The following is a 57,671-nucleotide window of genomic DNA, read 5'->3' as shown; positions in this document are numbered from 1 at the left end:
TAAAATCCCAGTCATGCATTGCGAATGTGTCTACCCCAACTTTAATCAGTTCAACGGGTGCGTCCAGATTCTGAATAGCCATCAGTTTATCATTTTCCATATAGACTTTGATGATTCCATATTTATCAGCACGATAACGACCGATATATGAACTCAGCTCTTTTGCGCTTGACGGTAAAATTTTATTAGCTGGAGCAATGTAATTTGGCCATTGATAGGTTAAAGCAACAGCGCGAACGAGTTCGTTGACAAATAAGGGTTTGTTGGTATTTGTTAGTACAACCACCCCGTCACCACTTGTCTTGCTTCCTATAAAATAAGAACTAAAACCTTCATTCCAGCCGCCATGACAAAAGTAAACCGCTCCGGCATAGTTTTCAATGAACAGCCCTAGACCGATAAAGGATTCAATGAAAGGACTGGTAAACTCTTCTGCCGTTTTTTTGGAAATAACTGTACTGCTTTTGCCTGCCAATGTATGTTGAATATCAATCACAAACTTGGCGTAGTCTTCAGCTGTAGACCACAATCCTGCTGCAGCCTGCTCCGGATAAACATGATATCGTCCTTCAACAGGCTTTCCATCTGCAGAATAGGCTGTGGCGGCAAGCGCTGCCTGTGCGGCTGGAAGTGGTTGTGCGAATGTGCTATTCTTCATTCCCAATGGCAGCAGTACTTTCTCATTCATAATGCTTGTGTAATCTTTCCTCTCAATATCGATAAGCATCTGTTGCATCACAGTATATCCACCTCCTGAATAGCGAAAATTTGCTCCCGGAAGCTTATCGACAAAGACTGCAGGGGTATTGGCGGGCTTTTCCCCTTTCAACACCTCCACTGCCGTGGGAATAGGATCTGTTACCTTATATCCTGGAAATCCACTTACCGTGAAACCAGCAGTATGGCTGACGATATTCTTGAGGGTGACTTTCCTCGTTTTGGTCCATTCGTTTTCTGGAACTTTCCATGACGTTAAAAATGAATTCACATCCGTATCTACAGCTAACTTACCAAGCTCTACTTCTTTTAACGCAGCATAAGCACTGACCGGCTTACTCATCGAAGCAACCTGAAACAATGTTTTAGTAGTGACTGGAGCCTTGGATTCAAGATCTACAACACCATAGCTCTTACTCCAGATTACCTTGGAATCTTTGATAACAGCTATACTCACACCAGGAATATTATAAAACTTCATGCGTGAGGCAATATCCCAAGATGGCTCCCCCACAAAGCGGACAGGTGGTATCAGCCCCGATTCAACAGCAGAAATTTCTTTTTGGAGCTGACTTTCGGTTTGCGCACAAGCTGTTGCGACCATTAGGCCGAAAATAAGGGCAATAGGTAAAGATTTTATGACCTTCATAAGATGTTAAGTTTTAGATTCCGAATAATATAATTCACGTCGCTTTTTTCGGTTTTTGTTGCAAAAAAGCGGTTGATTTTCGCTTGATCTTTTACGCAATCTTCTCGATTAACTTCCTAATCAACTCGTTTGCCAAAACAGTATACTACTGTTAACCAACGTACTAAAATATATTTATAATCAGAGATTGATCATAATCGGACACCAAATGTTCAGAATCGAACGATACGACAAACATTCCAAAATTAAATATGCAAGCTTAAATCCAAAACAGGAAAAATCACTAGCACTAGCGATTTTTCACTATTCGGGACTTCTGTAAATTTGGAAAAAATCTACTATTATGAAAATGATATTAATCCTATCCAATTTTCTTTGGCAAGGTCCTTTTCGTTTAATTGTGTCCTGAAACCCATATACATAGTAAAATTTATAAATATAACGCAGAAAGCTGATGGGACATCAGGTTACAGCGAATTAAAAAGAAAACCATTAAAAAACCGAGAAATGAGAACCGTAAATAAAAACATACTTGTCAATTTGACAAAGGTGAAGTACGAGCCACCCCAAATAAAAATCGTACATGTTAGAATGGAGGCTGAAATTGCCGCAGGTTCGGCAACAACCAAACCTAATGGCAATGTAAATACGGAGTGGCAAAACATGCCGGAAACATCAACAGACCTCGACTGGTAGCCCACCTGAGCCTGAATATAGGGACGCTACTTGATAAGAATAATTGACTAACAAACTTACTATTAACCGAAATAGAAAAAATGAAGAATAAGATTTTCAACAACAGATTCAATTCTATCTGCGGAATGGCGGCTTTACTTTTTATTGTTTTGTTTGCCCTCGCAGGCTGCCATATAAAAGATGACCATTCTACTGTCTCAGCAGAAAAAGCTGTGGTTAAAGTCAATATACTGGGCAACCATTATGACAATGAAGAAAGTATAGAAAAAAAATCAGCAACAGGACTTCATACCACCGATAATAACAAAGTCCAGTATCAGGAGACCGCTTTCAATGATGAATACACGCTGGTTGCAGAGCTGGCTCCGGCCTACTCGCATGAGTCTATTACGACGAAAGCAGGCATCAAGGCCAGTACAGAAACAAAACCGCTTGATCCGGGAATACGTTATAAAATGGCCGTGTATAATTCCTCTGGGGAATATGTCACTGAACGGGATTATATTCGTGGAAGCGAAAACAGTACCTCCCAATTGAGTTTGGATGCCGGACAAAGTTATACCTTTGTTGCTTACTCCGTAAACAGTGCAACAGATCTTCCTTCGATTACTTTTGCGAATCCAGCAAACAAAACATTAACGACATCAAGTTTAGAGGGACTTTCCGGCAGTACGGACTTTATGTATTTTCGAAAAGACAATATGGTTGTCAGTGGCAACACAGTCAATTATATAGATATTACATTGGCACATAAGATGAGCATGATCACCACAATCATTGATGCTTCGGCGACTGGATATGAGGTTACTGCCATCAGTGCTTCGATTAGTCCTCACTTTCTGACAACGACTATTCAATTATCTAATGGCGTGCCATCGCAAGCAGACCAAGTTGGAAATGTTCCACTTATATTTCAAACGCTCAATACGGCAACTATTGTTTCAAATCCAGTAATCTTGAATGCCACGACCTCTATTGGTAAGTTGAACCTAGCATCTATTACAATTGGACCTCTGACCCCGCAAAATATTATCTCTCTTAATAATTTGGTTATCAGTCCGGGCGTGAAATATGATCTCCGGATCCGTATCAATCCAAAAGATGTTTTCCTGGATCATCAGGGACAAAAAGCAGCGCGTATCAATGGGGTCATCTGGATGCGCTATGACTTGGGTGCCCCAGGTGCCAGCATCAACATCGACCCTGATCAGGATCCTTCAACCATGGATCTCTACGGTAATTTTTATCAATGGGGAAGAATACCAGCAATAGGAACCGCGAACTGGCCCGGTGTAACGAATTGGAGTTCAAATATTGTACAACCAGACAATGCCTGGAATAGTGGTACTGAAAATGCACCCGTAAAAACTGCTGCTGATCCTTGTCCGAGTGGTTATCGTATACCCACCAAAAGGGAAGCCGAATTCCTAATCAGTGGCACAACAGCAAGCAATATCGGGTTATGGGCTGCTAGCCAGTCTAATTACAGTGCTGCAAAAGTTCTGACCAGTATACGGAACAAAAATGTGAAATTGACTCTTCCTGTAGGTGGCCGTGTTAAAACACATGATTATGGAGGTATTTATGGTCCACTGGGCTATGAACATCGCGGACAATTTGCTTATTTCCATACAAGTTATACCGAGGGAAACAATATCTATTATCTACAGGGATCTTCTACGGATACGATGGTAACTACACCCGGAGATAATAATGTTATGAATAAATTTCAGGCTTTTCCGATCCGTTGTGTAGCTGAATAAAGGATTTACCACATTTTTTTGGTCGCCTGAGTCAATTAACCTATAAGAGAGGAGCTGTAGCTCCTCTCTTATAGGTTATGTCCCAAAGTCAGCTTTCCTAATTCAGGTTTTCTCTTGTCTGTTATCTGATAGCTTTTAGTAAAGAGCCACCCTTTCCCAGATATTGCTATGATATTTGTCCGTTTGTCGTTTTCCCCCCTTGAAATTGTCGGATATACGGTCTAAACCCAACATCAAAAATGGATAGATTTGCTTATAAAATTTTAACAATCAGACAAATATGGAAACCAAAAAAACATTAGGACGAATGATGGTAATATTTTTTACATTATTACTATCCTGTCAACAGCAGAAAAACGATCGTACGGACTCTCCGGAAAACAGGTCGACTGCTAAAACAGCCAAACCATCCGAAACGGGTTATGCTGATGTGAATGGATTAAAAATGTATTATGAAGTTTACGGCGAGGGTAAACCTCTTGTATTACTCCACGGATCTTATATGACAATCCCATTGAACTGGTCTCAGGCTATCCCCATGTTTAAAGGTCGGAAAGTAATAGTTGCGGAAATGCAAGGACATGGGCGGACCAGAGACATTGCACGAAAAATCAGTTATGAAGGAATGGCCGATGATGTATCCGGACTATTGAAACATCTTCAAATAGATAGCGCCGACATATTGGGTTATAGCATGGGAGGTGGCGTAGCATTTCAACTGGCTATACGACATCCCGAGCAGGTACGAAGACTTATTGTATTGTCAGGTAGTTATGCACATGACGGATGGTGGCCTGATGTAGAAGCATCCTATTCGTCGATAACGGCGGATATATTTAAAGGTTCGCCAATCGAGAAGCAATACGACAGCCTCGGTAATGATCCAAAACATTTTCCCGAATTTGTAAAGAAAGTGATCAGCATCGATCTGGAGCCCTATGACTGGTCCAAAGACGCTAAGCAAATAAAAGCCCCCTTATTTATGGCCATCGGCGATGCCGATGGAATACAGTATGAACATGCATTGGCATTATTTCGTGCCTTAGGAGGTGGGAAAATGGGCGATATACACGGATTACCCAAATCTCGTCTGGCTATCCTCCCCGGAACAACACATATCGGTATGATGTACCGTATGGATTGGTTAGTTCCGATGATTGATGACTTTCTGAATTCTGATCTGAACACCGCAGCACCGACATTTTAGTGCTTTTTGACAGATCCGTATAGCATTTATATCATCAACGTAAAAGAGTCGCCCCCAAGGGGTTGACTCTTTTCCCATCGTTGACTTATACTTTTTTTGTGACGTCTACTGTAAGGTTTCCAGATAACATTCATGCTATTATTGTTATTAATGCGTATTAAAACAATCAGCTTTTCAAAGGGACATTTCACCATGCTTTCTTGGTATAAATTTTAAATGGCCCTTAAATCTTTTTAAAAATTTAATATATATTTATGTATCTAAAACGAATACATGTTAGAAAATTTCGCATTCTATCTATTTTTGGTTCTGTTGATTACCATGCTCATTATGCTGGCAAAAAAAATCCAGGTAGCTTATCCTGTTTTGCTTGTATTGGCGGGACTTTTAATAAGTTTTATTCCGGGAGTACCAGCTATAAAAGTAGAACCTGAATTAATATTTATTATTTTCTTACCACCATTATTGTATGAAGCGGCTTGGTCAACCTCTTGGAAGGAACTTTGGCGATGGCGCCGGATTATTTTTAGCTTTGCTTTTGTGGTGGTATTTTTCACCGCATTATCAGTAGCGGTTTTCGCGAACTACTTTATTCCTGGATTTTCTTTAGCCCTTGGATTTTTATTGGGAGGAATCGTTTCTCCTCCTGACGCTGTGAGCGCCGGTGCAATATTAAAATTTGTGAAAGTACCGAAGAGGCTGGCTTCAATTCTTGAAGGCGAAAGCTTGCTGAATGATGCTTCCTCGCTGATTATTTTCCGTTTTGCGATGATAGCTGCTGCCACAGGTCAATTTGTATGGTATGAGGCCGCAGGAAGCTTTGTCTGGATGTGTGTCGGTGGTGTAGGTATCGGACTTGGACTTGCCTATATTTTCTTGAAAATGCACAAGATTCTACCAACAGATTCCAATACAGACATATTGCTCACTTTTATCGCGCCATTTTCAATGTATCTGGTCGCCGAGGAGCTGCATGCTTCCGGCGTTTTGGCGGTGGTAAGTGGTGGTCTATTTCTCTCCTACCGCAGCCACGATTTTTTGAGTAGCGCTTCTAGAATACGTACTGTAACGGTTTGGGAAAGTTTTTGCTTTTTGCTGAACGGAATTGTCTTTATGCTCATTGGTTTGGATCTGCCTGAAATTGTAAACGGTTTGGGCGATACTGATATCACTACCGCAATCGGTTATGGAGTTGCGGTTACTGCTGTTCTGATTATTGTAAGAATCTTCGCTGGCTATGGCGCGGTGATTACCACTTTAGTGATGAGAAATTTCATCACCGTGGCCGATGCACAGTCTCCGGGCTGGAAAACACCACTGATCATTGGCTGGACAGGAATGCGCGGTGTCGTTTCCTTAGCCGCAGCACTTTCAATTCCCCTTACCTTAGAGAACGGTACACCTTTTCCGCAGAGAAACCTGATCCTTTTCATCACATTCGTTGCTATCCTGTTAACATTGTTGGTACAGGGGCTCACTCTTCCTTTTTTATTAAAGAAATTTCCACCGATAGACCGGGATTTCGTACGGACAGAAAAGGAGATTGATTACGAAATTCAAAACAAACTTGCTCAGGTAGCGGTAGAGAAAATCCGTAAAGATTATGCCGACAAAATAGATAGCTTTCCGACTTTGAAAGACCAGCTGCAGAAATATGAAAATCAATTGACCAGTTCAGAAATCATCATTAACTATGCCGAGTATCGAAAAATCTATATCGATATCCTGGAAGCTCAGCGGATCTGGTTAATCAATAAAAATCGAGAAGAGCTTCTGTTGGACGAAGAAATCATTCGAAAACATCTTCGTTTACTTGATCTTCAGGAAGAACGAATGAATATGAAAAGTTAATCGTAATTTGGATCTCAGTTCTACTCATTCTACGCTTAAAAATACGATTGGATCAATGTTTTTAAGCGTAGAATGAGCTTAACCTATTTCCGTAACGATTAATTATGCGGACGGATATTCACCACATCGATATGACACCAAAAATGGGTAAGACAAAACTAACCTATAGAGAAACCCAGGAGGTCATAAAAAATGCAAAAAAGAATTACATAGATGCTGCGATAGCGTTCATTGAAAACACAAAAAATCTTTAGTAATTATTTTCTTAGTCTATATGAGGGTACCACTTAGTCTTTCCGGCAAGGGGTTTTATTTATCAAGAATAATCCAACAAGTTCTTTTGAGCGGCTTTTTATCTAATAATCTCCAGGGAGTTCGATCCTTTGGGCATATACAACAGCATATCGACAAAAGTTTTTCTATTTAGGCCGTTTTTATCGATGTCTTCATAGCCTAACAAAGATTCACCCCTATTAGCGCCCTCCCGCGATTCTAGCCGAACCAGTCGGCCATCTCCGTAAAATTTCAGATCGTAATTCTGGAGCGAATAAAATGTACGTGAATTTCGCGTTGAAGTTGATAAAGTTGTTGCAACGGACTTCCCCTTCCTACCCTTTGTCGTTTGGAACTTAGTAATAATATCTTTGGGGAAGTACAAGGATTGATACCATTCCGCATCCGCCTTTAGGAATTTTGTATTTAGATCATCGTCTTCCTTGTTTTCAAAAGCAGATAACATCTGTCTATAGAAGCTGAGAACCTGCTGTTCTAACTGTACGCGATCCAATTGGGTCAAATCCTGCCCATTTGTCCATCCCTTGAGCTGATAAGGAACATCGGCTTTAAAGTGAATATCTTTTTTGTACGTTTTCAATTTCGCTAAATCTGTTGTTTCATTAGCAGTTTTATACAAAACAATTTCTTCCGGAGTCTTCAAATTACCACCTTTATCCCAACCTGTTTTCTCAATTTTAAGGGAAAATTTGCTACCGTTTTCGAGATACTGTTTGACCGTGCCTTGGCCATCGTAACCAGGATAAAGCGCTATAGTAACCTGTTGTTGACCACTTTTAAGGATATATGGATTGATATCCACTCTCGCCATTCCAGGCCTTTGATCAAAATTCGAATAAACAGGACAGCCATTCATCAGAATACTGAAACTCAAAACACTTTCGACCTCCAGCTGGTACAGTGGCTCTTGCTTGAACCGATGAACCTTTTCAGAAAGATAGCTTATCCGATCGCCGCTTGACATTACCTTATCTTTTACCTCCTGCGCACATCCACTGACATACAATATTGTAAACAGTAAAGTCGTTGTTATTTTATTCATATCTATCGTATTACGAGGGTACAAATTAACACGCTATTTATCATTTTATAGAGAACCTTTTAATATCCGTCACGGTCTATTTACTATCTGCAAAAACTCCACAAAGTATTTTCCTGAAGCTTTCAATGCTCCCCTCTAATTAATTTGGGTATGCATAGATGACCTATTTTGTAGCGGACACTTTTGATCAAATAAAAAAGAAGGGAATGTCAATTACACTGTTCTATTTAGAAAGTCATGCTATAGGCTCTCGACCAAGTGCCAACCTAATAACAGGCCAATAATGAGAAAGCAAGCCGACATCAAAGCAATTCCGTACGAACCGTAAGTAAAGTTCTCCGCTTCAATCTGTTTGGCCACTTTCCTATATTTGATATAAGCCAATACAACAGTAACAGAACCTATAAGAACGATGGAAACACCAACAATCCCAGAATATTCGGGTTCAATATCCATGGTCTTTTTTGAGTTGAGCATTAAGGTTACCTGCTGTATAAACAACGAAAACTTAACGACGACAAAACCAAATCCCATGATACCCAAGCTGGTGGTTATCCAGGCTAAAAAAGTGCGCTCATTGGCCAAATGATCATTGATTTTTTTTGAATTATTCTTTTCTATCATATCCTAATAAGTACTGTTTAAGACTTCACATATTCTCGCTATTGTGATTTCGTACATAAACCATTATCTGGCGCTTATTGTTTAGAATGAGGATAGAAAATAAATAGCTACGACAATACCTTTTTCAATCAAGGAATAAATTTCCTCACTAAGAGAAAAATACTTAGTTGCAGTGTTTTTTTGCGGTTAATGCCGCAAACTTTACGGATTCGGCATTTGAAAACTACGGGTATGATACAAATACGGTCTTTTGGGTACAGCTTTTGATTTACAAAAGGAAAACAATATACCACCTTAATCATAATACTTAATATGGAAAATAATATAGAACAACAAGCAAAAAAAATGGGACTAGAAAAGGGATATTATCTATTATTGATGGCTATTTTGGATATCCCGGTAAATAACGAGAAAGAAGAAACAAAAAAGGCCTAGGTATTATGCAAAGAATCGTTATTATAAGCACTTATCCACCCCAGGAATGTGGATTGGCAACGTTCTCAAAAGATCTTAAACAAGGCATGAGCGCGGACAAAGATATTATCGTGGATGTAATCGCCGTTTCAAAATCTGGCATTGAACAGTTCGATCCATCAGTACGCTTTGTTATAGATAAGGAAAGGCTAGACAGTTATATCCAAGCCAGCCATATTATCAATGCGGAGTACGACTATTGTATTGTACAGCACGAATATGGAATATTCGGTGGTGCTGACGGGGTATTTATCAATCAGCTGGTCAATCATTTAACTATACCTTTGTTAACTATATTTCATACCATATTACAATCGCCCTCATTGCGTCAAAAGGAAATTATGGAAGCGCTTCTTATAAAATCGCAAGCCGTGGTAGCCTTATCGCCAAAGGGAAGTGAATTGTTAAACGAGCTATTTCCGATGGTTGACCCTAAAAAAATCAACGTTATACCACATGGTGTACCACAATTTGACTACAGACAGGGTCTATCAAAGTATCGATTGGGTCTTCAGGATTATTTTGTGATGATGACTTTTGGATTGATCGGCCGAAGTAAAGGACTTGAGTACGCCATCCGCTCATTGGAAGGCCTAGATTTACCAAATTTCAAATATCTCATTGTCGGCAAAACACATCCGAATGTATTAGCCCACGAAGGTGAATCCTATCGGTTTGAATTAAAAAGTCTGGTAGAACAGTTGCAATTGCAAGATAAAGTGGTTTTTGTGGACGAATTTTTAACGGATGAGCAGTTAAAAGAATATTTAACTGCTTGTGATATTTACTTGTCTCCTTATCAACATGAACAACAGATCAGTAGTGGTACCCTATCTTTTGCTGTTGGCGCGGGAGCCGCTGTTATATCAACACCTTATTGGCATGCAGCAGATCTTCTGAAAGATGATCGGGGAATTCTGACACCATTCAATGATATCAAAAAAATGGGTCAGCATATCAAATTACTCTATAAGTCTCGGCGATTACTTGCCTGGCATCGCTTCAAAGCCCGTAGTTACGGGGAACAGACAACCTGGAAGATGGTCGCTAAATCATATATAGCACTTTTATCGACATTGACCACACCAATAAGGTCTTTAGTCCACTATAAGGATTATCACTCGTTTGATTTAAAGCAAGAAGCATAGGGAATAGGAGCAGTCCACAAAAAGGACTGCTCCTTATATTTTGTCTAATCTTTTAAAATGATTTTTCTAAGGTCAAACAAAATGCCTGTAGGGCTTTCGTAGTATACGTAAACTGAGCCTCTTCAGCTACGGTTTGCGGATCCAGCTCAACTTTTTCGGTAATTAAAACCTGACCTTGGTAAGCGATTGAAAAAAAGGCATATAGTTTTCCTTCTGATTCGGGCACAATCGTTGCATAACCCGTGGTCGCAATGCCCCATCCCGTCTGAAATAACGTAGTTATCCTAGCCGCCATTTGTTCTGTAATCCCCGGAGAGACACAATCACATTGCTCGGCTTCCTTGACATCGACTTGTAATAAACGAGTCTTTTCTTCGATAGTATATGCTGTAATGCCTCCAGCAAATACATCTGTCGCATTTTCCATCTGCGCGCAGGCAAATTGCAAAATACCCGCTGTGACACTCTCAGCCACGGCTAAACGCTCCTGACGAGCAAATAGCGAATCCTTAATTCGCTTGAGCAATACCTCGGAAAACTGTATTTTGTCCATACTTGTTTGAATTGAACTTCAGAAATTATCTCTTTCTTACTGGAATAACTGTTCCACAAATATCGGCACTATAAAACGGTATAAATTCTGATCTCAGGTGTATCTACAGCAAGGGATTTTAATGCGACAAGGATATCGTTATTGAACAACTCGGTCGATAGGAAAACGTGAGCGTCTTCTGCTGTATCAAAAACATGCAATAGCTGAACATGCTCATCTCCAACGAGTAGTTCCATTGCGATCGCGCCTTTTATCTGATCAAGAAACGCGTCCTGAAATTTGTCATATATGCCTGTTACTGCACCTTTTTCACTAGGATTGATTTTTAAGGTTATTTGTAAATACGCTTTTGCCATTGTGTTCTTTTTTTGAGTTTATCCTTCTTGAATAAAAGGGAAACAATATATCGTAGATTATTCAACTTTAGTAAATAGAAACTTTAACAGATAACCGTAGTCAGCAGCAGATCGTTTGTTTTTTTTATTATAAAACAATCATCAAACGGCTGTTGTTCTTAGTGAAAAATATATCAATATTATGGGAAATTTATTATACATCATTGCCGTCATTTTGGTAATCATTTGGGCAATCAGTTTTTTTGGAGGTTATGCGACAGGAAATATAATCCACATCTTGTTGGTCATCGCAATTATAGTTGTGTTATTACGGGTAATCCGGGGTGCGGCTTGATTGAATTATCTAAAAGCTGGGAAACTTTGAAACTGGCTTTTAGATAACTTTATGTTTAAAATTAAGGCTCCAACAAAAGAGCTTCTTAAAAAATGTCTTTGCAATATTAAAAGATAGCACTATGATACAAATGACACAAGTGATTATTCACGCAGCACGATTAGGAAACATTGCGGTACTACAAGAACTTATCCGACAGGATATTGATTTGAATTGTCGTGACGATAAAGGCTATACGCCATTAATTATTGCCTGCTATAATAATCAAATTCAAGCTGCACGAGTTTTGTTGGAAGCAGGTGCGGACGTTAACGCTCAAGATCTGGGAGGGAATACTGCGCTTATGGGTGTTGCTTTTAAAGGATATAAAGACATTGCGGAACTTTTAATCCACTATGGCGCTAATTTAGACCTACAGCATGGAAATGGTGGAACAGCGCTTATGTTTGCTGCCATGTTTGGCAGAAACGAGGTATTACAACTTCTGTTGGAAAAAGGGGCGAACAAAACCTTATTGGATGTGCGTGGACTTTCGGTTATGGATCTAGCGGTACAACAAGGTAATGAAGCCGCCATTACAATATTGCAAAACTAAATAAGTATTTCAAAGTAAAGCCCGCTTAAAACGGGCTTTACTTTTGTATGGCAAATTTGCATTAAGCTGGCACCTGCCGCAGTTTTTCACGTTCCCAAAATCGGTGTTTTGCAATTGCTTTTATAAACTGATCCGCCAAGATAGCGGGATCCTCTCCAATAAAAACTCCATCAGCCAATGTCGGAACTTCAGAACTTTCAGCCGGCAATTTTTCGAAAAAATAAGTTTGCCGCAAGATCTCCTTTGCTTCGGCGTCAATCGCGATTGCCTTACAGTGCTTGAAAGCTTCATTCAAGAAATGGATCGCATCGGGTTCTCCTGCCAGTGTTGCTACACTACGTTTTCCTCCAGGCACATATACCGCATCGTATAAGACGGATGCTCCGGTCAATAAGCTCTCTTCCACCAATATCTTTGACTTGTTAGATGCAATTATTTCACCGTGTTTAGGAGCAATAACATGTACAACGGCACCCTCTCCCATTAGCAGTTCTGTAACCTTCATTAAGGATTCCCCATTTACGCCATCCGCAGCAAGTACAGCAACTTTTCGACTCCGAATGGTATTTTTAACTGTGTTTTCCATACTCAAAGCATTGGATTTCTCCAGGGTTGCTTTCACCTGAATAGGCTCATAATCGGCTGGATTACCATCAGCGGGGATACTGTGATTAATAGGTTGTTCTGGTTTTTGGGGCAGCTTGAGTCCCAGTCCAGCTGCCACTTTAGTAGCCAATTCTACATCTACCAGTGACAGGATACCAATCATACGCTGGCGTAAAGAGACAGCTTTAACCTTTCCTAATTCAAAACGAAAGGCATCGATCAGATGATTTTTTTCGGGTTCGGACTGGCTATGGAAAAATAACCGTGCCTGGCTAAAATGATCGCGGAAGCTCGCGCTTCTGCCTCTTATTTTTTTAGCATCGATGCGTTCTTGATAGCTCGTAAAACCTCCCTCGGCTTCTTTAACCTGAGCCGGATCATTGTTACCCAAAGAATTTGGCCCATAACTCGTCTTACCTCTGTCAATGCGCTGACGCATAAATCCATCACGCTGATTGTTATGTGATGGGCTTATGGGCCGATTAATCGGGATCTCGTGAAAATTAGGACCGCCCAGGCGTATCAGCTGAGTATCTGTATACGAAAATAGCCGCCCCTGGAGCAAGGGGTCATTTGTGAAATCTATTCCTGGCACGATATTCCCGACATGAAAAGCACTCTGCTCTGTTTCGGCAAAAAAGTTATCGGGATTTTTATTGAGGGTCATCTTTCCAATCCGCTGGACAGGCACCAATTCTTCAGGCACAATTTTCGTCGGATCCAATAAGTCAAAATCAAATTTAAATTCATCGGCTTCAGGAATAATCTGTATACCTAGCTCCCACTCTGGAAAAACCCCGCTTTCAATTGCCTCCCATAGATCACGCCGATGAAAATCGGGATCCTTCCCCGAGATATTTTGCGCTTCATCCCAGGCTACAGAATGAACACCGAGCAAAGGTTTCCAGTGGAATTTCACAAAATTTGACTCCCCCTTTTCATTAATAAGCCGGAAAGTATGTACACCAAAACCTTCCATCATCCGATAACTCCGCGGGATAGCACGGTCACTCATGAGCCACATGACCATATGGGTAGATTCGGGCATTAAGGAAATAAAATCCCAAAACGTGTCATGCGCCGAAGCCGCCTGAGGAATTTCGTTGTCAGGCTCAGGTTTTACCGCATGCACGAGATCCGGAAATTTCAAGGCATCCTGAATAAAAAATACAGGCATGTTGTTGCCCACCAAATCAAAGTTACCCTCTTGCGTGTAAAATTTAACCGCAAAACCACGTACATCACGAGCAAGGTCTGTTGAGCCTCTGGAACCTGCGACAGTTGAAAAACGTACAAAAACGGGAGTTTCGATTTCAGTGTTATTCAAAAAGCCAGCCTTTGTTAAATTACCCAACGATTTATATAACCTGAAAATACCATGCGCTCCCGCCCCACGGGCATGTACCACACGTTCAGGAATACGTTCATGATCAAAATGGGTAATTTTTTCCCGGAGAATAAAATCCTCCAATAGCGTGGCACCCCGCTCGCCAGCTTTAAGCGAGTTTTGATCATCATTGATCCTAACGCCCTGATCTGTTCTCATCTGTTCACCACTTGCATCAGAGATATGCTGGTTTAATGATCTTATTTTTTCATTTTCAACCTGATTTTCTGCTTTTTCAATGCGTTCTCTTTTCTTCGTCATAATAGATTTTGTTTTATTACTCGATGGATAGAATTGTTAAAATGACCTGTGGTCTCTCTTATGAACTCATCCTGAAAAGAAATCGTTTTGTTTAATTCTAAAGTAAGTTGTGTGTCACTGGCTTTGTCTTCTCATAACACTGCTGGGCTAGCAGAACACTAAATACTAATTTTAAAATTTTTGTCGGTCGCAAGAAGGATAATACTAAGCATACACATTAGTAATGAATTATAATAATGATTATATTCCTGATGAGCCATATGTGCCGTAAAAGCACCAATCGCAAATGGAAATAAAAGTAAAATTCCTACTGTTTTGAATTCTGGTTTGTACAAACCTATAAGAAGTAATATAACACCCAGCAACTCGCCTATTCCAATGCCTAATGTCCAGGTTTTGTTAAACCCCAAAGAATCCATACTCTGCATCATGGACTGTTTCTGAAAAACTTTAAATAAGGAAGCATAACCAAATACATAGAGGTAATAGGCGTAGCTCAACCAATGAACGATAGATTTTATTGTTTCCATTTTTATACTTTATAAGATGAGCTACAAATTTCTTTATTAAATTGCATCAATAACAGTACGCACGAAATTGTATGATACCAACAGAAAAGTAAGTATGAATAACAGAAAAGAAAGCTCCACAAATAATATCAACGAAACTTTCTGGAAAGGGCATTGTGGCATCGCTTTCACTTTATCCGCAATTGGGGGAAGATGGAAAATAAATATCCTCTCCTATCTCCTACATGAAGAAAGGTTGCGTTATGGTGAATTGCGAAAAAGACTTGTCGGTATTTCAGAGCGCATGCTGATTGCCAAATTGAAAGAACTTGAGCAGGATAAACTGATCAATCGGATCGTTTATCAACAAGTACCACCCAAAGTAGAATATGAACTAACAGCATTGGGGCGTTCATTGGAAAAAATTTTAGTACTTATGGATGAATGGGGCGAGACAAATATGTAAGCTACAGATTCTGTAAATTCAGAAACTGTAGCTTAGTGCTGTAAGCGTCGATCCAATCCCAGCTTTTAGCAGACCGTGGGCCTAATTTTTAGAAAGTGCATAAAGTGCAAAAGTCCCCAACCAATGGGAGCCCATATAGTCATCCTTGGAGGTGATATTTGGTAATGAATATTTTAAGTGCTTATTGGCGAGACCATGTAGATGATTCAGCTCAGGCAGTGCCTTAGCAATACCATTTAAACAGGTGGCCCGGCTAAAATTCAATCCATCCAAGTGAACTAGATGCCCATCTGTACGATCTTTTACAATGCCGGGTTCCAAATTAAAGTCTGGATTAAAAAGCTCCGGAAGAAAGTCCTTTAGCCATTTGCGATATTCATCTTGCCCCAAAACCGCACTCATGCATAGCGCCTCTTCAAGACAAGGGGAAAGAAAATCACTACCGCTAGGCTCAAAGGAAATATTACAATTTTTGTCATGGTCATATAACCTTACCGCATTTGTCGTTAATGATTTTTCAAAGGCAACATTATTGGTTCCCCTTGCATAATCTAAAGCCAGCGAGAGACCAAAAGCTGAATTATCATGATAGCCAGTACGAATTGGATACACCAATTTCGGCAAATATTCCTGATAGGCTTTCATAATATGTTTTGCCATTGGATCCAGAATTTTTGCCCAGCGTTCCGCATCGGGATCTTTCCAGGTCAATAACTCTTTTTGCAGTTGTAATAACCAGGCCCAACCGTAGGTGCGCTCAAAGTTTTTATTATTTTTATCTTGAAAGAATGCTAATTCTGTTGCCGCATTTTCTGCTGTAATAATCTGATTGAGCTGCTTCCGGATCAGGCCAGACTTGTCTAGATCAGGAAATTGTTTCAAAATTCGGACAATTGACCAATAGCCATGAACAGAAGAGTGCCAGTCAAAACAGCCGTAAAAAATTGGATGTAGCGCGCGTGGCCCTTTTAGATCTTTGTCACTTCCGAGTACCTGTCCCAATTTGTTCGGATATTCAACTTCAATACAATGCAAGGGCAAGGTAAGCAAATGTCTTGCTTGCGCACTATCCAATTGTATCGGCGCATTGTTTGTACTATGATTTACTTTGATCGCCGAGTTATTGTGGCAAGAAATGGCCAATACCGAACTACAAATCAGTCCTATTATTCTTTTCATTTTTTAAGTTTTTAATCTATCTCTCAATAAAGTTATCCTATTTATGAGGTTTTACGCAACTTTCTCCTCGTTCAAACCGTAAACTACCTGTGTTTATAATGCACTGTTATATCATTCTCCAACTGAGGCTTCCTGAAGCAGCTGAGTTACCAAAATAGGAACCGCAACAGTCGCGGCCTCCTCAAAGCATTTTATACGCCCCAATCTTGTGCTATCCGGAATCTGCTTGTCTATCAAAAATGAGCGGCAATAGCTTGGTGCAAATTGTCGCAGTCCGGCCGCTGGATAAACCTGCAGGGAAGTTCCGATGATGATTAGGATATCTGCTTTAGAAACATAGGCCATTGCCCGTTCAATCTCTGGAACAGCCTCTCCAAACCACACGATATTCGGTCGCAATTGACTGCCTTTTTCGCAAAGATCTCCCATCTTTATTTCATCCCCCTCAATGGGGTAAATCAAACGATCGTCAATGGACGACTTGGATTGATCCAATCGACCGTGTAAATGTATAATCTTTGTAGATCCGGCCTGCTCATGCAACAGATCTACATTCTGCGTAATGATGGTGACCTGGTAGGCCGACTCTAACTGCTGCAAAGCGAGATGCGCTGCATTTGGTTTTGCGGCTAACGCTGCCTTCCGTCTAAGGTTGTAAAATTGCTGAACAAGTGCTGGGTTTTTCTTCCAGCCTTCAATAGAAGCAACAGCCATCACATCATGTCCTTCCCATAATCCATTTGCATCCCTAAAGGTTGGTATCCCGCTTTCAGCTGAAATACCTGCTCCGGTTAAAACAACAATATTTTTCTTTTCCATTTGCTTGCTTAGTCCCTAAAAATAAATAAATCTATTGGGTTCGAAAGGATACTTTTTAGATAATAAACAAATACACTATTCTTTTAGCAATTTAGTAGCATAGTCATCGGGAAGTTCCAGTCGGATCGAATCTTTACTAGTAGCAGCTTTTCGGTTCATCTCATCAAAAGAACGTTGATAGTAGACAAAAGCCTTATTGGGGATATGCAGATCTTTTGCTTGTTTTACAGCAAAATGATAACGGTTGTCTGACAGCTTAACATGTTTATAAATGCGATAGGTTACAATTTGAATCTGCACCTTGTCAAATTTAGGTATCGCCTTCAAATCAGCCGGTTCATAAAAGTATTTTTTATTGAAATACATAAATTCATCTGATTTGGCCAGTCGTTCCAAACTCATTTTTCCTTTAACCACTTCATTCGTCAGCGAATCTGCACGTTGTCGCTCCACTTTATTGCCATCTCCCGCAGTACAGGAAATACATAGCACGGCCGTAGACAGCGCTATAAGAGAGGTATATAATAGACTCATCGTCCTAAGTTAGCATAAAAATAATTCCCGCCATAACAGCGGCAACAAAAATTATTTTGACTGGATAAAAAAGCCCAAGATGCTATCATCTTGGGCGCCAATATTTTGTTTAGCAGCGATTAAAGGTTATTTTCAATTGCGCCAACTTTCTCACGGTGCAATGCCAAGGGTGAGTCCAATAGTACGGCAATAACAGTCATATTTTTATCCAGGCGTTCCTTTGGTGCCTGAATATAAACGATCCCCGGAATACTGCTCCAGTATAATTTATTGAAAGTTTCATGATTGATCATAGAACCTTCTCCTACCAACCGAATCCGTGCAATCCCATTCTTTATTCCTTTTAACGCGATGGGTCCTGTCGGTGTCCCTTCGACAAAAAGATAGAGGGTCTGACGATCTTTGGAAACTGCGCTTAATCCTTCATAATGTCCCTCCGGCAGTCCTTTTCCAGTTTCATAAAGTGCTTCGGCATGATTTTTTATCCAATCTAATACAGTTGGGTTTGTCAGATTTCCTGTCGGCAGCTTGGTTTCCAAACCGTCTAAAGTCAAACCGGAATGATCAAAAATATTTTTTCCATCGTGCAGGGTTGATGCGATCTGATTTAAAGCGGTAACAGTATGCTTATTATTTAACACAGATACCAAACTTACCGCTTTTTCCTGCGGGGTTTGCCACTGAACCTTATCCTTAAATTCCACTGCCAATACTGTGACATCCTGATCGAAGTTCACTTTCGTCAGATCCAACTGGATCGTTGCATCGGAAGCTGTTGCCGTCACCTTCGAAGCCGCATCCCCGACAACGGAAATCCGTTGAACGGAATTATTCAGCAATCCCTTAAGTTGCAATTGTGTTTTCTGCTCATATACATAGAGATAAAGGGTTTTTCCATCTTTTGATAAAGCGGACTTACCGTTATAATTTTCGAATGGGATACCTGCTCTAGTTCCATAAATAGCGGCTGCGTGTTTATTCGTCCATCTACCCAGCTGCTTCAAAATATTTATCTGCTCTTCTGGAATGCTCCCATCCGCTTTTGGACCAATATCCAAAAGGAGATTGCCCCCCATGGAGATGCAATCGACCAACGTACGGATAATCATATTGGGTGATTTGTATTTCTTATCAAAAGGCTGATATCCCCAAGAGTCATTCATGGTATAGCAAAGTTCCCAGAATTTAGCGTCCGGCCGGGTTACTGGAATGCCTTGCTCAGGAGTCTCGTAATCGCCATGGTGATTCAAACGCGAATTAATAATGATATTGGGGTTATATTTGCGCAACAGTGATAAAGTTTCCTTAGATTTCCACTCCTCAGCACTATGTTCCCAATCCCCATCAAACCAAATCAATTCGGGTTTATATTGTTGTGATAACTCGCTTAACTGTTTTTGATAATATTCAACATAATGGTTCCAACGATCGGGCTCCTTAGCCAGTTCGTAGCGTTTTCTTGCACGGGTAAATACGTCGTAATAAGGATGGCTCCAGTCTGGTAAAGAATAGTAGAGACCGGTATGTAGCCCCTCCTGTTGGATAGCCTCTATAAATGGTGTAATAACATCCTGTTTGGCAGCGGCATCTTTCACCGTGGTGATGGCTTTGTCCGCTTTGGTATTCCATAAAGAGATTCCATCATGATGTTTTGTTGTAATGACGCTGTACTTCGCCCCAGCTTGTTTGATCAATTTAGCCCATTCGCTTGGCTTATAGTTTTTGGCGGTAAAACCATCAAGCTGTTTGATATAATTATCGTGGTTAATATAATTATTGAAGAAAGACCATGATTCTGAGATACCATCAACGGAATATATCCCCCAATGAATAAAAACACCCAGCTTGGCATCCTCAAACCACTGCATTTTTTGAGCTGACGTTGTGTTCTGTGCGCTGACGTTGAAACATGCCGACGCTAAAAGAACAAAAAGAGAAACCTTTTGAAACTTCATAAAGTTAAATTATCGAGTACATAACGAGTTTAAGCCAGTAAAATACATATAAATCGTCATAATTTTATCGTGTAAGCGATAAATTACAGCGAAAACGCTTATGCTAAACCGAATAAATCATTATACAGATTGTCAGGATGTCGCAGGGAGTCCGCACAATTATAATTGTATTTAAACACAAATTTATCTAAGTTTGGAAGGTATGATCGAATTATATACAGACGGGGCATCCAGTGGAAATCCGGGCCCAGGGGGGTATGGAACCATCTTAAGGACTATCTATACAGGCGACAACGAGGCATTCAAAGGCAAATTAATTGAAAAAGAATTCTCTGGAGGATATAGAAAAACGACCAATAACCGTATGGAATTGATGGCCGTCATAGTAGGCCTCGAAGCGTTAAAAAACTTAAATCAGAACGTTACGGTTTATTCTGATTCCAAATATGTGATCGATGCTATTGACAAAAATTGGGTATATGGATGGATCCAAAAAGGCTTTGCAGGTAAAAAGAATAAAGACCTTTGGATGCGTTTAATGAATGTTTATAAACTGCACAAGGTCAAATTAGTGTGGGTAAAAGGCCATGCCGGACATCCCTTGAACGAGCGTTGTGACCGTTTGGCAGTGGCTGCGTCCAAAGATAAAGCCAATTGGAAGATTGACACGGTATTTGAAGTCGAAGAAAATAAATAGAACGGTACGGTTTCAACAGTCAGGTTGAGCAATGACTTAATATTAGCCGAATATAATTCGGATATAGAAAGGCACCAGACCCAATGGACCATGGTGCCTTTTTATTGGAATATAAACTGTATCGTTTAAATCGCATTCAATCGGATTACAGAAATGCTGTTTTATTTGAAAATTTATTTTCTAGAAACGAAATGCTGGTGCTGCAATTTCCTGTACCTTACTTTCCCTAAACTCCTTCATACTGACCGGCTCTTTACTTTCTAATTCGGCAAAATCCACTACCCCGTTTTCCTTGGCCCAGCGAAAATAAGCCGTGGATAGTCGGGACACAACGTCGTGATGCTTGGCGGCAATATCTTTTCGTTCTGTCGGATCCTGTTCCAGGTCATATAGTTCCCATTTGTAGGAAGGCCATGTGGACACCAGTTTCCACTTTCCTATCCGTGCTGCACGATTCCCGGCCCGTTCCCAAAAAAGACCTTCTTCGCGCTTTACAGTATCCTCTTGATTAAAAAGGACTGGAAGTAAGCTTTTCCCGGGGAGATTATTTGCCTGATGCCCTTGAAATTCCTTGGGATAAATAGCTCCGGCGAGTTCATAAAAAGTTGGCGCCAAATCAATGATATGGCCAGTTCCCTTTTTCACGCCTTTTGCAATCTTCCCGGGAAACCAGGCGATAAATGGGGCATTGATTCCACCTTCGTAGGTATTATCTTTAAATGCCTTGAATGGTGTATTTGATGCATAGGACCAATTTTTGCTTTGTGATTCAAACGAACCTACGGTGCCCACTGGTCCACTGTTTAACCGGGCACCATGGAACCAGCGAACCAAGTCCTCCGCAGGTGCACCATTATCGGACAGGAACACAATTAGCGTATTGTCTAATTGTCCATTTTCTTTGAGCTTTTGCAGCAATTTACCGATGGTCTGATCCAAGCGATCGACCATTGCAGCGAACACTTCCATTTTCCTGGCCCACAACTGCCTTTGGTCAAAGGATAAACGTTGCCAATCGTAAATATCTTCGTCTGCAATAGAAAGTGTTGTTGTTTGATCGACGATCCCCAGCTCTTTTTGGCGCTCAAAACGTGCCCGACGAATACTCTCCCAACCTTTATCATACCGTCCTTTGTACTTCGCAATATCCTGCGGCAAAGCCACTAAAGGCCAATGCGGTGCAGTATGCGCCAAATATAGAAAGAAGGGCTTGTCCTGACCTTTGATCTGATCCAGAAAACCTTCGGCCTCTCGATTGATGATCTCTGTAGAAAAGGAACTCTCCAAGGGATAGCCTGCGGCATCTGTCGCTCCTTTAAAGGTTGGAGCGCCCGAATCTGAATTCTTCTCTTCTTTCGGAAAAACCAAGTCGAAACCGCGGTCCCAGGGTAGGCTCTTCCCTTTTCCTGACACATGCCATTTGCCCGAGGTCGCTGTAATGTATCCATTTGAGCGAAGAACTTCAGCAATGGTCAATGATTCGGCGTTGATATAACCTTGATAGGCTGGTAAGCCCAAATCATTGGAAAAATAACCTACTCCGGCCTTATGCTGATACTGACCGGTAATCAGTGATGCGCGTGTCGGGGCACAGATGGAGTTGTTATAAAATTGTTTTAGACGTATTCCCTCGTTAGCTAAACGATCCAGGTTAGGAGTTTCGATTTCCGAACCATAGGCACCTAAATCGGAGTACCCCAGGTCGTCGGCGAGAATCAGAATAATATTAGGCTTTTTTTCTTGTGCCAAAAGAGCACCTGCCCATCCCAAAATAAGGGCGATACATAGTGTTACTTTTTTCATCTATTTAAATTATTTGTTCATCAATAATGTTTAGATTGAGGTATGTCCGCTGTCTTTGGCGGTATACATGTTAAGTTTCATGGGTATCAATGCACTTTTTTACACGTTTTAGATATGTCATGAAGTTTTTCGCCGGCCCACTTTCTAGGCCTAACGAAATTGGTTGTTTGTTTTCAGCAGATTATAGTCCACGACACCATTCTGCTGTGCCCATATTTTATAACGTGCTTCGAGGTCTTGGACAATTGCTGGATATTGTTCTGCAACATTCTTATTTTCCCCTCTGTCTTCATCAATATTGTAAAGCTGTGGCTTATTCCCATCTTTGAATAAAGACACAAGTTTCCATTTACCATATCGCACAGCTTTATTACCTGCACGTTCCCAAAACAGTGGGCTTTGACGGTCAATCTGATTTTTATCAGTGCGCAACAATTCGCGCAGACTAAGGCCTGGTAAAGGATTGATGGTTGAATCCCCTTGTGTTGACGGGTATTTTGCTTGTGCAAAATCATATAGCGTAGGTGCTATATCAATCAGGTGCCCCGTCCCCTTTTTAACGACGTTGGCTTTCACTTCCTTTGGGAACCAGACAATGAAAGGTGCCCCGATTCCCCCTTCATAGGGGTTATCCTTATAGCTTCGTAAAGGGGAATTCCCTGTTTGGGACCAGTTGCTATTTTGCATATCATAAGAACCTGGCAAACCTACAGTCTCTGTATTTCGGGAGGTGTAGATTCGGTTGCGCTCTCCACCCTGGGCTCCATTGTCGGACAAAAAGATGATGATCGTATTTTTGTCTTTCTTGAGTTCTTTTAATGTTTGCCTGACTTTTCCAATACTTTGGTCCACCCGATCGACCATGGCGGCAAACACCTGCTGTCGACGTTGCCAGTATTGCTGTTCATCATAGGTAAGCTTGTTCCATTGCTGCACAGTTGAGTCCTTTGCGGCAATAGGCTGGCCTTTAGGGAAAACGCCCTTTTGAACCGCATTTTCATAGCGTTTCATACGCAAACTGTCCCAGCCCTGCTGATATACTCCCTGATATTTCTGGGTTTCGTGTTCTGGAGCTTGCAAAGGCCAATGAGGTGCATTAAAGGCGAGATACAGAAAAAAAGGTTTTTTATCCTGCGCCTGCTCGCGCAGAAAACCAATTGCCTGATCTGTAATTTCGTCGGTTAGATAACGTCCCTTGGGTAGATAGAACGGTTTGTTATTTCGGTACAAGGGTACACTAGGATTTTCAGGCCCATTAATTTCATAAAAATTGGATGCACCGCCCACAAAATTAAACGAGCGTTCAAAACCTCGCTGCGCAGGCCATTGATCATAGTCATCGCCAACATGCCATTTTCCAGAAATAATGGTGGAATACCCCGCTCCTTTCAGTACTTCGGCCAGCGTCTGCGATTCGTGGTTTAAAAATCCCTGGTATGCGGGTAAGCCCAGATTAACATTGAAATATCCCATACCAGCCCGATGTGCGTATTGACCTGTCAACAATGTTGCGCGAGTGGGAGCACAGATCGAATTATTATAAAATTCCTGGAACCGGGTCCCCTGTTTTGCCAGCTCTGTCAAATTTGGTGTACGGAAATCTATTCCACCATAAGGTTCTATATCTGAAAAACCTAAGTCATCAACTAGAATCAACACAATATTTGGTCGTTTGTCCTGCGCTATACTCTTATTGAATATCCCGCTTATACAAAGTGCGATAAGAATGTATATTGTTTTCATAATTTATCATATTTTGCGATGCGAATAAAATCAAATTATTTTCTCACAGCGCTGTAATTCACTATTTGGCCAACCAGTCCGGATGTTGAACCAATTTCGGATTCAAATTCAGCTCTCGTTGCGGCGTTGGAAAATGAAGATGTCGCGGTGCGGCATTCGTTTTTCCCGCAGCTTTTAATTTGCTGATATAATAATTCGCCCCTCGACGTACCAAGTCGAACCAGCGCTGGTACTCGTACACCAATTCTTTCCGTCGTTCCTCAAATACCAATTCCCGAAAGCTATCTTTGTTTTCAGTCCCAGACAGCTTTTCGACGCCGGCCCGTGCGCGTACCGCATTAATTGCATCCCGAGCCTCCTGTGTTGGACCATTTAATTCATTCTCTGCTTCAGCCAGCATCAGCAAAACTTCAGCATATCGTATGATGGGGGTATTTTTTGAAGACTGAGATTGATTACCGACCACGGTCTGGTCATAATACTTATTGAATTGTGGTTTGGTCAGCGCATAGTATTTACCATCTTTGGGTGATATCATACCTGTTGTAAAGGTCACAGAAAGGCGTTTATCATCTACTGCGAAGCTCTTATAGAGACCGCCCTCGCTATGTAAAGCATCGGCATAGTCCCCATTGATCCCGGGTATATCCGCCGGCGCAGAACGACTTGCCAATGAATTCCCTTGGTAACCACTATTTCCTTTAAATTGCGCCGAAAAAATATGTTCAATACCATTTTTTTTCTCTGTATTGAAGACATCTGAAAAATCTGGAAAAAGCGCATATCCTTCTTTGTCAATCACATCCTTGGCCAGCAGCTTCGCATTAGTCCAATCTGACCGGGTCAGGTATACCTTTGCCAGAAGGCTTTTAGCCGCACCGGATGTAGCCCGCCCTTTGTCTGCATCACTATAATTTTTATAATTCGGCAAGCTGGAAGCCGCTTTTAAATCGTTTATAATCTGTGCATAGACCTCATTTTCTGACGCTTTTGACACATACAGTTCTTCTGCCGATAAACCTTCAATCGGACGTAAAACGAGTGGAACAGGGCCAAACCAGCGTACTAGATTGAAATAATGTAATGCCCGTAGGAATTTGGCTTCATTGATCAACCGTTGCTGTATGGTGACATCAATCTGATTTTGCGTCATCGCTTCAATATTAACGATATTCAGATTTGATGCATTAATGGCATCATAACTCTGTTTCCAGAGTTGTTCCATTCGGTCATTTGAGGCATCGTGGGTTAAGTTGCTTATAGCGCGTACATGGGCATTCCGCGCGCGAGGTCCGGCCTCATAATCATCTGTCGCCATTTCCACAGCAATCTGAAATAAACTGTTGTACAAAGATTGTCCTGTTTCATACAGTTTTCGATAAGTACCTGTCACTGCAGCAACGGCCTGTCCTTGATTCAGGTAGAACTGCTCCGAAACCAATGCGCTCTCGGGCTTCTCAGTCAATTTTGAACAAGATATTCCGGTTAACAAAACGATGAATAAGGTGATGGGATAATATTTTTTTTTCATTGCGATCTGTATAAGTTAGAAGGTTAATGATAAACCTATAGATATAGACTTAGCGGCAGGATAAATTCCAGCATCCGTACCAATCTGGACATTGCTACCTGAAGTTACCTCAGGATCAAACCCCCTATAATTGGTCCATGTCAATAGATTTTGTGCAGCCAGATATAGGTTCAAATTTGTAATATGTGCATTTTTCAACCATTCTTTTGGAAAGTTGTAGCCAAACTGCAGGGATTTCAGCCGGGCAAATGATCCACTTTCAACAAACTGATTCGAGAATACCGGAGCAGGATCCAGCTTGGCCCTCGGGTATAGCTGACTTGGATTGCTTGTTGTCCAGCGTTTAAGTGCATCAATTGATGCGTTCTGCTGACCGGTAAACATCTCAAGGTTTTGGCGGTTGATGTTCAGTAAGTCATTGCCAACAGTTCCCTGAATCAGGAAAGACAAATCAAATCCTTTGTAAGAAAGCGTATTACTGATACCAAATATAAAATCAGGTTGTGCGTTGCCGATGATGGTCCGGTCGTTGGCAGTGGTAAACTGGCCGTCGCCATTAATATCCTTATACACGCGATCCCCAGCCTTCGGATTGGCGTTCCCGGTTAATACTCCTTTACTACTCTCCTCACCCAGTTGTAAAATACCATCGGTTACGGTTCCATAGAAAGTACCCAAAGGCTCTCCTACCTTAATAATATAGTTTCCAGTAATGTAAGATGTAGCTCCTTCACCAATAGTTAACACTTTATTTCGGTTAAAAGAGATATTTAGATCTGTATTCCAACTAAAGTTTCCCTGTAGATTTTTTGATTTCAGGCCAAACTCCAAACCTTGATTTGAAACAGATCCAAAGTTTTGTAAGGAAGTGGCATAACCTGAGGTCCAGGGTATTTCTACATTCAACAATAGGTCTTTCGTCTTTTTATAATAATAGTCGGCGGTAAACTGTAATCGGTTTTTCAAGAGTGAAAGGTCAAAACCAGCATCATATTGGAATGTGGTTTCCCAGCCCAGATTCTTGTTTGGAACCCGTTGCGACGCAAAGCCTGTGATCACGTTATTTCCAAAGAGATAATTTAGGCTATACAGTGTGGAGAGTGACTGATATTGTCCTATCTCCTGATTTCCGGTTGTACCAAAACTTGTTCGTATTTTAAAGTCATCAATAGCAGGGAAAGCCTGTTTAAAAAAAGGTTCATTTATTATACGCCAGGAGAATGCCAATGAGGGAAAATTGCCCCATTTATTGTTAGCGCCAAACCTGGAGCTACCATCACGGCGTATGCTGGCTGAAACATAGTATTTATTTGAATAATTATAGTTTACCCGTGCTAAATAGGAATGCAAGACCCAATTATAAGTGTCCGACGAAGGTCGAGTCAAGGTAGACCCACTCTGTAAACTATTGAAAAGTAAATCATCTGTAACAAAATTCTGCGCACCGGCACTAAATACTTCGTTTTTATTTTCCTGTTGTGTAAAACCAAGGAGCGCGTTAAAATTATGCTGTCCGATAACCCCGGTATAGGTTAGGGTATTTTCATTCAACCAAGAGTTACCATTTAAATTTCCTAAGCTCGCCTCCCCCTTCGATCCCGCACCCTCATAGATATAAGACGGAAGATAGAATTTGTCATCCCGATTATTCAGATCGACCCCAAAAAGCACTTTTGCCTGCAGTCCTTGTAAAATACGATATTGCGCAAAGGAAGTACCCAAAACCCGTAAACCATTTGATGTATTTGTCGTTTCTTTCAATGTTGCTATCGGATTAGCGAAAATATTCTCAAAGGGGTTACGCAGTGTGTAACTGCCATTAGGTTCGTATATCGTTGCTGTCGGCGGCATAATAAGCAATGCATTCACAATACCTGCTGGAGCGATCTGTGCGTTTGTTTTATTAATGGATAAGTTGGCCCCTACCTGCAGGCGATCGAAGGGATTTGCGTTGATATTTGAGCGAAATCCCAAGCGTCTGAAATCTGTATTTAGGATGACACCTTCCTGATCAAAATAATTAGCACCCAGAAAATACTGAACCTTCTCAGCTCCTCCAGACAACGATAGTTGGTGGTTTTGTATTCTTCCGGTCCGGAAGGCCGCTTTTTGCCAATCTGTTCCTTCGTCCAATTGATCCAGTTCTGACTGTTTCCGATATTGATTTGGTCCCAAACTTGGGTTGGCATCATACAGCGCATCGTTGCGGAGAATGGCAAAATCACGCGCTTTCAGCACATCAATCTTCTTGAGCACAGTTTGTGTCCCGATACTACCATCATAGTTTAACTGCACATGGCCGGCTTTTCCTTTTTTCGTGGTGACCAGAATAACGCCATTCGCACCGCGCGATCCATATATTGCAGTCGCCGCAGCGTCTTTAAGCACTTCAATACTTTCAATATCTGCAGGATTGATACTTGCTAAAGGATTCACGGGAGTACCGCTTCCGACGCCTGTACTTTCTGTCTGATTATATACTGGAAAGCCATCGATGACATACAGCGGCTCATTGCCACCTTGTATGGAAGCACCGCCCCGAATACGAATACTTACCCCTCCTCCTGGCTGTCCCGAGGTTTGTGTAACCTGAACACCGGCGATTCCACCTTTTAAGGTCTGATCGAGCGAAGACACTGGTTGTTTAAGGAGGTTTTCCGGTAAGGAAGCCACTGCCCCCGTCAAATCACGTCGTTTTTGGGTTCCGTATCCGACCACCACGACTTCCTCCAGATCCTCCGAGCTTGGAGAAAGCTCAATAACAGCCGGAGAGGTATTTACGACGAGCCTTTTCTTCTGATAACCAACAAAGGTTAGAATGAGGGTAAAAGGAAGTTTCTGTCCCGTGACAAATTGAAACTTACCATGACGGTCTGTTTTTACACTATGTGTTACGGCCTCTAGTTGTATGGTCACCCCTTCAATGGGTTCTTTGGTCGTGCCATCAATTACTGTTCCTATTAAGGAGGCATTGATGATCGGTTGAGGTTGCTGTGCCAGGACCGGTACAAAGGTATACAGTACAAGCAGGATTAATATAGCATACGAAAGTACGCTGAAATTTTTCATTGTCAGTTCTATTTTAAAGTGAATACGCAAACAAGTGCCAACGCCATTGGTACCCTTGTTATTAAAATTCGAATTACTTACTTAACGAAGTATAAATAAGGAAAAAGGGGTGCTTAACAGCACATTCGCATTCGACAAATGAAAAGGAAGGAATTAAAAATTGGAGTAGTTTCTCCGTTGCTTCTAAAAGCGATTAGATAGTCGTTTTTCATACTTGTTCAAAATTTGTAGTCTAGATTTTATGTTCGTTGCCAACGCCAATTGTTAACGACAGAACAAATATAAAAATAGTTTTCAAAAAGACTACTAATTAAGTAGTCTTTTTGAAAACTATTTTTATATTCTCCCCAGGACTTATTTATTTTTACAAGATAGATCCAGGTAAATAGCAGTTATCTAAAAAAAAGCCCGATATTAAATCGGGCTTTTTTTTAGACAGCTACTTTAATCCATATATTCTATTGGGAGTAATCCGTTGTTGGAATTCCCTATTTTGCAGATTGTGTTATTCTCCGCTTTCTTTGGCAGCAAGGTATCTTTCTGCTTCAAGCGCAGCCATACAGCCGGTACCGGCGGCAGTAATTGCTTGACGGAATATATTATCCTGTACATCTCCACAGGCAAAGACTCCAGGTATATTGGTTGCAGTACTATCTGGCTTAGTAATCAGGTAGCCAGTTTCATCCATATCCAATATCCCCGTAAATAACTCCGTATTCGGTTTATGGCCAATTGCAACGAAGAAACCTGTCACTTCCAGGTCTTTCTCGGATTGGTCTTTGTTGTTGATGACGCGAATTCCAGTGACTACCTGGCCATCACCTAAAACCTCTTTTGCTTCGGAGTTGTAATGTACTTCGATATTAGGTGTGTTCATAACGCGGTGTACCATGGCTTTGGATGCGCGGAACTCATCACGGCGCACTAACATATGTACTTTGGAACATAATTTCGCAAGGTAAGTGGCTTCCTCAGCGGCAGTATCTCCAGCACCTACGATGGCCACTTCCTGATTTTTAAAGAAGAAACCGTCGCATACAGCACAAGCTGATACCCCAAAACCGTTATATTTTTGTTCAGATTCCAAGCCCAGCCATTTTGCTGTTGCTCCTGTAGCAATAATCACTGTATCTGCAGTAACTTGTACTGTGCCATCAATTTCTACACGATGTACATCGCCAGTAAAATCTACTTTGGTCACATAACCAAAGCGCACAGATGTCCCAAAGCGTTCAGCTTGTTCCCGCAGATCTTCCATCATAACAGGACCGGTAATCCCTTTTGGATATCCCGGAAAATTGTCTACTTCTGTTGTTTGTGTCAATTGCCCCCCCGGTACAATACCTGTATAAACCACCGGTTTCATATCCGCACGGGCTGCATAAATCGCTGCAGTATACCCCGCTGGACCTGAACCAATAATCAAACATTGTACATGCTCCACTTCTTGTTTGAATTCCATAATCCTTTTTCTAAGCTATTAATAAAGTTATTTTTTAAATTTATCCTGCAATTCTTTCAGCATATCCAGCGAGATACTTTGAGCTGTCTCTTCTTTCTGTTGATTGAATTCCTTTTTAGCAGTCTTCTTATCCTCTACCGAATGATTAGATGCTGCTTTCGCTTTTTGCTCACTTTTTTCTTTCTTATATTTTATCCAGATATTTTCCAATACCTTTTTGGTGTATAAAGGGAAATCGCCGTTCTGCATCCAGGCGTAATAACTTGGTTCCTGCTCAAATACTTCCACAATAGGTTTTCCTTTGTGCTTACCAAAATTGATGGTTTCTAATCCATCTTCGTTATATACAATGCGCCCTGCAAAATCTACAGGCTTACTTAAGTTGGTAAATTCGTGTAAAGCAGCGACATCATTGACTACAGGATACGAAACGACCCCATGACGATCCTCAAATGCTGCTCCCTCATACTTGGTGAGTTGCGCTTTTAACACTTCGTAAGTCGCACGTACATCTGCTTCAGCGGTATGCGCATTCTCCAGGTTCTCATCGCAATAGAACTTATAGGCGGCTTTTAATGTACGCTGTTCCATTTGATGGAAGATGTTTTGTACATCAACAAAGGCACGGCCTTCCAACGAAAAGTCTACGCCAGCACGTAAAAATTCTTCCATAAGCATCGGCACATCAAACTTATTCGAATTGTATCCTGCCAAATCCGCATCACCGATGAAGGTAGCCAATTCTACAGCAATGGTTTTAAATGTAGGTGCGTCTTTAATATCCTCATCACGAATGCCATGAAAAAACGTGGATTCTGCAGGAATAGGTCTTTCCGGGTTAATTTTCTTCGTATATACAATTTCTTCACCATTGGGCATCACTTTCAAAAATGATACTTCGACAATTCGATCGGTTGCAACATTAACACCTGTCGTCTCTAAATCGAAAAATACCAATGGTCTGTTTAATTTTAATTCCATGCTGGATCGTATGCTTTTTTAACAAAAACCAAAAATACAAAGTTGAATTTGATTTTTGTAGTCTGAGAAATTTAATTTACAACCGCTTGATGAATCGGCTCCATTGGATTGAACTTACCCACAATAACCTTTACCATTTGCTTAAAATCAAGGTATTTATTGGCAATATCACGAACTTTTTCGGGTGTCATATTTTTAATTTCCTCCATGTAATAAGAATAATACGTTAAGTTCATATCGTTCAAAAGAACACTCTTGAATTTATCCGCATGAGAAAATATACTCTCTAACGATCCCAGCATTGATCCTTCCATATAGGTTTTTACCAAATCAACTTCCTCTACCGACGCCAATGTGGTCTTTAGCAGATCGATTTCCTTTTCTATCTCGGCTAAAGTCGCATTCGTCACCTCTACGCCTACTTCTGTCGCAATGGTCAAAAATCCAGTATGCTTTAATGTTGCTACGGCCGACCCAATACTGTAGGTATATCCTTTTTCCTCTCGGATATTACGCATCAGTCTGGAGCCAAAAAAGCCCCCGAGCAGCGTATTTACAAACTGTAAAGCGGGGTAATCCGGATGGGTTCTCGATATAGTCTGACTGCCTAAACGAATGGCTGATTGCAGCGCATTTTCTTTCTCTTCATATGCCAAATCGTCCGACTTTTGCGTTAATAATGGGCCATCCGCAGAGGAGGCGGTCCCAAGTTTAAGCCACTCAAATCCAAAGATCTGTTCCAGTTCACTGATGAGATCTTCGGAGACATTGCCCGAAACAATCAAGGTACAATTATCAGGAACAATTTCTTTTCGATACAGTTCTATCAATTGCTCACGGCTAATGGCATCATAATCTTCGAATTTTGGTGTACGCCCATAACGGTTACTTTCACCGAAGATCAGATTATAGAACTTGCGTCTCGCTAGGTAATCATTTTTTTGAATCGATACCTGAAACTTTTGTTTGTTATTACGCAGATAGGTATCAAGTTCTTCTTGCGGAATCGATGCTTCCGTTAAAATATCTTTTACAAGTGGTAGTAAAACCTTACTGTGTCGATTTAAGGTATACAAAGACAGGGAAGTTACATCGAAAGAATATTCAGGGACAAGAAATGCGCCATAAAAATCTACTTTGTCTGCAATTTCAGCGCTTGACATACTCATTGTCCCCTCTTTAAGCAAGGCACTTAATGCACTGTTAAGCAGCGGGTTTTCGATTTGCCCATCGAGATACTTATTCTCAAAAATCCACTCAATACGGACAAGTTCCTGTTCAGGAGAATGAAATATATACACAGGTAGTCCGTTGGCAAACTGCTTTTTGACAGGTTCTTTCAAGCTTATATGACCGATTTCACGGAATTCGGGTGCTTTTGTTCTATCCAACATGTCGTACCTCCTCCTCTTGTGCTTTATACATTAATATTGATGCGTTTTCGGGATTAAAAATAGCTTTTGCTTGCTGTTGTACTTCTTCGGCAGTGACAGCTAGATATTTTGACACTTCTGTATTAATGCCGTTGGCGTCACCAAGCAATTCATGAAAAGCCAAATTCATCGCCTTATCCAAGATAGATAATTCGGCAAACACATTTGTTGACTCGATTTTATTTTTCACCTTTTCCAGCTCGGAGTCAGACACCAACTCTTTTTTCAATAGATCAAGCTCAGCCCATACAGCACGTTCGGCTTCCTCTAATGATACTCCTTCGGAGGGTTTGCCTTCAATAACAAATAAATTATTATCGATACTACCCATCACATAGGCGTTTAATTCACTAAAGAGTTGCTCCTCTTTTACCAATCTACGATAAAGCCTTGACGAAGAGCCTCTGGAAAGGATATCCGATAGCAAATCCATTGCGAAATATCCCTCTTCTAACCTTGCTGGCCCATGAAAAGCCATATACAGGGCATCCAAAGGTACTGTTGCATAAGCAGTTTCTCTTCTCAACTCCTGCTGTTTGGGCTCCCGCGGTAACTGCCGGATATATTTTTGGCCAGGCTCAATATCGCCAAACCATTTCTCTACCAAGGATTTCACTTCATCATAATGTACATCCCCAGAAATGACCATAATTGCACTCTGTGGGTTGTAATGCAATTTAAAGAAGGCTTTGACATCTGCCATCGTTGCATCTTCGATGTGTTTCAGCTCTTTCCCAATGGTAGCCCAACGATATGGGTGTACCTTATAAGCCAGTGGGCGCAGCTTGAGCCAAGCATCGCCATAGGGCTGATTAAGATAACGCTGTTTAAACTCTTCGCTTACTACATTCCGCTGTACTTCCAGGCTCTGGGGAGAGAATGCCAGACTTAACATGCGGTCGGATTCTAACCAAAGTGCGGTCTCCAGATTGGAAGAAGGTAATGTAATATAGTAATTGGTAATGTCATTGCTTGTGAAAGCATTGTTCTCACCACCAACTTTTTGCAGTTCAGTATCAAAATTAGGGATATTTACGCTGCCACCAAACATGAGATGCTCAAACAAATGGGCAAAACCAGTCTGTTCAGGAGATTCGTCACGAGCGCCAACGTCATATAATATATTCACACAGGCCATTGCCGTGTTGTGATCCTCGTGCACTAATACACGAAGTCCATTTTCTAATGTAAATTTTTGGTATGAAACCATGCTTTTTTTTGATTTTTATGAAATCCAGTTAATACCTTTTCGCAATAAGGATAAGGTCTTGGCTTCTTCGGAGCCTTCTTCAGGTCGATGGTCATATACCCAATTGGCCTGGGCAGGTAGACTCATCAATATGGACTCTATGCGACCATTTGTTTCAAGTCCAAATTTAGTACCGGAATCCCAGACTAAATTAAACTCAACATAACGCCCCCGACGGATCAATTGCCAATTTTTCTGCGCCTCATTATATGTTTTACTTCTATTTTTTTCGACCAGCGTAGTATAGGTCGGCGCAAAGCTACGGCCTAAATCACAGGAAAATGCAAAGATGTCCTCCATAGACATTCCGGTCTTCGCCGTATTTAACTTATCGTAAAAAACGCCTCCTATTCCTCGAGTTTCCTCCCTGTGGCGAATGAAAAAATAGTCATCGGCCCATTTTTTAAATTCATTGTAAAAATTCGGATTATGTTTATCGCAGACCGACTTTAGTTGCTGATGAAAAAACCGGGCATCCGTTTCATTCACATAATGTGGTGTCAGGTCAATTCCCCCCCCAAACCAACGCATCTGTTCATTCAATTCGAAATATCGGATGTTCATATGGATAATGGGCACCCACGGATTATTGGGGTGGATAACAATGGATACTCCGGTGGCAAAGAAATCATCTTCATCAACGCCAAAGGCTTTTTTTATGGTTTCTGGTAATTTACCATGTACAGCAGAAAAGTTGACTCCACCTTTTTCCAATATATTACCGTTCTGAATTATCCGTGTACGACCTCCGCCTCCACCTTCTCTTTCCCATAGTTCTTCTTCAAACCGGGCCGAACCATCCAAACGCTCCAGCGCCTGGCATATTTCATCTTGAATTTCTTTATAAGCTAAAGCAATCGCTTCTTTTGTTATCATCTACTTTGTTGCTAGGTTTAAGTTAATTTTTCGCTCAAAGCCTGAATAATTTTGGATGCAGGTTGATGAGCATACAAAATCTGGTATACGGCATCACAAATAGGCAGTTCAACAGCATACTTTTCTGCATATTGCTGAATACAGGCGGACGCATAATAACCTTCAGCGACCATATTCATTTCGAGCTGAGCAGATTGCACACTATACCCTTTTCCGATCATATTCCCAAATGTTCTGTTGCGACTGAACTGTGAGTATGCCGTGACCAATAAATCGCCCAGATAAGCAGAAGTATTGACATCCCGGGATGTATCGCCATCTACTTTAGCTACAAAACGACGCATCTCCCGAATCGCGTTGGAAACCAATACAGCCTGAAAGTTGTCACCGTAGCCTAATCCATGGCATATACCCCCTGCTAATGCATAAATATTCTTTAATACGGCTCCAAATTCAATTCCTAAGATGTCTTCTGAAAGGATCGTTTTAATAACCCGTGAAGATAAAAATGAAGCTACCAAGGCCGCATTATCCAAGTTTTTGCAACCAAATGTCAGGTACGACAGCTTACCCAAGGCCACTTCTTCGGCGTGACAGGGACCTCCAATCACACAGATCTGTTTCATATCGATGGCATAGTACTGCTCCAAAAACTCTCCTATAATTAAGTTGTCCTTAGGAATAATTCCTTTGATAGCGGATACAACTATTTTATCTTTGAAATCTTCCTGGGTGACACCCCGCAGTGCATCTTTCAAATAGGCTGCTGGCGTATTTAAAATAACAATATCTGAATTAGCAACTACATTTTTGGCATTTGTATCAATGCTGGTAATACTCAAATCAACAGCGACCCCGCTCAAATAGGTAGGGTTATGTTTAAATTTTTGGATGTATTCAGCATCTTCCTCTTTTCTAATCCACCAAAAAATATGTTTATCTTGGTCATTTTCGCATAGCATCTTAATCATCGCCGTCGCCCAGCTCCCGCTACCTATTATACCAATCTTTTTCCCCTGCATGTTTTTAATTTGTTTTCGAAAGCAAATATACTTATTTACTGCTTAGATATGCGATTGCATGAAGAGATATGATACTTTAGTTACTTTTAGAACCTAGAAAATTTCGCCAAAAACCTGGCTTAATACCTACAAAATAGACACTCCCCTCTTCTTTAACCGGGTATATATGAATAAAATCATGTTGAGCAGGATTGCCTTTCCCTGTCACAAGATCAAACTCATGCCGATGAAAGGGACAGATCACTTTCCCTCGTTCACACCAACCATTTTTCAAGGGAGCTCCCGCATGCGGACATTTTCTGGAAAACGCGTACAATTGATCTTCAAACCAAGTTAGACAAATGGTCTTTCCACCAACCTTATGCTCTATTATCCCTTTATCCTTTAAAAATTGGGCATCGTCAATTTTGTACCACTGAAGCATGGTACAAGATAGTTAAAAATTACAGTGAATTTTCTATCTTTGTGCAATTTCAAAAATTTGCACTATATATGGCTTTACAATGCGGTATCGTAGGTTTACCAAACGTTGGTAAATCAACATTATTTAACTGTCTGTCAAATGCGAAAGCACAGGCAGCAAACTTTCCATTTTGTACTATTGAACCAAATGTTGGGGTAATTACCGTACCGGATGCCCGTCTAAATAAATTAGCTGAATTAGTCAATCCACAACGTATCGTTCCGAATACCATTGAAATCGTTGATATCGCCGGATTGGTAAAAGGCGCATCAAAAGGAGAAGGATTAGGGAATCAGTTCTTGGGAAATATTCGTACGACAAATGCGATCATTCACGTTTTGAGATGTTTTGATGATGGCAATGTCATTCATGTGGACGGTTCAGTAGATCCAATCAGAGATAAAGAAATCATCGATACCGAACTGCAATTAAAGGATTTGGATACGGTCGTAAAACGTATCCAGAAAGTGGAGAAAATGGCAAAAACAGGCGGTGATAAAGATGCAAAAAAGACTTTTGATATACTTTCCATTGTTAAAGAACATTTAGAATCTGGAAAATCAGCTCGTACAGCCGCTATTGAAGCTGAAGATTTTGAATTTATTCAAGACTTGGCTTTATTAACAGCGAAACCGGTCCTTTATGTATGCAATGTTGATGAAGGTTCTGTTAATACGGGTAATGCGTATGTTGAACGTGTAAAAGAAGCGGTTAAGGATGAGAAAGCCGAAGTTTTAATCATCTCAGCACAAATTGAATCTGAAATTGCCCAACTGGAGAGCTATGAAGAACGCAAAATGTTTTTGGACGATCTTGGTTTAGAGGAATCCGGTGTCCATAAATTAATTAGAGCGGCGTATTCACTCCTGAATTTAGCTACTTATTTTACCGCTGGTGTTCAGGAGGTACGTGCTTGGACAATTGAAAAAGGTTTTACTGCCCCTCAGGCAGCGGGTGTTATCCATACAGATTTTGAAAAAGGTTTTATCCGCGCAGAGGTAATCAAATACGATGACTTTGTCAATCTTGGCTCAGAAAGCGCTGTAAAAGAGGCCGGCAAATTAGCTGTAGAGGGAAAAACCTATATTGTACAGGACGGAGACATTATGCACTTCCGTTTCAATGTGTAAATAGCTGATAAAAGTATATTTTAAAAATTAAGCTGCCGAAAAGATGATTTTCGGCAGCTTAATTTTACCCAATATTTTTAGGATCTAAATTTCGACTATACTCGTTTCATAGTTGTACTGCAACAACAGGGAACCGCGGTAGGCCCAAGTAGAGATGCGCTCTCGATGTTACCATGAAGGTTAAAGCTTGCAAAAAAGTAAAATTTGCAGCTTGTACATATGATATAACAAGATAATTGTGGATGAAGTATAGCTCGCCAGGGTTATTTAACAAAATAACGATGCTCAATTACTTCGACTTTTTTAACATCCTTATCTTCCAGCATTTTTTTGACATCACAATGCCCGGTTACGCCTCGATAAATTAAAGTCCCACCAAGCGTCAATCCTGAAAGCCCTGTCAGCGGTGATTTAAATATTTTTTTTACGCCCAAACCTAAAATAAAACCGCCGGCAATTACAGATAACACGCGTTCAGAAGCGCCAATATTCTCCTCAATGCAATCATCCTTTATCTTAGCCTTAATCTTGTCAAATGCAAATGTCAATAGGTTACTCATAATTATCTTTATTTAAGTATTGTTTCTTTATGTAAACAAATGGTGGTCCAAAAAAGTTTAGAAATAGAATATTAGTTTTTATACGATTTCTCGGATTACATCTCTTATATTCGTATTTATCAAATTAAATATTCATGCAAGTCAAAAAATATTCCGGCGAATTAGTCCCCTTTAATGGAGAGGCTTTAAAACACTCTCTTTCCCGTTCTGGAGCAAATACCGATCAGGTGAACGAAGTATATAGTAGTGTTGTAAGTGAATTATATGACGGCATTTCGACCAGAGAATTATATCAGCTGGCTTTCGATAAACTGAAAACTGTCCGAAATTCTTTTGCTGCGCGATATAGCCTAAAAAAAGCATTACGTGATCTTGGGCCTGAAGGCTTTTATTTTGAAAAATATATTTCCCATTTGCTGCGTTCGATCGGTTATGAAAGTACCACTGGGCAGATGGTACATGGCCATGCTGTTTCCCATGAACTGGATGTTGTGGCTTATAAGGACGGTAAATTGATGACAGCGGAATGTAAGTTCAGGAATGATATTGATGCCAAGATCTCTGTTACAACGCCAATGTATTACCTATCAAGGTTCAAGGATATCAGTGGAATTGACTATAATTTTTTTGGCAAAAAATTGCAGTTTCAGGAAGGCTGGCTTATTACCAACGCTTATTTTACTTCAGATTCGATCGATTTCGCAAACTATTATGGCATCAATTTGCTCTCATGGGATTATCCCAAAGAAACCAGTATCAAAAGAAGAGTAGATAAAGCAGTATTTTATCCCGTCACCTGCTTAACCACGCTTTCGGACCTGGAAGAACAGCAACTGTTGAAAAACCAGCTGATCCTGGTAAAAGATCTTGTAAATAATCCGGATAAGCTGGATATCCTTGGACTTAACACAGAAAGAAAAGAGAAGGTCCTCAAAGAAGCGCGTGAATTACTAGATTATAAAGTGGAAGAAGAATATTGATATCAGCAATCAAAAAAGCAATAGGCCGAGATATAGGCCTATTGCTTTTTATGAGGTTAATATCATTTGTTTAATACAGTGGGGTAATAGACCTTACCGTATTTGGAAAATTCGTTTAAATCCATCTTTTCCCAGAAGATAGCATAGATTGCAGCACCAGAGCCAGACATTGAGGTATAGATAGCGCCTTTGCGATACAAAGCCTCTTTAATTTCTTTGAGCAGTGGATAACGTTCAAAAATAGACTCTTCAAAATCATTTCGAATATGGAATTTCCACTCCTGAATAGGCAATCGAATTGCTTCTTCCAAATTGACAGCTGAAGGCATTGGTTTCACACCGCTGTAAGCTTCGGCAGTGGAGACATGGATATCGGGCATAATAACCGCCAAATGGTATTCGCTCAGATCAAGTGATATCTCCTTAAAATCTGTCCCTATTCCAGTTGCAAACACAGGAGTATTTGCAATAAAGAATGGACAATCCGCCCCCAATTGGGCTGCGTATTTCATTAACTGAGCATTTGTTAAGTTTAATTGAAACAGATCATTGAGCCCTTTCAATACAAAAGATGCATCCGCTGATCCGCCGCCCAGTCCAGCTCCGATCGGAATCTGCTTGATCAGATCAATAGAGACGGCCGGGATATCAAACTCATTTTTTAACAGTCCATAAGCCTTTATACAGAGATTATCCGCGGTATTACCTGGTATGCGATTACCTTGTACACTCAATACGCAATGTTCTGCGTCGGTCTCTAATATCTCGATAATATCATAAATTGGTAAGGGATAGAAAATACTGTTCAGTTCATGATAGCCATCCGCTCGTTTAGCGGTAACCTGCAGCCCAATATTAATTTTAGCATTTGCAAAGAGTATCATAAGATCGTCTAAATCAACACTTAGATTTTATATTAATAGCTCACCAATGAGGAGATCCTGTCACTAAACCGGGACAATCTGCCTTTTGCTTTGAGAAAGTCCAATGAAATGATAAAACTATAGGCTGCAATCACACCGCCCAATTTTTCAATAAGTTTGCTTGCCGCGACGACAGTTCCACCCGTTGCCAGCAGATCATCATGGATCAGAATACGGCTACCTTTTTCGAAGGCATCTTCATGGATTTCTATTGTTGCCTGACCATATTCTAATGCATAAGACTCGGAAATAGTTTTAAATGGTAATTTCCCTTGTTTACGAATAGGAATAAAGGGCAAGCCCAGTCTGTTGGCAAGTAAAAAGCCGAAAAGAAACCCACGACTTTCAATACCTGCAATAGCATCGATTTCTATTCCTTGAAGTTGGTCAATAATCGCGTCGATCATTTCATTACATAGCGTAGCATCTTTCAACAAAGGGGTGATATCTTTGAATACAATACCCGGTTTTGGAAAATCCACAATATCCCGGATTTCCAATTTCAATTTATCTTGAATCATTCTCAAATATTAAATACGGCGCGATTTTAGCAATAGCAAGATCCGAAAGTGTACCTATCTTGGTAAAGTCTTCTATATTGGTATAATTCCCATGTTGATCTCGATAATTAACTATTAACTTCGCATCCTTCGGGCTAAGATACGGATGTTTGCCCAATGAATTGGCATCAATCTGGTTAATATTGATTTTTTTGATTCCTTCTAAATTAGACACTGTAATATAGTCCTTAATGAGGTCGTATGTCTCCGAAGTAACACCATAAACCTCCTTTATTTGCTCAATCCTATAGAAGCCGCCAAGTACCTCTTTATATTTCAAAATACGTTTAGAAAGAATTGTTCCGATCCCATTGAGGCTCATCAAGGCAGTTGTATCACAGGTATTAATATCGATAAGTTCGGCATGGTTGGTTTCAAATTTATCGTAAAGTAGAGGAGCTTTAGCTGTTGCGCCCGCACCTATATTCTCCGCTTGAATACGGATATAAGGTTCGAGCTTTTCATATAATTTTGCATTGATGGAATACATTTTCCGAACATCATTTTTATTTTTAAACCGCCCCCCTTTTTTCTCGTAATTCTTGATCACCGCAATTTGCTTATCTGAAAGACCAAGCCTACGCCAGCTATCGATGGATAAATTATTGGGATCAAAATAAAATAGCTTGGTATCCCTGTTGTCATCGTCAGCACCTATATCCCGATCTATGGGAGCTGTTTTCTTTTCCAGATGGACATCAGCTACTTTAAATTTCCTATTGGGATAATCTACGGCATCAGCTGAATCGCGAAATGACTGCTCGAAAACCCGAGCCTGATGAACTATGGGATCATTTTTATCGTTTCTACTGACAAGGGAATATATAATACTAAAGAGAATGATTACTACCAATATAACAAAGAACCCATTTTGCTCTGTTTTGTTAAATTTAAAATAAGTCAATAGCCTTTTCATAAGCTGTCAGTGGTTGGGTTATGTAAATTTAATAAATTAAAAGGAAAATAAAAAGGGAGGTGTTTAAAAAAACACCTCCCTTTTATAATTAATATTATATGGATACCATTTTATAACAGGGATTTATCTACTTTTTCCACTTTACTACCATCCTTCAGGGTTTTGGAAATTGCGTCGAATGGTCGCGAAACGACCTGATCTCCCTTTTTCAATCCAGATAGGATAATAATATTTTTGTCGTCTTGGATTCCCGTTTTAATAGGAACCTGTTTTACAGTCTGATCTTTTAAAACAAAGACATATTCCTGTATTTTCTTATTTGTATTTGTAGAATCCTTATCATCCGATCGCACAGTAACCGATTGGATAGGCACCACTAAGCCTTTGTCATGTTTCGTAAAAATCTGTACTGTAGCGGATAGTCCGGGTTTGAACGGTGAAGCGACATTTTCTTTGATCAAATCCTGATAAGATTCTGCACTGATACGCACCTTTACATTAAAATTTGTTACTTGATCTGTAGACGAGGTTGTCGCAGTTGTCGTAGCGATATTTTTGGAGGAGCTTGCAATTTCAGTAACAATACCTTTAAACTTTCGGTCCTGAAAAGCATCCACCTCAATTTCAGCTTGGTTACCTACTCTCACGTTGTTAATATCGTTCTCATTGACATCCACATTTACTTCCATCGAAGACATATTAGCAATGCGCATAATTTCCGTACCAGCCATTTGAGCTGTTCCCACGACACGCTCTCCCTGTTCGATCGACAATAAAGAAATAATACCGTCTGTTGGAGCATAGATAGTTGTCCTGTTCAGATTATCCTGGGCTTCTTTAACAGAAGCTTGAGATTGATCTATAGCATACCTAGTCGACCGTACCGTCTCCCTTTGGGCCTGAATTGCGGCAAGGGTCGAAAAGTATTCGGAAGAACTTTTATCCATTTCAGCAGCAGAAATAACCCGTTTTTCAAAAAGCTCCTGATTCCTCTTGTAGGTTGCTGCTACATTTTTAAAATTTTCTTCCTGCTGTTTGAGTTGTTGTTGGGCAGCCGCCAGGTTGGCACGCTGTGAATTCATCGCAGCTACAGAACGATCGTAGCCGGACTGTAAGATATCAGGCTTTATCCTACAGAGGATTTGTCCTTTCTTCACAAAATCTCCTTCTTTGATATTAAGCTCAACAACCTCACCCGAGACCTCGGAACTCAGCTTAACTTCAATTTCTGGCTGTATTTTTCCACTGGCAGACACCAATTCATCCACATCTGCTTCCTTCACAACGTCTACAGCGACTTTAGTAATATCTCCTTTTCCAAACCAACCGGCCTTAAAGCCGATAAAAACAAAAATTGCCAGGAGCGCTATGACTATTAATAGAATCTTTACTACACTACGTTTTTTCTTTGCCATTGTTTTTGTTAATCAAATAGGTTAATTGTTGTCGAATTGAATTGGATTTCCTAAGTAATAATCAATAATCTTGGATCTAAATATTACATTATATTTTGCCTGAATTAGATCAAATTCCGCTTTGTTTCGTTCGGTCTGTGCCGTAAATAATTCCAAAGAATTTGCCATACCGATATCGTACCGTTCTTTAGTTGCTTTATAAGCTGTTTCAGCACTTTCAAAAGCTGTCGTTGCCGAAGTATATTTTTGTTTGGCTGCGCTTACGTCCAAAATCGCCTGATTGACGGCTTTATTTAAATTGTTCTTCGCTAATTGTTCGGCTGCCTCAGCCTGTTTTAAACCAATTTTGGCCTTTGCTACATTAACTTTATTCTGATTCTTGGAAAAAATGGGGACAGCGAGTGATAAACCAGTGAAAAATGATTTGTTATCCGATATTTGCCGGCTAAAAGGCACGCGATATGTTGTTGTGATATCTAATGGATCAGTTTGCCTAGTTGTTGCAGATGAATAATTTGTACCATAGCTGACACTTAAATTAAGCGTTGGATAGTACCCACCCTTTGCAATATCAATTTGTTTTAATGCGGCTTCTTTATCCAAAGCAGATTTGTGAATATCAGGTTGTCTTGTTAATGCTTTTTGATATACATCTACTGCATTTTTATCTACTGCAGTTAGCAAAACAGATTCTAAACTTGGGCGTTCCAACGAAATTATTGTTTCAGGAGGCATTTCCATCAATTGTTTTAAGGTTAACAAGGACATTTCGTATGAATTCTTCAAATTCACTTTGTTCAATTCATTCGTAGCAACCTGATTTTTTGATTTTGCAAGGTCAGCAATAGTCTTATTTCCAACAGCAAATTGAATAGAATCCAATGAGAATTGTTGTTTCGACAACGCAATCTGATCTTCACTAGCAATCATCATTTCATGATTTGTGATGGCTTCTAAATAATTCACCAACACATTTAGAATAAGATCATTTTTTATCTTGTCGACCTGCGTCGCTGCAGATTCTAACTGTAATTTATTTGCTTTTATTTGATTAACTTGTTGAAAGCCTTGAAATATATTCACGCTTGACCCTACCGATCCAGCGGTTGTTCTAGTCCATGCATTATTGACAATTTGTGCCGAAGTCAAATCGAAGGCAAAACCATAACGGAAATTTTGATCAACTGAAGCACTTAAGTCCGGCAATAAATTACTTTTTGCTTGAAATAAATCCTGAGCTGCGAGATCTTTGCTCAGTTCGGCCTGCTTTATCTGTACATTGCGTTCCAAAGTCATACGTATAGCCTCGGCTACCCCGACAATCTGTTGGGCTTGGATGGGGCTGTTCGTTCCAAGAAAAAAACCAGTAAATACTACTGCAGAATAATAAAATCTTTTCATGTTCATATGTAGAACCATACAATTTTTATAGATTTGAACTTCATTTATCGGTTATGTATTTTGTCAAATCCCCTTTCTTCCTTCGTTGGCTTTATCCCAAATCAATCTGGCATATGCCGAGGACGGAAAAAAAAGTCTATCTCACTTTTGATGATGGTCCAATTCCTGAAATTACACCTTTTATACTCGATATCCTAAAAAAATATCAGGTCAAGGCAACATTTTTTTGTGTTGGTGAAAATATTAAAAAAAATCCACATTTATTTCAAAGAATTTTACAAGAAGGACATCAGGTTGGCAATCATACTTACAATCATCTCAAAGGTTGGGAGACAAGTGACGAAACCTATATCGATAATATCAGGCTATGTCAGGAACTAACGCAAACAGATCTTTTTCGGCCACCTTATGCTAAAGCCACAAAATCACAGCTTAAAAAATTATATAAAAATTATCGTGTGGTGATGTGGGATATTATGTCGGGTGACTTTGATCAGAACCTAAGTCCAGAAAAATGCCTTGAGAACGTAATTCCCAACATACAGAATGGCTCAATCATCATCTTCCACGACAATATCAAAGCGATTCCCCGTGTGGAATACGCTTTACCTAAAACGATTGAATTTCTCCTAGCAAATCAGTATCAAATAGCAAGAATGGAATAAATGTCAGGGTCTACTTCCAGATAAAACCACTTCAGATTCATAATACTTGCCAACACTCACACTAAAATATCCCAAAACATTATTGGATAGATTTGAAATCGGATTTGCTGGAGATGCTGCGCCTGGATTAATCATCTGGAAGCTGTTCCAGTAATTGTAAGCCCCTAGGTCGATACATTGACGCAATACACGTATTCTATCTCCTATCTTAAGGTCTCTATCGCGATCGACAATATCATGCTGTACTTGCAATCCATTATTATATTTATCGCTAAAAACATCAACAAAGCGCAATTCACCACCATTCACCGACATTTTATATTTGTAATAATTTCCTTTTTCCGGAGGATCATTAAAGACCAATGTAGGATAATAGATGGTGTCTGTAAATATAATCCGTTCGGAGAGCCCTATCGAGTCGACATCAACATAGGACGGTACCGTCGAGGTTCCTTCAATTTCTTTTCCATCCACAGTTTTTACATACAATCGATAGCTGTTCTTTTCCTGTAGCCGCAATGTTTTATTGGTATACACACCGTTGGCTCCAGGTAAAAAGATATATATTTGGTTATTTTGCAGATTTTTCACGGATACTTCCGCATCCGTTATGGGAGACAACATCGAATCTTTTAAACCCACTACTTTCTGAATACTGATCTCATGCTGCTTATCCGACACCATCAGATCGGCGGTGATCACCAGCTGCCCTGTATTTTCAGGCAATTTAAGGTCAATTTTGTCTTCACAACCAATCAAAGTCATCCAAATTAATGCGATCAATCCTATTATCTTTCTCATGTTGTGTTAAAATTTAAAGTTCCAGGTAACGGACGGTATGGCACCAAACAATGCGATCCTATAGATTTCGGTCACATTAGATTGACCTTCTTTCTCTCTAAAGTCAATTAAATAAGCATTTTTGCGATTATAAGCGTTATAAATCCCAAAAGATAAACTTGAATAGGTATTTTTTGTACGCTTAATATCATAAGTTGCAGCGAGGTCCAAACGATGATAAGCTGGCATACGCTGGCCATTTCGCTTATCGTAATAGAATATCGTTCTATCGTCAACAAAATATTTACCAGCAGGCATTGTTACAGCATCCCCGGTATAGTATACAAAGTTCGCACTCAGATTCCATTTAGGCTTCAATTGATACTGTGCCACAACAGCTATATTATGAATCTTATCCTGACGCGCATTAAACCACTGTCCATCATTGATCTGCTCGAATTGTCTTTCACTTCTGGACAGTGTATAACTGATCCATCCATTAAACCTTCCCGATCTTTTCTTTATAAACCATTCCACACCATATGCCCTTCCTTTTCCAAATAGTAGTTCGCCATCCAAAAATTCATTGGCCTGTAAATCGGCTCCATTCCTATAGTCGATCTGGTTTTTCAGATCCCTATAGTAACCTTCTACGGAAAACTCATACCTATTGGACGCAAAATTCCGGAAATAGCCCAGCGAATACTGTGTTGACAATTGTGGTTTAATGGTATTATTGCTTAATACATACTGATCAGTCGGCAAGCTACTTGTGGTGTTACTCAACTGATGTAAATACTGTACATTCTTGTTATAAGATGCCTTTAAGGTAGTCAATTCATTCAAGACATAGTTCAGCGATATTCGTGGTTCCAGATAAACATATTTTTTTCCGATGGCTCCGCTCTCCACATAAGTTGAATCAACAGCTTCACCTGCATGATCGTAGGTATAGAACATACCTGGCCCTAAAGCGGCATAAGCTGTCGCCCTAATACCGTAATTCAGTTTGAACTTATCATTTATTGACCAATCATCCGAGAAATAAGCAGCAATATCCGCTCCTTTGCGCTCTTGAATACGTAATGAGTTTACTTTAGAATCTTCACCGGCTTCAATACTCGCCGGACGAATTTCCTGTAAAGCTGCCTGCAGACCAAATTTTAGATTATGGTGATCCGAGAGGCTATATTGAAAATCCTGTTTAAAGTTATAATTGAAGATATCTGAGCGGATCTTGAAGTTATTATCGTCTTCGATCTTCACCTGATAGTTAAATTTACTGAAGATCAATGTGGTATTACTGAACAGGCGGTTATTCCAAACATGATTCCAGCGCATCGTTCCGGTCGCATTCCCCCAACTGAAGTCAAATAAATCATGGTATGCCATGGCATCCTTACCGAAATATCCTGATAAATAAATGGTGTTTTTATCGTTAATTCTATAATTAAATTTGGCATTTAGATCATAGAAAAATAAAGCACTATTTTTAATATTTTCATCATTTGAGAGCTTCAGGAACAAATCGGCATAAGTACGTCTACCGGATATCATAAATGAGCTCTTTCCCTTTTGTAATGGCCCCTCTACCTTCAGCCGTGACGCAATTAGCCCCAGTCCCCCTTCGACATTAAAATGTTGATTATTCCCATCCAAGGTTGTTATTTCCATGACCGAAGAGATCTTACCACCATATTGGGCGGGCACACCTCCTTTATAAAAATTGACGTCTTTGATGGCATCGGAATTAAAGGTCGAAAAGAAACCAAAAAGGTGAGCACTGTTGTAAACCGGAGCCTCATCCAACAGAATCAGGTTTTGATCCCCACCACCTCCACGTACATAAAAGCTGCTACTTCCCTCGCCTCCACTCGCCACTCCGGGAAACAATTGGATCGTCTTCAAAATGTCTTTCTCACCAAACAATACAGGAACCTTCTCAATCTCCTTTGGACTAAACTGAGTCAAGCCCGGAGTCAGATCTTTGATCGATTTTCTTCTATTTCCAGTAACGACTACCTCTGCCAATTGGTTCTCTTCGGGTACCAATTGTACAATATAGGTCGAGTCTTTTCCCATCGTCACAGGCAATATTTTGGTTTTATATCCTATTGAGGAAACTTCGAGGAAAGTATCAGCTCCGCGAAGAGACAAACTAAAAAAGCCGTATTTATTGGAAGCCGTCGATTTTTTCTCTAGGTCATTCCGGACCAAAGCGCCAATAATATTTTCACCGCTGATGCTATCCCTGATAAATCCCGATATAGATTTAGATTGTTGGCCATAGGATTGCTGCGCGCAAAACAAAATAGAAGAAAAATAAAAAACAACCTTTATAGGTTTAAGCATAGCAGATTGAAATCAAAAATTTATTGAAAATAATAAAAAAGCCTTACAATTTGTAAGGCTTAATAATAAGTTTATAATTTGTTAGTCAAGATCTTCTTTAAACAAAAATAGTATTTTATTCATTTAAGCCAAATATTTATCTATTTTTCTTGTTATTTTTTTTCTACCGGATTGAAAAAATCATAGAAAAAGGCCATTTGATAGACAATGGAGCGTGACCAATACGCCCAATTATGTCCGCCTTCACTTGTAACGAAGGTATGATTTATATTATGATACATGAGCTTATCGTGGAGTGCAATATTGACTTGATAGAAAAAGTCCTCCTTTCCACAATCAATAATTAACCGAAGTTTATTATTTACTAATTTAGGAATCATATTGATCACCACGCGATCGTCCCAGGCCTGCGTCGAATCGGCATAATTCCCGATACGATCCTTAATTTCCCAGTTTAAAGGAAATGGTCTAAAATCTACCCCGCCGGCAGTACTGCCTGCTGCACCATAAAGATCCTGATGTTTAATCGCAAGTGACAAAGCTCCATGCCCACCCATGCTAAGCCCTGAAATCGCTCTTCCTTTACGGTCCTGAACTGTCGCATAATGACCATCTATATAATCAATCAGCTCTTTTGCGACAAATGTTTCGTATTGGTAATTTCGATCATTTTTTATATCCCAATACCAACTGCCATATCCTCCGTCCGGACAAACAATCATGTATCCATACTGATCTGCCAAAGCAGCCACATTGGAATGCTTCACCCAATTACTATAATTACCTGAATATCCGTGAAGTAAATAAAGAACCGGATATTTCGTATCTGTCGAATAACCTTTCGGGAGTATTACGACTGTTTTGATATCTTTTGCCATGCTCCGACTCGGAATACGCAAAGTATCCACTTTGGCAGCTTTACTAACAGCGACAATATAAAATAGCGCAAGTGATAAAAGTAAAAATTGTTTTAAATTCATTATATCAGTATTTGGATGTAATTATTCTACTCAGACCAATATTATTGATCCAATTTTCTGAATCAAGTCAGCTTATTTATCAATGGATTTAGAGCATCTTTCAAAATAATAAAGATAAGATTTTAAACCAAATGGACGCTCGCTGATGGTATAAAAACCAGCGTTGTTATTATCAAAAGTAAGCGCTTCTCCTTGCGGCTCTAACTTATAAGGAACTTCGATTGGCTTTCGGTTTAGCGCCTTTTGCCATGACTCACCCGAATTCCTTTTCCAGTAAAAAATATGCGTGATATTCTTGATAAGCATCTCTTTTCCGGAAGGATTAATAGCCGAAGCTGTAGCAAAAGTAAAAGGAAGTTCAGCCACTTTATCTAATGTAAAATACTGTTGATTTTTATTTCTGAAAACTGGCGCACTATATACTGTAGATCGAAATTCCCGCTTAGAAACGATATACAACATATTATCGCGCGGATCCACCATAATAGATTCGGCATCCAAACGTTTTTGTCCGGGGAATTTAAGAAATATGGTTTTAATATTCTTTATTGATATCATTGAAGAATCTTGCGGTGAAGGTTCTGGAAATACATATAGGCTTGCCCAAGTCCGCTTGCCAAGATTATTGCCTATATCTGCTAAAATCAGATAAATTTTACCATCAATTTTTACGCGGTCGATATCCTCACAGTCTGTCACAGTCACACCTTCAAGCGTAAATCTTTTGAGTAGATTGGCCTGCCGGTTGATCAGATAGATATTCGCCCCGTCACCACTGTCATTATGCACCCAAAAGCTTCCCTCCTCATGAGCTGCTACAATTCCTGATACTTCTTTTAGCTGCGGATCTGTTATTTCGCCCAAGGGAATTTGTGTTTTAAAATAATCCTTGTTATTTTGGGCAGATATGCGCAAGCCGGACAAAAAAAGTACAATCATTAAGAATACTTTTGTTCGTGCAATATACATGTTTAAAGATACGTTTTTATTGATATTTTATGCCCGTTATGAACAAATCCCTTAAATATATCTTATTTTTTATCCCCTTATTTCTAATCCAATATACTACACAGGCACAGAGCAGCGTATTCCGGATAAAAGTTAAATCAGGACTTGACAATACACCACCCTATCTCGTAAAGTATTACAACAGTAAAGACTGGGAGAAATTCTATGCTGAAATCCTGCAGTTTAATTATAACCCAGGGTTTGAGTACAATATCCGTGTAAAAAAAACGACAACTGCCCAAGCTTCAATCTATACACTCCAACAAATCATTAATAAATCACCGGCTGAAAATACTGAAATCGCTATTTGGGATGTGGCTGAGTATTATGTCAATAATCCAATGTCAGGCAAATTGGCCTGTCTGCAGATAAAATCCAACAAAAAAAACAAATGGGAATATATCGCAGGCCCTATTTTAGGTTTTGATTACCAAGAGCAATATCGCTATCGTATCAAAGTGAAGCAAACGAAAGTAAAAGATACCGACAGTTTACGCTACGAATTGATGGATATTATTTCCAAAGAAAGGGTAACCGAACTGCCCAGTGTAGCTTCTTTTCTCGCAAGGTTCAAATGGAATTTGCTTCAATTAAACGGAAAAGATGTAACGAGCAGCAAAGCCTATATTGGCTTTGACGCAAAAAACGGAACAATCGCCGGATCAACAGGCTGTAATAATTTCTGGGGAAATTTTAATATAAAAGGCAATTTGATCAGCTTTCCACACCTAGCAAGCAATATGAAATCCTGTAATGGTCCCAATAATATTGAAAATGACTTTTTTGCGATCATCGAGCAAAAACAAATTCAATTTGATATCGCCGAACAAACCCTAAACTTGTATATCGACGGAAAATTAGTTATGATTTTTGGCTTAGAACGCGAATAAAAAAAAACACCCGAAGTCTGGGGAACTTCGGGTATCTTAGCCATATTATTAACCTATTTTATGAAAAGTATTTATGCCATTTGGAAATGACATAAACAAATATGTGAAATAAATCGGAAAGAACCGAAAGCTACACTTCATTTTAACATAATTTTAACACTTTAAAAATATTGAGAAAAATTGGCGTAAAAATGATATTTTTTGGAACATTAGGGCAGCAAAGTTCTAGTATCTTAATGGTTTAAACCATAACGATGATCAGAACATTTTTTACGACAGCCGCTTTATTTTTGACAACGATGCTCTTTGCGCAAGAGAATCCGATTATTCGTGGGAACTACGCCGATCCTGAAGGAATTATCTATGGCAATAATTATTGGATTTTCCCCACCTACTCAGCTCCCTATGAAGAACAGCTGTTTTTTGATGCCTTTTCCTCGCCCGATCTGGCCCATTGGACAAAGCACCCGCGGGTACTCCAAAATAGTGAGGTAACATGGGCAAAAAAAGCAATGTGGGCACCCGCTGTTTTGGAAAATAAGGGCAAGTATTATTTATTCTTTAGTGCTAACGATGTTCACCAGGGGGAAATCGGCGGAATCGGCGTGGCCGTGGCCGATAAACCCGAAGGGCCTTATACAGATTTACTAGGCAAACCACTGATCAATGATATCATCAACGGTGCGCAGCCCATTGACCAATTTGTATTTAAAGATCGGGACGGAACGTTTTACATGTATTACGGTGGCTGGAAGCACTGTAATATGGTGAAACTGAAGCCGGATTTTTCGGGTCTGCTCCCATTTGATGACGGAACCTATTACAAGGAAATTACACCCGAGAACTACGTGGAAGGTCCATTTATGTTTATTAAAAATGGCAAATACTACTTTATGTGGTCCGAGGGTGGTTGGACCGGACCGGATTATAAGGTAGCTTATGCAATTGCGGACTCTCCGTTCGGGCCGTTTAAACGTATTGGAACAATTCTCGAGCGCGACCCAAAAGTTGCTGTTGGGGCAGGCCACCATTCTGTTATTAAAGTGCCCAATAAAGACAAGTATTTCATCGTCTATCACCGCAGGCCATTAGGTAAGGAAGGCGCCAATGAACGTGTCACTTGTATAGATGAAATGAAATTTGACGAAAAAGGTCATATTATACCCGTCAAAATGACCTTTGAAGGAGTCAAATATCCATTAAAATAAATCAACCCTCTCTGTATAATACAGGCAACCCAACCTAAACAGAAGAGCCCCAATCAAAAACCGGGGCTCTCATTATTTAATTAAGATAATCAGCGTTTAAATATTGGCGATTGCGTTATTTAATGTCGCAGAAGGACGCATAGCTTTTGTTGCTAATTCATCATTCGGAAAGTAATAACCACCAATATTTTGAGCCTGTCCCTGTGCCCCTATCAATTCTTCATTAATTTTAGCCTCATTGTCAGTCAGTACTTTTGCAACAGGTGCAAATCTGCTTGCTAAATCTGCATCTTTCGTTTGATCAGCTAAAGCCTGCGCCCAATATAAAGTTAAATAGAAATGGGATCCACGGTTATCGATCTGACCTACTCTACGTGCCGGAGATTTGTCATTTGCAAGGAATTTCTCTGTTGCCACATCCAAGGTTTCCGCTAAAACTAATGCTTTAGGATTATTTTGTGTTTGTGATAAATGTTCCAATGAAGCTCCTAAAGCTAAAAATTCGCCCAATGAATCCCAACGTAGGTAACCTTCCTGAAGGAATTGTTCGACGTGCTTCGGAGCTGAGCCTCCAGCACCGGTTTCGAACAAACCGCCACCATTCATCAATGGTACAATAGATAACATTTTTGCTGAAGTACCGACTTCCAAAATAGGGAATAAATCAGTCAGATAATCACGTAAGACGTTACCTGTTACGGAAATAGTATCTTCACCTTTACGAATGCGCTCCAAAGAGAATTTAGTAGCTTCTATCGGTGATAAGATTCGAATATCTAAACCTGCGGTATCAAAATCTGGCAAGTATTTTTCTACTTTTTTGATGATCTCTCTGTCATGTGCGCGGTCTTTATCTAACCAAAATACTGCTGGTGTATTGGATAAACGTGCACGGTTTACAGCTAATTTTACCCAGTCCTGGATAGGTGCATCTTTTGTTTGACACATACGGAAAATATCACCTTCTTCGACTTTTTGCTCCATGAATACATGACCTTCCGCATCCACAACACGGATCACACCTTTACCAGCTGCTTGGAAAGTTTTGTCATGCGAACCATATTCTTCTGCTTTTTGGGCCATCAAGCCCACATTTGGAACAGATCCCATTGTTTTTGGATCCAAAGCACCATGTATTTTACAATCCTCTATTGTAGCCTCATAAACGCCAGCGTAAGAACGGTCAGGCACCATTGCGATCGTATCTTCTTCTTGACCATCCTTATTCCACATTTTACCACCAATACGGATCATTGCAGGCATAGAAGCATCTATGATAACATCCGAAGGAACATGGAAGTTTGTAATACCTTTATCTGAGTTGACCATAGCTAAAGCGGGACCTTGCGCGATGGCAGCATCAATAGCAGCTTTCACTTCCGCTTCTTTTGCATGACCTGCAATTTTAGCATATACTTCCCCTAAGCCGTTGTTTTTATTGACACCTAATTCTTTAAACAAGTCGCCATAAGTAGCAAACACGTCCGCAAAATAAGTTTCAACCACCGCACCAAAGATAATCGGATCTGAAACCTTCATCATTGTTGCTTTTAAATGTGCAGATAACAATACCCCTGCAGCTTTCGCTTCAGCAATTGTATCAGCAACAAAACCTTTCAATGCGTTCAAACTTAAGGTTGAAGAGTCAATTACTTCACCAGCTTTTAAGGGAGAAAGACCTTTTAATTCGGTAACAGCTCCTTCGCTATCCACAAATTCAATTTTGAATTGACCTGCATTTTCTACTGTTACAGATTGCTCTGAACCATAGAAATCGCCAGATGTCATCGATGCGACTTTAGTTTTTGAATCTTTTGCCCAAGCCCCCATTTTGTGCGGATTAGCTTTCGCATAATTCTTCACGGCTTTAGGTGCACGACGATCTGAATTACCTTCACGTAAGACAGGATTTACAGCTGAACCCAATACTTTCGCATATTTGGCTTTGATCGTTTTTTCTTCTTCGGTAATTGCTTCATCCGGATAGTTAGGAATAGCATAACCTGCTTTTTGTAATTCTGCGATAGCTCCTTTTAATTGTGGAATCGACGCTGAAATATTCGGTAATTTGATGATGTTTGCTTCAGGAGTTGTCGCCATTTGTCCCAGCTCGGCCAAAGCATCGGCAATTTTTTGATCTTCTTTTAAAAATTCTGGAAAGTTCGCAAGAACACGCCCCGCTAAAGAGATATCTCTCAATTCCACATCGATATCAGCTGTAGCTGTAATCGCTTGTACAATAGGCAAAAACGAGTAAGTCGCCAACAAAGGTGCTTCATCTGTTTTTGTCCAAACAATTTTTGATTTGTTTGACATAGTAATCTATTAGAAATATGTTTAATTTTTAATGCTATGCGAAATCAGTGAAAAATCTAAATTTCTCAAAATTTCGCCTAAAGATAAGAATTAATGCTATAAACCATGGCTTAATCCGACCTTTTTGACAATAAAAATGTGAAAATAAATATATTTTGGCAATACAGAATAACTTGGTCTCTCCATTTTAAAGGACAGTCCTCTTGACATTTCAGTGACGGGATAATACAATTGAAATCCTAATTTAGTCAGATAAAAAATACTATTAAGCATGAAATCATTCAAATTGAACAATGGGATAGATATTCCAGCAATTGGATTTGGAACCTGGCAAATTCCGGAAGGAGAAGACGCATATCAAGCTGTTAAAGAAGCATTGGCAGTAGGATACACGCATATTGACACAGCTGCTATTTATGGAAATGAAAAAAGTGTGGGCAGGGCGATCAAGGATAGCGGAATAGATCGTAGTACTTTGTTTATAACAACCAAGTTATGGAATACCGAACGTGGTTATGACAGAACCATCGCTGCATTTGAAAAATCTCTTACAGATCTGGGCTTGGAATATATAGACCTCTATTTGATTCACTGGCCGGCTAACGAAACTCAATTTGAAGATTGGGCGGCTATTAATGCCGATACATGGAGAGCCTTTGAATATTTATACGGACAAGGAAAAGTAAAAGCGATCGGGGTTAGCAATTTTCCAAAAGAATACCTGGCGAAATTACTGGAGACGGCAACTATCGTTCCTAGCGTCAATCAAATTGAATTTCATCCAGGTTATCTGCAACAGGAAACTGTTGACTTTTGCAAATCAAATGACATACTGGTGCAGGCCTGGTCTCCACTAGGCTCAGGAAGGATATTACAGAACGAAACCCTGATTGCTTTAGCAGAGCAAAAAGCTACCAGTATTGGGCAAATCTGTATTAAATTTGCACTTTCACAAGGTATTTTACCGCTTCCAAAATCCACCAATCCGACAAATATTAAACGAAACTTAGCTGTTGACAGTTTCGATCTTACGGACGAGGATATTCGAATGATTCGGGCATTACCAGCAATGGGGTTCTCTGGATCTGATCCCAAAAAAGTCGCATTCTAGATTATTGAAAGGAATCTAAAATATACGCTATAGAGTCCGCCCAACGAAACTAGGTAGGCGGACTCTTTTTTTCCTATCCCCTTTAATCTCACCATCATTACCCCTGAATTTTACCGGAAATGTACTCAGCCTCTCGGTATCTGTAGAGTGATATCCGTAGCACATCTACTGATGTTTGCACGATTCAGCACTAAAAAAGAAATATAAGCTTTCCCCGAAACAAAAGATTAGGATAGCTGTTAATAATACAACAATTCATATCATGAGGCCTACTCGAAATGCAATATGCCGAAACAAAGCGTTTGCAGAGGAGAACTATCGTATTATTGAAAGAGTATTTGAACCAATTAGCGTTAAACAGTACTGAAGTTTAGTAAATGCTAAAATCAATATTGCGTAGCATTTCACAAATTTTTGAGAGACCGCAAAAATTTAAATTTAAAAACACGATTATGGCACATTCATTTTTAAAAACGATCAGATCCTCCGTTAAACATTGGTATATACCGCTTATTATTGGAGTTCTTTTAATTTTATTAGGCTTCTATACGATAGCTACGCCGATCACATCCTTTCTTGCCTTGAGTATTTTGTTTTCTTGGTCATTCATTGTGTCGGGGATACTTGAAATTATCTTTGCCTTACAAAACAAAAATGAAGTGGATGGTTGGGGCTGGTACCTTACCGGTGGCATCCTTTATGTCTTATTCGGAATTTTACTCATGACCAATCCCCTATTGTCTGCAAGCACTTTGGCTTTTATTGTCGGATTTTATGCTTTGTTCAGATCCGTTCAATTATTATCCTTCTCCTTTGACCTGAAAAATTATGGAAGTAAATCCTGGGGCTGGATCACCCTATTTGCAATATTGGGCATTATCTTTAGTTTTATTCTCCTATGGAACCCAATTTTCGCCGGCTTTTCCCTTGTAATTTGGACAGGAATGGCGCTTAGTACAGTCGGTTTTGCAGCCTGCGTATTTGCGTTTCAGTTGAAAAGTCTGAAAAATATCCCCGACAAACTGCCTAATGAATGGAAAGAACGCTACGAAAAATTAAAAGAGGAATTTGAACAATACAACAAATAAAAATCATATATAAAAATTGCTATCTTAAAGGGGAAACCATCTTTTTCAAGATGGTTTTATTCTTTGATTTCCACTATACTGAAAGGCACCTTTTCCAGCGGGAAATCCTGTTGATCTGTTTTCAATCGACTGATCTTCAAGATTACATCCAAGCCCTGATATATTTCACCAAAGACTGTAAAATCTTGATCAAGTCTAGGTTGGCCTCCACGCAATAAATATTCTTCACGCTGCTCCTTACTGTATTTTATGCCCTTTTTAATTTCCAGACCATCCAGTTCTGCGGAGCTAATCTTTTTACCAACGACAAAATAGATCTGATTCAGGAAAGATGCCTTTTCAGCGTTACCGTCACGTCCCGCCCCCAACGCGCCCATTTTGTGAAAAGCGCGTTGGTCAAACTCAGCCGCCAAACGAGGTTTGCGATGCTGAGGATCTGCCGCTTCCTTCTTTTCGATATCGATATCATGTTCTCCACCTTGCACCACAAAATTTTCAATTATACGATTGAATAATGCCCCCTGATAAACACTGTCCTTAATCGACTTTAACATCAGATCACGATGATTGGGTGTGAAATCATAGAGTACCACCTTAAATTCTCCAAATGCGGTTTTAAATAACAATCGTTTTGACTGTGCATTAGTGTTACTCATCCAAATGAACACAATTGCTATAATCAGCGTAATTTTTCTCATATCTTTTGGTCGCATCGACTTATTCAAAATTTCGTATAAAAATACATTAAATTTCAATTCGAGGAAATCTGTTTATTGTTATATTTGACTATAACAATTCAAATCTATGCAGTATACCCCTAACCCTGAACGCTACAAACAGATGATATACAATCGTTGTGGTAAATCCGGTCTTCAGTTACCAGCTATTTCTTTAGGTCTATGGCACAACTTTGGAAATGACACAGCTCATCAAACCAAAGTTGATATCTGTACAACAGCTTTTGATCTGGGAATCACCCATTTTGACCTTGCCAATAACTATGGGCCGCCTCCAGGAAGTGCAGAAATAGCATTTGGACA

At 40.0% G+C, this 57,671-nt stretch carries 52 protein-coding genes (2 of these 52 cut by a window edge); 18 read left to right on the top strand and 34 right to left on the bottom strand.

Features of this window, described 5'->3' with window-relative positions; genetic code table 11:
* Window positions 1–1,366 carry the 5' portion of a serine hydrolase gene (locus tag ABDW32_RS03175; RefSeq protein WP_343559237.1) on the bottom strand. Its footprint begins 440 nt before the window's first position, so 1,366 of the gene's 1,806 nt are visible here — the first part of the coding sequence; the start codon lies at window positions 1,364–1,366; the stop codon falls past the left edge of the window.
* Between the two features lie 507 nt (window positions 1,367–1,873).
* On the opposite strand from ABDW32_RS03175, the gene ABDW32_RS03170 reads away from it, so the two are divergent.
* From ABDW32_RS03170 to ABDW32_RS03155, 4 genes are all read left to right on the top strand, one after another.
* Entirely contained in the window at window positions 1,874–2,062 is a 189-nt protein-coding gene (locus ABDW32_RS03170) for a hypothetical protein (protein WP_343559235.1), read from the top strand.
* 80 nt (window positions 2,063–2,142) lie between these two features.
* Window positions 2,143–3,825, top strand: a complete 1,683-nt coding sequence (locus ABDW32_RS03165) for an FISUMP domain-containing protein (RefSeq protein ID WP_343559233.1) — start codon at window positions 2,143–2,145, stop codon at window positions 3,823–3,825.
* A gap of 307 nt (window positions 3,826–4,132) precedes the next feature.
* Window positions 4,133–5,032 carry an alpha/beta hydrolase gene (locus ABDW32_RS03160; RefSeq protein ID WP_343559230.1) on the top strand — a complete coding sequence of 300 codons (900 nt, stop codon included), beginning with the start codon at window positions 4,133–4,135 and terminating at the stop codon, window positions 5,030–5,032.
* A 273-nt stretch (window positions 5,033–5,305) separates the two neighbouring features.
* Window positions 5,306–6,883, top strand: coding sequence for a Na+/H+ antiporter (locus ABDW32_RS03155; protein WP_343559227.1), 1,578 nt, complete (start codon window positions 5,306–5,308; stop codon window positions 6,881–6,883).
* 352 nt (window positions 6,884–7,235) lie between these two features.
* Here the strand turns inward: ABDW32_RS03155 and ABDW32_RS03150 are convergent, their stop codons facing one another.
* Both ABDW32_RS03150 and ABDW32_RS03145 read right to left on the bottom strand, forming a co-directional pair.
* Window positions 7,236–8,219 (bottom strand): hypothetical protein, encoded by a 984-nt coding sequence (locus ABDW32_RS03150; RefSeq protein WP_343559224.1) that lies wholly within the window; start codon window positions 8,217–8,219, stop codon window positions 7,236–7,238.
* 240 nt (window positions 8,220–8,459) lie between these two features.
* Entirely contained in the window at window positions 8,460–8,843 is a 384-nt protein-coding gene (locus ABDW32_RS03145) for a DUF202 domain-containing protein (RefSeq protein ID WP_254846165.1), read from the bottom strand.
* 312 nt (window positions 8,844–9,155) lie between these two features.
* Between ABDW32_RS03145 and ABDW32_RS03140 the strand changes: the two genes are divergently transcribed.
* Together ABDW32_RS03140 and ABDW32_RS03135 are read left to right on the top strand one after the other, a co-directional pair.
* A complete protein-coding gene (locus ABDW32_RS03140; protein ID WP_262507804.1) occupies window positions 9,156–9,278 on the top strand; it encodes a hypothetical protein in 123 nt (40 codons plus the stop codon).
* Window positions 9,279–9,283: 5 nt separating this feature from the next.
* Window positions 9,284–10,465, top strand: coding sequence for a glycosyltransferase (locus ABDW32_RS03135; RefSeq protein ID WP_343559207.1), 1,182 nt, complete (start codon window positions 9,284–9,286; stop codon window positions 10,463–10,465).
* 52 nt (window positions 10,466–10,517) lie between these two features.
* On the opposite strand, the gene ABDW32_RS03130 is transcribed toward ABDW32_RS03135, so the two are convergent.
* A complete protein-coding gene (locus ABDW32_RS03130; protein ID WP_343559204.1) occupies window positions 10,518–11,018 on the bottom strand; it encodes a CinA family protein in 501 nt (166 codons plus the stop codon).
* Window positions 11,019–11,086: 68 nt separating this feature from the next.
* Window positions 11,087–11,374: a hypothetical protein gene (locus ABDW32_RS03125; protein WP_343559201.1), complete on the bottom strand. Its 288-nt coding sequence runs from the start codon at window positions 11,372–11,374 to the stop codon at window positions 11,087–11,089.
* Window positions 11,375–11,555: 181 nt separating this feature from the next.
* Here ABDW32_RS03125 and ABDW32_RS03120 point away from each other — a divergent pair, with 181 nt between their 5' ends.
* Window positions 11,556–11,708, top strand: coding sequence for a lmo0937 family membrane protein (locus ABDW32_RS03120; RefSeq protein WP_139351003.1), 153 nt, complete (start codon window positions 11,556–11,558; stop codon window positions 11,706–11,708).
* Between the two features lie 121 nt (window positions 11,709–11,829).
* Window positions 11,830–12,303 carry an ankyrin repeat domain-containing protein gene (locus tag ABDW32_RS03115; RefSeq protein ID WP_343559197.1) on the top strand — a complete coding sequence of 158 codons (474 nt, stop codon included), beginning with the start codon at window positions 11,830–11,832 and terminating at the stop codon, window positions 12,301–12,303.
* A gap of 61 nt (window positions 12,304–12,364) precedes the next feature.
* On the opposite strand, the gene ABDW32_RS03110 is transcribed toward ABDW32_RS03115, so the two are convergent.
* Together ABDW32_RS03110 and ABDW32_RS03105 are read right to left on the bottom strand one after the other, a co-directional pair.
* Window positions 12,365–14,557 carry a catalase gene (locus ABDW32_RS03110; RefSeq protein WP_343559194.1) on the bottom strand — a complete coding sequence of 731 codons (2,193 nt, stop codon included), beginning with the start codon at window positions 14,555–14,557 and terminating at the stop codon, window positions 12,365–12,367.
* 158 nt (window positions 14,558–14,715) lie between these two features.
* Window positions 14,716–15,087, bottom strand: a complete 372-nt coding sequence (locus ABDW32_RS03105; RefSeq protein ID WP_343559192.1) for a DoxX family protein — start codon at window positions 15,085–15,087, stop codon at window positions 14,716–14,718.
* 94 nt (window positions 15,088–15,181) lie between these two features.
* Between ABDW32_RS03105 and ABDW32_RS03100 the strand changes: the two genes are divergently transcribed.
* On the top strand, window positions 15,182–15,532 hold the full coding sequence (locus tag ABDW32_RS03100) for a helix-turn-helix domain-containing protein (protein WP_343559189.1): 351 nt from the start codon (window positions 15,182–15,184) through the stop codon (window positions 15,530–15,532).
* 81 nt (window positions 15,533–15,613) lie between these two features.
* Here ABDW32_RS03100 and ABDW32_RS03095 read toward each other — a convergent pair whose 3' ends face one another.
* From ABDW32_RS03095 to ABDW32_RS03080, 4 genes are all read right to left on the bottom strand, one after another.
* Complete coding sequence (locus ABDW32_RS03095) at window positions 15,614–16,711, bottom strand: DUF2891 domain-containing protein (protein WP_343559186.1); 1,098 nt, start codon at window positions 16,709–16,711, stop codon at window positions 15,614–15,616.
* Window positions 16,712–16,822: 111 nt separating this feature from the next.
* The gene (locus tag ABDW32_RS03090) at window positions 16,823–17,530 is read right to left on the bottom strand and encodes a Sir2 family NAD-dependent protein deacetylase (protein ID WP_077433065.1); all 708 of its coding nucleotides are present in this window, start codon (window positions 17,528–17,530) and stop codon (window positions 16,823–16,825) included.
* A 75-nt stretch (window positions 17,531–17,605) separates the two neighbouring features.
* Window positions 17,606–18,064: a hypothetical protein gene (locus ABDW32_RS03085; RefSeq protein WP_343559183.1), complete on the bottom strand. Its 459-nt coding sequence runs from the start codon at window positions 18,062–18,064 to the stop codon at window positions 17,606–17,608.
* A gap of 119 nt (window positions 18,065–18,183) precedes the next feature.
* Window positions 18,184–20,019, bottom strand: a complete 1,836-nt coding sequence (locus tag ABDW32_RS03080) for an alpha-L-fucosidase (RefSeq protein WP_343559182.1) — start codon at window positions 20,017–20,019, stop codon at window positions 18,184–18,186.
* Between the two features lie 202 nt (window positions 20,020–20,221).
* Between ABDW32_RS03080 and rnhA the strand changes: the two genes are divergently transcribed.
* On the top strand, window positions 20,222–20,716 hold the full coding sequence (gene rnhA, locus ABDW32_RS03075; RefSeq protein ID WP_077433059.1) for a ribonuclease HI: 495 nt from the start codon (window positions 20,222–20,224) through the stop codon (window positions 20,714–20,716).
* A 180-nt stretch (window positions 20,717–20,896) separates the two neighbouring features.
* On the opposite strand, the gene ABDW32_RS03070 is transcribed toward rnhA, so the two are convergent.
* The 11 genes from ABDW32_RS03070 to ABDW32_RS03020 all read right to left on the bottom strand — a co-directional run bounded on the left by ABDW32_RS03070 (window position 20,897) and on the right by ABDW32_RS03020 (window position 36,309).
* Entirely contained in the window at window positions 20,897–22,519 is a 1,623-nt protein-coding gene (locus tag ABDW32_RS03070) for an arylsulfatase (protein ID WP_343559181.1), read from the bottom strand.
* A 150-nt stretch (window positions 22,520–22,669) separates the two neighbouring features.
* Window positions 22,670–24,262: a sulfatase-like hydrolase/transferase gene (locus tag ABDW32_RS03065; RefSeq protein WP_343559180.1), complete on the bottom strand. Its 1,593-nt coding sequence runs from the start codon at window positions 24,260–24,262 to the stop codon at window positions 22,670–22,672.
* A 61-nt stretch (window positions 24,263–24,323) separates the two neighbouring features.
* Window positions 24,324–25,793 carry a RagB/SusD family nutrient uptake outer membrane protein gene (locus ABDW32_RS03060; RefSeq protein WP_343559179.1) on the bottom strand — a complete coding sequence of 490 codons (1,470 nt, stop codon included), beginning with the start codon at window positions 25,791–25,793 and terminating at the stop codon, window positions 24,324–24,326.
* A gap of 15 nt (window positions 25,794–25,808) precedes the next feature.
* Window positions 25,809–28,862 (bottom strand): TonB-dependent receptor, encoded by a 3,054-nt coding sequence (locus ABDW32_RS03055; protein ID WP_343559177.1) that lies wholly within the window; start codon window positions 28,860–28,862, stop codon window positions 25,809–25,811.
* 505 nt (window positions 28,863–29,367) lie between these two features.
* A complete protein-coding gene (gene trxB / locus ABDW32_RS03050) occupies window positions 29,368–30,324 on the bottom strand; it encodes a thioredoxin-disulfide reductase (RefSeq protein WP_343559175.1) in 957 nt (318 codons plus the stop codon).
* A 27-nt stretch (window positions 30,325–30,351) separates the two neighbouring features.
* Window positions 30,352–31,305 (bottom strand): exonuclease domain-containing protein, encoded by a 954-nt coding sequence (locus tag ABDW32_RS03045; protein ID WP_343559173.1) that lies wholly within the window; start codon window positions 31,303–31,305, stop codon window positions 30,352–30,354.
* Window positions 31,306–31,376: 71 nt separating this feature from the next.
* Entirely contained in the window at window positions 31,377–32,699 is a 1,323-nt protein-coding gene (locus ABDW32_RS03040) for a pitrilysin family protein (protein ID WP_343559172.1), read from the bottom strand.
* Window positions 32,689–33,948, bottom strand: coding sequence for a pitrilysin family protein (locus ABDW32_RS03035; RefSeq protein WP_343559171.1), 1,260 nt, complete (start codon window positions 33,946–33,948; stop codon window positions 32,689–32,691). Before ABDW32_RS03035 ends, ABDW32_RS03040 begins: the two co-directional genes overlap by 11 nt.
* Window positions 33,949–33,963: 15 nt before the next feature.
* Window positions 33,964–34,863 (bottom strand): oxygen-dependent coproporphyrinogen oxidase, encoded by a 900-nt coding sequence (gene hemF / locus ABDW32_RS03030; protein WP_343559169.1) that lies wholly within the window; start codon window positions 34,861–34,863, stop codon window positions 33,964–33,966.
* Between the two features lie 17 nt (window positions 34,864–34,880).
* Window positions 34,881–35,885 carry an NAD(P)H-dependent glycerol-3-phosphate dehydrogenase gene (locus ABDW32_RS03025; protein WP_077433039.1) on the bottom strand — a complete coding sequence of 335 codons (1,005 nt, stop codon included), beginning with the start codon at window positions 35,883–35,885 and terminating at the stop codon, window positions 34,881–34,883.
* 76 nt (window positions 35,886–35,961) lie between these two features.
* Window positions 35,962–36,309 (bottom strand): Rieske (2Fe-2S) protein, encoded by a 348-nt coding sequence (locus ABDW32_RS03020; RefSeq protein WP_343559167.1) that lies wholly within the window; start codon window positions 36,307–36,309, stop codon window positions 35,962–35,964.
* Window positions 36,310–36,377: 68 nt separating this feature from the next.
* On the opposite strand from ABDW32_RS03020, the gene ychF reads away from it, so the two are divergent.
* Window positions 36,378–37,478 (top strand): redox-regulated ATPase YchF, encoded by a 1,101-nt coding sequence (gene ychF, locus ABDW32_RS03015; protein ID WP_077433035.1) that lies wholly within the window; start codon window positions 36,378–36,380, stop codon window positions 37,476–37,478.
* A gap of 263 nt (window positions 37,479–37,741) precedes the next feature.
* Here the strand turns inward: ychF and ABDW32_RS03010 are convergent, their stop codons facing one another.
* Window positions 37,742–38,038: a DUF2892 domain-containing protein gene (locus ABDW32_RS03010; protein ID WP_077433033.1), complete on the bottom strand. Its 297-nt coding sequence runs from the start codon at window positions 38,036–38,038 to the stop codon at window positions 37,742–37,744.
* A gap of 134 nt (window positions 38,039–38,172) precedes the next feature.
* Here ABDW32_RS03010 and ABDW32_RS03005 point away from each other — a divergent pair, with 134 nt between their 5' ends.
* Window positions 38,173–39,018 (top strand): ATP cone domain-containing protein, encoded by an 846-nt coding sequence (locus ABDW32_RS03005; protein ID WP_343559164.1) that lies wholly within the window; start codon window positions 38,173–38,175, stop codon window positions 39,016–39,018.
* 62 nt (window positions 39,019–39,080) lie between these two features.
* Here ABDW32_RS03005 and ispE read toward each other — a convergent pair whose 3' ends face one another.
* From ispE to ABDW32_RS02980, 5 genes are all read right to left on the bottom strand, one after another.
* Window positions 39,081–39,902: a 4-(cytidine 5'-diphospho)-2-C-methyl-D-erythritol kinase gene (gene ispE / locus ABDW32_RS03000; protein ID WP_343559163.1), complete on the bottom strand. Its 822-nt coding sequence runs from the start codon at window positions 39,900–39,902 to the stop codon at window positions 39,081–39,083.
* 32 nt (window positions 39,903–39,934) lie between these two features.
* A complete protein-coding gene (locus tag ABDW32_RS02995; protein WP_077433027.1) occupies window positions 39,935–40,462 on the bottom strand; it encodes an adenine phosphoribosyltransferase in 528 nt (175 codons plus the stop codon).
* Entirely contained in the window at window positions 40,449–41,417 is a 969-nt protein-coding gene (locus ABDW32_RS02990) for a helix-hairpin-helix domain-containing protein (RefSeq protein ID WP_343559162.1), read from the bottom strand. Before ABDW32_RS02990 ends, ABDW32_RS02995 begins: the two co-directional genes overlap by 14 nt.
* Window positions 41,418–41,527: 110 nt before the next feature.
* Entirely contained in the window at window positions 41,528–42,832 is a 1,305-nt protein-coding gene (locus tag ABDW32_RS02985) for an efflux RND transporter periplasmic adaptor subunit (RefSeq protein ID WP_077433023.1), read from the bottom strand.
* 21 nt (window positions 42,833–42,853) lie between these two features.
* Window positions 42,854–44,233, bottom strand: coding sequence for a TolC family protein (locus ABDW32_RS02980; RefSeq protein WP_343559160.1), 1,380 nt, complete (start codon window positions 44,231–44,233; stop codon window positions 42,854–42,856).
* Between the two features lie 53 nt (window positions 44,234–44,286).
* Between ABDW32_RS02980 and ABDW32_RS02975 the strand changes: the two genes are divergently transcribed.
* On the top strand, window positions 44,287–44,898 hold the full coding sequence (locus ABDW32_RS02975) for a polysaccharide deacetylase family protein (protein ID WP_343559158.1): 612 nt from the start codon (window positions 44,287–44,289) through the stop codon (window positions 44,896–44,898).
* A gap of 3 nt (window positions 44,899–44,901) precedes the next feature.
* On the opposite strand, the gene ABDW32_RS02970 is transcribed toward ABDW32_RS02975, so the two are convergent.
* From ABDW32_RS02970 to ABDW32_RS02955, 4 genes are all read right to left on the bottom strand, one after another.
* On the bottom strand, window positions 44,902–45,699 hold the full coding sequence (locus ABDW32_RS02970; RefSeq protein WP_077433017.1) for a DUF4249 family protein: 798 nt from the start codon (window positions 45,697–45,699) through the stop codon (window positions 44,902–44,904).
* 6 nt (window positions 45,700–45,705) lie between these two features.
* The gene (locus tag ABDW32_RS02965; protein WP_343559155.1) at window positions 45,706–48,030 is read right to left on the bottom strand and encodes a TonB-dependent receptor; all 2,325 of its coding nucleotides are present in this window, start codon (window positions 48,028–48,030) and stop codon (window positions 45,706–45,708) included.
* 152 nt (window positions 48,031–48,182) lie between these two features.
* Entirely contained in the window at window positions 48,183–49,010 is an 828-nt protein-coding gene (locus ABDW32_RS02960) for an alpha/beta hydrolase family protein (protein WP_343559154.1), read from the bottom strand.
* A gap of 72 nt (window positions 49,011–49,082) precedes the next feature.
* Window positions 49,083–49,949 carry a hypothetical protein gene (locus ABDW32_RS02955; protein WP_343559153.1) on the bottom strand — a complete coding sequence of 289 codons (867 nt, stop codon included), beginning with the start codon at window positions 49,947–49,949 and terminating at the stop codon, window positions 49,083–49,085.
* A gap of 68 nt (window positions 49,950–50,017) precedes the next feature.
* On the opposite strand from ABDW32_RS02955, the gene ABDW32_RS02950 reads away from it, so the two are divergent.
* The gene (locus ABDW32_RS02950; protein ID WP_343559152.1) at window positions 50,018–50,908 is read left to right on the top strand and encodes a DUF4377 domain-containing protein; all 891 of its coding nucleotides are present in this window, start codon (window positions 50,018–50,020) and stop codon (window positions 50,906–50,908) included.
* 254 nt (window positions 50,909–51,162) lie between these two features.
* Window positions 51,163–52,116 carry a glycoside hydrolase family 43 protein gene (locus tag ABDW32_RS02945; protein WP_343559150.1) on the top strand — a complete coding sequence of 318 codons (954 nt, stop codon included), beginning with the start codon at window positions 51,163–51,165 and terminating at the stop codon, window positions 52,114–52,116.
* A gap of 96 nt (window positions 52,117–52,212) precedes the next feature.
* On the opposite strand, the gene ABDW32_RS02940 is transcribed toward ABDW32_RS02945, so the two are convergent.
* Window positions 52,213–54,432: an NADP-dependent isocitrate dehydrogenase gene (locus ABDW32_RS02940; RefSeq protein ID WP_343559148.1), complete on the bottom strand. Its 2,220-nt coding sequence runs from the start codon at window positions 54,430–54,432 to the stop codon at window positions 52,213–52,215.
* Between the two features lie 271 nt (window positions 54,433–54,703).
* Between ABDW32_RS02940 and ABDW32_RS02935 the strand changes: the two genes are divergently transcribed.
* Both ABDW32_RS02935 and ABDW32_RS02930 read left to right on the top strand, forming a co-directional pair.
* Entirely contained in the window at window positions 54,704–55,543 is an 840-nt protein-coding gene (locus ABDW32_RS02935) for an aldo/keto reductase (protein ID WP_343559147.1), read from the top strand.
* Between the two features lie 452 nt (window positions 55,544–55,995).
* A complete protein-coding gene (locus tag ABDW32_RS02930; RefSeq protein WP_343559145.1) occupies window positions 55,996–56,631 on the top strand; it encodes an HdeD family acid-resistance protein in 636 nt (211 codons plus the stop codon).
* A 56-nt stretch (window positions 56,632–56,687) separates the two neighbouring features.
* On the opposite strand, the gene ABDW32_RS02925 is transcribed toward ABDW32_RS02930, so the two are convergent.
* A complete protein-coding gene (locus ABDW32_RS02925; RefSeq protein ID WP_343559144.1) occupies window positions 56,688–57,329 on the bottom strand; it encodes a peptidylprolyl isomerase in 642 nt (213 codons plus the stop codon).
* Window positions 57,330–57,435: 106 nt separating this feature from the next.
* Here ABDW32_RS02925 and mgrA point away from each other — a divergent pair, with 106 nt between their 5' ends.
* A protein-coding gene (gene mgrA, locus ABDW32_RS02920; protein WP_343559143.1) for an L-glyceraldehyde 3-phosphate reductase crosses the window boundary here: on the top strand, window positions 57,436–57,671 show its 5' end (the start). Its footprint extends 802 nt past the window's final position; the window shows 236 of its 1,038 coding nt (coding positions 1–236); it begins with the start codon at window positions 57,436–57,438; its stop codon lies off the right edge, out of view.

The organism is Sphingobacterium sp. (assembly GCF_039596235.1).
GTDB lineage: Bacteria > Bacteroidota > Bacteroidia > Sphingobacteriales > Sphingobacteriaceae > Sphingobacterium.
This window is presented reverse-complemented; position numbering and strand designations above follow the sequence as displayed.

Coding starts and splice junctions, on each gene's coding strand:
- ABDW32_RS03170 (WP_343559235.1), top strand. CDS start 1,874: ATGAGAACCGTAAATAAAAACATACTTGTCAATTTGACAAAGGTGAAG.
- ABDW32_RS03165 (WP_343559233.1), top strand. CDS start 2,143: ATGAAGAATAAGATTTTCAACAACAGATTCAATTCTATCTGCGGAATG.
- ABDW32_RS03160 (WP_343559230.1), top strand. CDS start 4,133: ATGATGGTAATATTTTTTACATTATTACTATCCTGTCAACAGCAGAAA.
- ABDW32_RS03155 (WP_343559227.1), top strand. CDS start 5,306: ATGTTAGAAAATTTCGCATTCTATCTATTTTTGGTTCTGTTGATTACC.
- ABDW32_RS03150 (WP_343559224.1), bottom strand. CDS start 8,219: ATGAATAAAATAACAACGACTTTACTGTTTACAATATTGTATGTCAGT.
- ABDW32_RS03145 (WP_254846165.1), bottom strand. CDS start 8,843: ATGATAGAAAAGAATAATTCAAAAAAAATCAATGATCATTTGGCCAAT.
- ABDW32_RS03140 (WP_262507804.1), top strand. CDS start 9,156: ATGGAAAATAATATAGAACAACAAGCAAAAAAAATGGGACTAGAAAAG.
- ABDW32_RS03135 (WP_343559207.1), top strand. CDS start 9,284: ATGCAAAGAATCGTTATTATAAGCACTTATCCACCCCAGGAATGTGGA.
- ABDW32_RS03130 (WP_343559204.1), bottom strand. CDS start 11,018: ATGGACAAAATACAGTTTTCCGAGGTATTGCTCAAGCGAATTAAGGAT.
- ABDW32_RS03125 (WP_343559201.1), bottom strand. CDS start 11,374: ATGGCAAAAGCGTATTTACAAATAACCTTAAAAATCAATCCTAGTGAA.
- ABDW32_RS03120 (WP_139351003.1), top strand. CDS start 11,556: ATGGGAAATTTATTATACATCATTGCCGTCATTTTGGTAATCATTTGG.
- ABDW32_RS03115 (WP_343559197.1), top strand. CDS start 11,830: ATGATACAAATGACACAAGTGATTATTCACGCAGCACGATTAGGAAAC.
- ABDW32_RS03110 (WP_343559194.1), bottom strand. CDS start 14,557: ATGACGAAGAAAAGAGAACGCATTGAAAAAGCAGAAAATCAGGTTGAA.
- ABDW32_RS03105 (WP_343559192.1), bottom strand. CDS start 15,087: ATGGAAACAATAAAATCTATCGTTCATTGGTTGAGCTACGCCTATTAC.
- ABDW32_RS03100 (WP_343559189.1), top strand. CDS start 15,182: ATGAATAACAGAAAAGAAAGCTCCACAAATAATATCAACGAAACTTTC.
- ABDW32_RS03095 (WP_343559186.1), bottom strand. CDS start 16,711: ATGAAAAGAATAATAGGACTGATTTGTAGTTCGGTATTGGCCATTTCT.
- ABDW32_RS03090 (WP_077433065.1), bottom strand. CDS start 17,530: ATGGAAAAGAAAAATATTGTTGTTTTAACCGGAGCAGGTATTTCAGCT.
- ABDW32_RS03085 (WP_343559183.1), bottom strand. CDS start 18,064: ATGAGTCTATTATATACCTCTCTTATAGCGCTGTCTACGGCCGTGCTA.
- ABDW32_RS03080 (WP_343559182.1), bottom strand. CDS start 20,019: ATGAAGTTTCAAAAGGTTTCTCTTTTTGTTCTTTTAGCGTCGGCATGT.
- rnhA (WP_077433059.1), top strand. CDS start 20,222: ATGATCGAATTATATACAGACGGGGCATCCAGTGGAAATCCGGGCCCA.
- ABDW32_RS03070 (WP_343559181.1), bottom strand. CDS start 22,519: ATGAAAAAAGTAACACTATGTATCGCCCTTATTTTGGGATGGGCAGGT.
- ABDW32_RS03065 (WP_343559180.1), bottom strand. CDS start 24,262: ATGAAAACAATATACATTCTTATCGCACTTTGTATAAGCGGGATATTC.
- ABDW32_RS03060 (WP_343559179.1), bottom strand. CDS start 25,793: ATGAAAAAAAAATATTATCCCATCACCTTATTCATCGTTTTGTTAACC.
- ABDW32_RS03055 (WP_343559177.1), bottom strand. CDS start 28,862: ATGAAAAATTTCAGCGTACTTTCGTATGCTATATTAATCCTGCTTGTA.
- trxB (WP_343559175.1), bottom strand. CDS start 30,324: ATGGAATTCAAACAAGAAGTGGAGCATGTACAATGTTTGATTATTGGT.
- ABDW32_RS03045 (WP_343559173.1), bottom strand. CDS start 31,305: ATGGAATTAAAATTAAACAGACCATTGGTATTTTTCGATTTAGAGACG.
- ABDW32_RS03040 (WP_343559172.1), bottom strand. CDS start 32,699: ATGTTGGATAGAACAAAAGCACCCGAATTCCGTGAAATCGGTCATATA.
- ABDW32_RS03035 (WP_343559171.1), bottom strand. CDS start 33,948: ATGGTTTCATACCAAAAATTTACATTAGAAAATGGACTTCGTGTATTA.
- hemF (WP_343559169.1), bottom strand. CDS start 34,863: ATGATAACAAAAGAAGCGATTGCTTTAGCTTATAAAGAAATTCAAGAT.
- ABDW32_RS03025 (WP_077433039.1), bottom strand. CDS start 35,885: ATGCAGGGGAAAAAGATTGGTATAATAGGTAGCGGGAGCTGGGCGACG.
- ABDW32_RS03020 (WP_343559167.1), bottom strand. CDS start 36,309: ATGCTTCAGTGGTACAAAATTGACGATGCCCAATTTTTAAAGGATAAA.
- ychF (WP_077433035.1), top strand. CDS start 36,378: ATGGCTTTACAATGCGGTATCGTAGGTTTACCAAACGTTGGTAAATCA.
- ABDW32_RS03010 (WP_077433033.1), bottom strand. CDS start 38,038: ATGAGTAACCTATTGACATTTGCATTTGACAAGATTAAGGCTAAGATA.
- ABDW32_RS03005 (WP_343559164.1), top strand. CDS start 38,173: ATGCAAGTCAAAAAATATTCCGGCGAATTAGTCCCCTTTAATGGAGAG.
- ispE (WP_343559163.1), bottom strand. CDS start 39,902: ATGATACTCTTTGCAAATGCTAAAATTAATATTGGGCTGCAGGTTACC.
- ABDW32_RS02995 (WP_077433027.1), bottom strand. CDS start 40,462: ATGATTCAAGATAAATTGAAATTGGAAATCCGGGATATTGTGGATTTT.
- ABDW32_RS02990 (WP_343559162.1), bottom strand. CDS start 41,417: ATGAAAAGGCTATTGACTTATTTTAAATTTAACAAAACAGAGCAAAAT.
- ABDW32_RS02985 (WP_077433023.1), bottom strand. CDS start 42,832: ATGGCAAAGAAAAAACGTAGTGTAGTAAAGATTCTATTAATAGTCATA.
- ABDW32_RS02980 (WP_343559160.1), bottom strand. CDS start 44,233: ATGAAAAGATTTTATTATTCTGCAGTAGTATTTACTGGTTTTTTTCTT.
- ABDW32_RS02975 (WP_343559158.1), top strand. CDS start 44,287: ATGTATTTTGTCAAATCCCCTTTCTTCCTTCGTTGGCTTTATCCCAAA.
- ABDW32_RS02970 (WP_077433017.1), bottom strand. CDS start 45,699: ATGAGAAAGATAATAGGATTGATCGCATTAATTTGGATGACTTTGATT.
- ABDW32_RS02965 (WP_343559155.1), bottom strand. CDS start 48,030: ATGCTTAAACCTATAAAGGTTGTTTTTTATTTTTCTTCTATTTTGTTT.
- ABDW32_RS02960 (WP_343559154.1), bottom strand. CDS start 49,010: ATGAATTTAAAACAATTTTTACTTTTATCACTTGCGCTATTTTATATT.
- ABDW32_RS02955 (WP_343559153.1), bottom strand. CDS start 49,949: ATGATTGTACTTTTTTTGTCCGGCTTGCGCATATCTGCCCAAAATAAC.
- ABDW32_RS02950 (WP_343559152.1), top strand. CDS start 50,018: ATGAACAAATCCCTTAAATATATCTTATTTTTTATCCCCTTATTTCTA.
- ABDW32_RS02945 (WP_343559150.1), top strand. CDS start 51,163: ATGATCAGAACATTTTTTACGACAGCCGCTTTATTTTTGACAACGATG.
- ABDW32_RS02940 (WP_343559148.1), bottom strand. CDS start 54,432: ATGTCAAACAAATCAAAAATTGTTTGGACAAAAACAGATGAAGCACCT.
- ABDW32_RS02935 (WP_343559147.1), top strand. CDS start 54,704: ATGAAATCATTCAAATTGAACAATGGGATAGATATTCCAGCAATTGGA.
- ABDW32_RS02930 (WP_343559145.1), top strand. CDS start 55,996: ATGGCACATTCATTTTTAAAAACGATCAGATCCTCCGTTAAACATTGG.
- ABDW32_RS02925 (WP_343559144.1), bottom strand. CDS start 57,329: ATGAGAAAAATTACGCTGATTATAGCAATTGTGTTCATTTGGATGAGT.